Here is a 57671-nt window from a genome sequence, read left to right on the forward strand (position 1 = left end):
GCAGGCATTTAAAAGGGCTGTGGAAGCTGTTATATATTTTATGTTGGATACCGAAACCGCTCCGTGATCGACTCTATGATGTTGTCGCCAGACATCGCTATCAGTGGTTTGGGAAGAAAGATGAATGCCTCATTCCGACACCGGAACTTCGCGGGCGTTTTCTCGAATGAGCATGCCGCGGATGCACGGCACGCGTAACGTTTACCCAATCGTTTTCAGTAAATTGGCCATTTCAATGGCGGATACAGCACTATCCCATCCTTTATTGCCCGATTTTGTTCCGGCCCTTTCAATGGCTTGCTCGATGTTTTCGGTCGTGACGATACCAAAGATCACGGGAACACCGGTTGAAAGAGAGGCTTGGGAGATGCCTTTTGCCGCTTCGTTGCAGACATAATCATCATGCGTCGTTGCCCCTCTGATGACTGCGCCGAGAGCAATCACGGCGTCATATTTATGGGATTCGGCTAATTTTTTGGCGATGAGCGGAATTTCAAAAGCGCCGGGAACCCAAACGACATCCACATTCTTTTCGGAAACGCCATGCCGGTTGAGGGCATCTTGGGCGCCGCTAAGAAGCTTTTCGGTAATAAAGGCATTAAAACGTGAGACCACGATGCCAATTTTTAAATCCTTGCCTACCAATTGTCCTTCAAAGACTGTACCCATTCGATCATTCTCCTTCACGTGTTAGAGATGTAGCCAATGGCCCATTTTGTTTGCTTTTGTTTTCAGATAAAAGAGGTTTTCCTTTTCCGGAGGGATCTCTAACGGAACCCTTTCAACAATGTCGATCCCGTAATCGCTCAATTGATGGATTTTTTCCGGATTATTCGTCAATAAACGGCAAGTCGTGAAGCCTAAATCTTTAAGAATGTGGGCACCGATAGAGAAATCCCTCAAGTCGGGCGAAAACCCCAGCTTTTCGTTAGCTTGTACCGTATCCCAACCGGCTTCTTGGAGTTTATACGCTTTCAGTTTATTTAAAAGCCCAATGCCCCGACCTTCTTGGCGCAAATATATGACAGCTCCTTTTCCTTCCTTCTCGATTTGTTCGAGGCTTGCGTGAAGCTGCGGTCCGCAATCACAGCGGTGCGATCCGAAAATATCTCCAGTTAAACATTCTGAATGGAGGCGCACGAGCACCGGCTCACCGGGGCTAAACTCCCCTTTCGTGACGGCGACATGTTCTTTTCCATCCAATGGGTTGGAGTAACCAGTGATCCTAAAATCGCCGTATGCGGAAGGCAATTGAACGGTCACCTCTCGCTTGACGAACGATTCGTTCTTCCTTCTATAGTGAATAAGATCCTTAATCGTGATCATTTTAAGGTTGAATCGATTGGCGATTTCTTCCAGTTGAGGGATTCGGGCCATCGTACCGTCGGGATTCATGATTTCACAGATCACGCCAGCAGGTTGAGCTCCGCATAATTTCGCTAGATCGACCGCCGCTTCCGTATGACCAGCTCGCTCCAGCACGCCCCATTCTCTCGCGATTAATGGGAAAACATGGCCGGGTTTATTAAAAGCTTCTTTGGAGCTGTTGGGAGCGGCCAATGCCCGTATGGTGTCAGCGCGCTCTTTGGCGCTGATCCCCGTAGTGACCGACTTATGGTCAATGCTGACGGTAAAAGCGGTTCCGTGTGTTTCGGTATTTTCGCGGGTCATCGGATGTAAACCGAATGTTTCGGCCAAATCGGGGGAAATCGGCGCACAGACGAGGCCTCTTCCATGTGTGATCATAAAATTGATATGTTCGTCCGTCACTTTTTCGGCAAGGGCCACAAAGTCGCCTTCGTTTTCCCGATGTTTGTCATCACAAACGATAATGATTTTACCTTCCTTTAAATCTTGAATGGCTTCCTCGATCGTATGAAACATGGCTGTTCCTTCTTTCTTTTTCCGATTTAAAGGTAACCGTGTTTTTCCAAAAAGGCCGGGGACAAAGTTGGAGAATTATTCTGGGTTGAGTATTTCTCTAAATACTTGGCCATCAGATCACATTCTAGATTCACGAAATCCCCGACGCCTTTTAATCCTAGTACGGTTTCTTCTAGCGTATGAGGGATTAAGGAAATCATAAAGCTTCGCTCATGAACGCCAAAGATCGTTAAACTTGTACCGTCAACGGCGATGGAGCCTTTGAGAACCATATATTTTAAAAGCTCGCGATCCGCTTCAATCAAGACATTGACCGCATTAGAAACAGGTGTTTTTCGAATAATTTTTCCGATGCCATCGACATGTCCCGTCACGAAATGACCGCCAAAACGGCCATTGGCCGCCATGGCCCTTTCGAGATTAACCGGGGTGCCAGGGCGAATCGTTTTTAATGTGGTCGCCTTCAGGGTCTCCGGCATCACATCAACGGTAAAAGCGTCATGATGGATGGCGGTGACAGTAAGACAAATGCCGTTAACGGCAATGCTGTCACCGACAGCGGTTCCGCTAAGCACTTTTCCGGCATTTATCTTCATTTTGAAATGCTCAGGTGTCGATTGGATATCGCTGACACGTCCAATTTCTTCTATGATTCCTGTAAACATAGCTCCTCCTCCGCTTTGACTGCCACAATTTTTAAATCTTTGCCAATGGGGGTGACGGATGTGATGCGGAGTGACATGGCTTCTTGTAATGTCCGAAAGCCCTCTCCACCGATGGCAGGTGGGGCATGCGTACCTCCGATTAAGATCGGTGCGGTATACATCACGACTTGGTTCACCATTTTTGATTGGATAAAACTACCGTTCACTTTCGAGCCGCCCTCGACAAGAAGAGAAGTAATTCCTAACTTCCCAAGCAAACTTAGAAGATCTGGAATGGCAATCGTTTCCGTTTCTAAAGGAATAATTTTCACGTTGGGTTTTTGAAGATAACGTTCGGACAATTCCTTTGCGGGGGTTTTTGTGGTGATGATCCACGTTTCTTGCGCCATATCTTGAATGACATGGGCATCCATTGGGGTTCTGAGATGGGAGTCTAAAATGATGCGGATGGGGTTTTTTCCCCCTTCCGGCAAGCGGACTGAGAGTCGCGGATTATCTTGGATCACTGTGCCGACGCCGACCAAAATGGCATCGTGTTCATGACGCAGGCGATGAACATCGCGTCGCGCATCCTCTCCTGTAATCCACCGGCTTTCCCCGGAAGCCGTGGCGATTTTTCCATCTAAACTTACTGCCGTTTTCAATGTGACGAACGGCCGGCCAGTGCGAATATAGTGGAAAAACACGTCATTGAGGGCTTCGGCTTCTTCGCGCAAAAGGCCGAATTCAACCGTTAGTCCGGCCTCTTTCAGTCTTTTTATGCCGCTGCCTTTGACGAGCGGATTCGGGTCTAATGAGGCGATCACGACTCGGCGTATGCCGCTTTGAATAATTTGTTCGGTGCAAGGCGGTGTTTTGCCGTGATGATTGCACGGCTCCAATGTGACGTACAGTGTTGATCCTTTAGCTTTTTCGCGAGCCATGCGAAGCGCATGCACCTCGGCATGTGGTTCACCGGCCTTTAAATGCGCACCTAGGCCAACGATCGCCTGATCTTTCACGATGACCGCACCTACAAGCGGATTCGGGCTCGTTTGACCTTTCGTGCTTTTGGCCATTTCAATCGCAAGCGCCATATAGTCTTCATCTTTCAATCGATTCACCTCGTTTCATAAAAAATCAAAAGCCCTTAAGAAGCGAATACCTCCTAAGGGCCAAAAAACCATACGGAAAAAGCGCACGGAAAGATGTTTTCCGCACTTTATGCATCCTTCTCCCATCCAGACTTTACTGTCGGCTCCGGACTTTCACCGGATCCTGCCTTAACGGCTCGCGGGCTGATAAAAGCTAACATACGCTTTTAATTACCGCCGGTAGGGAATTTCACCCGACCCCGAAGGAAAATATTGAATTGTCCTTACTTATCACTTTACCTGATAAATGGTTAACGGTCAAATCATAGGCACATCTTAGCATATATCGGTCCAACTCTTTATATTTAACATAATATAGATTTCATTTGTAGAGCGAGTGTTTTTACTAATTGATGGTTTAAATGATTTTTTGTTATAATAGACAGATAGGTTAACGGATGCTTGCATGTCATACCGGAGTAGGACTAAGGTATGAAGGAGGACGGCCACTATGACAAACTTGAAAAAATGTATGAGTCAACCGCATGCGCTTTATGTCATTGCTGTCGTCTTATTATGGCTTAAAACTTATATTGTTTATCGCATCGAATTCCGGCTTGGCATTGATTCTATCCTGCAAACATTTCTTTTGGTTGTCAATCCCATCAGTTCCGCCTTGTTCTTTTTTGGGTTTGCCCTCTTTTTTAAAGGACATTTAAAAAATTGGTTATTCGTTTTGATTGATTTCCTACTGTCGTTATGGCTTTATGCCAATGTCGTGTATTATCGGTTTTTTGATGATTTTATAACGGTGCCTGTTGTTTTCCAACATAAAAATTTCGGGGAGCTGGGTGATAGCGTTTTAGCTCTCATGAAACCGAGCGACGTTTTCTATTTCTTAGACACCGTGGTTTTGATGGTTTTAATCCTTTTTAAAGTCGCTCAACCAAAAGAAAAAATGCCGAAACGTCTGCTTAAACGAGTCTTTATTATTGCGGTCTCGGTTTTTCTCATAAACCTCGGACTTGCCGAAATCGACCGTCCGGGTTTATTGACAAGAACGTTTGACCGGAATTATTTAGTGAAATATTTAGGGATCAATAATTTCACGCTTTATGACATCATTAAAAGCACACAAGTATCAGCACAGCGAGCTGTGGCAAGTAGCAATGATTTGGTGGATGCTGAGAATTTTACGAAGTCTAATTATACGCCACCGGAACCGGCGCTTTTTGGTAAGGCAAAGGGCATGAATGTCATTTATATTTCAATGGAATCCTTGCAAAACTTTGTGATCAATTATAAAGTCGATGGCCAAGAAGTTACACCGTTTTTAAATAGCTTGACACATGACCCGAACACCTTTTATTTTGACAATTTCTTCCATCAGGTCGGCCAAGGAAAAACGTCCGATGCTGAATTTATGTTGGAAAATTCGCTTTACCCGCTGTCGCAGGGGTCTGTATTTATGACTCAGGCGCAAAATACGTTTCAAGCAGCACCGCAAATTTTAAAATCGGAAGGCTACACATCAGCAGTTTTTCACGGCAACTATAAAACCTTCTGGAACCGAGATGAAATGTATCGCGCCTTGGGATATGACAAATTTTTCGATGCCAGTTATTTTGATATGAGCGATGAAAATACGATTAACTACGGCATGAAAGATAAACCAATGGTTCAAGAATCGATGGCTTATTTGAATCAATTGCCGCAGCCGTTTTACGCGAAATATATTTTATTATCGAACCATTTCCCGTTTGAATTGGACGAATGGGATGTCGATTTCCCAGCGGGTCATACAGACGATAAAGTTGTCAATCAATATTTTCAAACGGCTCATTATATGGATGAAGCGTTACGGGAGTTTTTTGCCGATTTAAAGGCTTCAGGGCTTTATGATCATACCGTGATTGTCATGTACGGTGACCACTATGGGATTTCACCTGACCGCTATGACAGTCTCTCCCAGGCTTTGGGTGAAGAGATCACGCCTTACGTTGGGGCGCAACTGCAAAGAGTGCCGCTCTTTATCCATGTGCCGGGAGTTCAGGGGCGAACCGTCCATGAATACGGCGGTGAAGTTGATGTACGGCCAACGCTGCTACATCTTTTGGGTGTAGATACAAAAGACTTTATCGCTTTTGGTTCCGACTTGCTTTCACCGCAGCACCGCCAAATCGTTCCGTTTAGAAACGGCGATGTCATCACGCCATCGTATTCCTATATCGATGAAAAGTGCTACAGCAATCCTAATGGCGAAGTGGTAGATAACCGCTATTGTGAAAAGGCCTCTGAATATGCCAAAGATGCCCTAAGCTTGTCGGATAAAATCGTCTACGGCGATTTGTTAAGATTTTATAAGCCGAAGGGGTTCAAACCTGTAGATGTAAGTAAAATAAACTATAAGTTTGATCCTTCCATTAATATCTATGGCAAAACCAATGATCAATCTGATGCGCATAATAGCATGAATGAAGATGAGTAAAACGAAAGGACCGCGACAGGCGGTCCTTTCTGCTGTTCTGAGTCTTTGGTATAATAACGGCACAAGGGAACAGGAACGTCGTCCAGGACAATAAACCTGTCCTTCTGTCCCGAATGAGGAGGGGGAGTAATGCGATTCGATTTATCAGATAAAAAAGCAATTGTAAGCGGATCAACAGCCGGCATCGGTTATGCCATCGCCAAAGGACTGGCTAAATGTGGCGCTCATGTCCTCATCAACGGGCGTGATGAACACCGCGTCGATGAAGCTATTGTCCAGATGAGAAAGGAAATACCCGGTGCCCGCGTCGACGGCTTGGCGGCAGATTTAAGTCGGCTAGAAGGCATTGAGAAAATGAAAAGCTTTTGGCCCGAAGCGGATATTCTCGTCAATAATCTGGGAATCTATGAACCAAGGAATTTTTTCGAGATCGACGATGATGAATGGGAGCGTTTTTTTCAAACGAATGTGATGACAGCCGTCCGCCTAACCCGTCACTATGCGAAAGGCATGGTCGACAGAGGATGGGGGAGGGTGACTTTTAACGCTAGCGTTACGGGTGGCTTTTTTCCGGGAGAAATGGTTCATTATGGTGCCACCAAAGCGGCATTATTGGGACTTTCCCGCGGTGTTGCCGAAAGCGTTGCGGGTACAGGGGTGACGGTCAATGCTTTTATACCGGGGCCGACGAAAACGGAAAAGACTAAGGCGCATATTATGAACATGGCGGAACAAGTTGGCAAACCTCTTCATCAATTTGAGAAAGAGATGTTTCAACAGCAATTGCCTTCTTCTTTAATCCAGCGCTTTTGCACGTCTGAAGAAGTGGCCAACCTTGTCGTTTTTTTATCATCAAATGAAGCGGGAGCGATTACGGGAGCAGCACTTCACGTCGATGGTGGCATTATACGAAGTATATTGTAATAGATTCGGAAAGGCTTGAAGATGACGGTGGCAAGCATGTGGGCGGTTTTTTCTCCAATAGATGGTCAAAATAAGCTACGGAGCTTTTTTGCCGTTTGAGGATGAAAACAAGGAAGCAAGTCATTTTCGGTGGAAAAAGACTCAAGTGAGGCCTGAAGGGGAGCCATCGAATTGAATGGAAAAAGAGGTTGTTTATAATTAATAGTGGCTATAATTGTAACTGATACTACATAATCATTGAGTAAGGAGGTTCTGGCCATTGATTAAACTTCATACGAGAGTTTTTATGGATAGCGGCATCGAGTATATCTTTGATATTAGTAGAGATGCCTTTTTAAGTAAAGTCATCGACACGAATGGGAAATTGCATAATGGATTTATTCATTTAACAACGAAGGATGAACAGAAAGTGTCCATTAACCCGGTTCATGTCTCCTCGATTGAAGAAATTGAAGTGAATACAGAACAACGCATCGGCATTTTAAAATAAAGCTGGGGCCCAATATTCGGGTCACCGGTTTTATTTGTCCTTTAAAATCTGTTCACAAGATTCTAAAAATATAATAATATAAAACTGGATAAAAGAAGTATTATTGGGGTGATGGGATGAAGTGGATGAAAATGCTTGCTCTTCTGGCCTTTGCGGTCGGAATCATCTTTTTTGCCATTGGCGGTTGGCAATGGTATTCGCTCCATCACTCTGAGCGGGTGGCTTTGGCAAAAGCGAAAGATTTGGTAAAAATTCCGGCCAAGAAGACTAATGAATTAAAAGAAAAAAACCTCGAAAAGAAAGATTTTAATAAAGGGGACGTCATCGGCTTACTCGAAATCCCTTCTTTGAAGAAAGAAATACCCATCATCGAGGGTACGGATTTACCGCAACTCGAAAAAGGTGCCGGGCACTATATCGGTTCAGCCTTGCCGGGGGAACGCGGGCAAGTATTTATTGCCGGACATCGGGATACTGTATTCCGCGGTCTCGGAAATTTGAAAAAAGGTGGCCTAATCATTATAAGAATGCCTTATGGCACTTTTAAATATAAAATGGTTGGTTCGAAGATTGTTAAGTCCGATGACCGATCCATTATCAATCTTCATGCCCAAAATGATACCCTAGTTTTAGCGACATGCTACCCCTTTCTGTTTGTAGGTCATGCCCCTGATCGCTACATATTATATGCAGAGCCAACAACATCGAGCAACTGACAGAGGTTGTTTCAAAGAGGAAACTCTATGAAGCAACCTTTTTCTATTATCACGACGTATCACCTACACGATTCCCCTAAAAAAGTCACTTCTCGACAATATTCGCACTATAAAAAATATTCATTTTTTTGCTAAAATAATAGTGAAATGACAAAATCTCTGTGCTATAATTAACCAGAGCATATTAGAATTTCCGAATATTCAATAACATTCCTCTTTTGGAATCTTTTAAGCTACTTCTGACGGCTAAAAGGGGGGAGGGTAAAAAACCGTCAGAAAATATTTTGGGATAAGGGAGGAGAAGCGATGGTAAGCTGGAAAAACGTGTTGGGCACATCCGTGCTGACGGCAGGCCTCATCTTCGGGTCATTGGGGCCAGTCGGAAACTTAGCTTCAGCCAAAACCTCGAAGGATGCCACTCATAGGTCTCACATTACCGCCAATGTCCAAAACAAAGAGGGGACAGTTCCTATCGTAACGAAAAGTACAGGCGGACCTTTTGACTTGGGGCTCGTTAATGAAGATAGGGTTAAAGATCTTCTTATTCGTCAAGGCATTGTAGATAAAAATGCCTCAGCAAAAACGCAAAATCTTCAAATGCAAAATTATTTAAATAAACGGGCGAAATCTGCCGAGGCAAAAGGCACTGATCTGCAGGAAATGAAGCAATTACGCAGTAAACTGCAAAAACAAGCTGGTTTACCATTAAAAGCGCCTGGTGTGGCAAAAAAGGATACAACGACTGTCAAAAAAGGCGGGAAATACACGTCAGTCGACTCGATTCAGCGGGAGAATTGGAATGGGCCGGTAAGAGAAGATAAAATTCTTGTGCTTTTAATCGATTATCCGGATTTACCGCACGGACAAGTTAGTGAAGAAGATAATCCGGTGCTTTTATACAAAGGGGCTGATGCCTATAGCCGGCAACACTATCAAGATATGATTTTTGGTGATAATGGCTATACCGGTCCAGACGGACAACATTTTATTTCTCTGAAACAATTCTATGAACAACAGTCCGGGGGGGAGCTATACGGTTTCTGGAACTGTTGAAGGGTGGTATACAGCAAAGCACAATGCCGATTATTATGGCGGTAACTACCCCGATGATAGTGGCAGTGACCGCAATCCGCGCGCCCTTATTGCAGAAGCTTTAGTAGCTGCAGCGGCGGACGGAGTAAACCTTTCCGAGTACGACATAGAAGATCAATTTGATTTGGACGGTGACGGCAATTACCGTGAACCGGATGGCATCATCGACCACCTCATGGTTGTTCACTCAGGGGTCGGAGAAGAAGCCGGTGGGGGGAAACTCGGTCCTGACGCCATTTGGTCGCATAGCTGGGATCTCGGCGGGGCATATGTCATTCCTGGAACCGCTGGGCAATCCCAAGCCGAATATGATATGAGTGGCAACCACTCCTTGATGGGCTATGCATATACAGTAGAGCCTGAAGACGGTGCTGCTGGTGTCTTTGCGCATGAATACGGTCATAACTTGGGGCTTCCCGATGATTATGATACGAACTATTCCCATAATAGTGTCGGCGAACCGGTAGGGTATTGGTCGATTATGTCTTCTGGCAGCTGGGGCGGTCTCATACCGGGTACGGAACCGACAGGTTTTGCACCGAAGGATAAAGAGTTTTTACAGGAAAATGTTAAAGCTACGGTTAACGGTGAACTGAAAGACTTGAACTGGTTCCATGATGTTGTTCTTAACTATGACGATTTGAAAAACGGCACACAGGTTTTGAAACTTGACGAAGCCAGTGTCAAAGGAACAAATGCTGATGGCGTGCGCATTAACTTGCCCGATAAAGAAACGGTCGTTAACACACCAACGAGTGGACAGTATGAATATTACGGTGGCGGCGTCAATAATGCCACGCTTTCGATGACCACTTCTGAGCCGATCGATTTGACAAACGCCAAGTCGGCACAACTAACATTCAATACGTGGTACAGCATTGAACAAGATTTTGACTATGCCTATGTCTCAGTTTCTATCGACAACGGAAAGACATGGAACAATATAGCTGGTAACATTACGACAACGGATGACCCGAACGACGCCAACCTTGGCAACGGAATCACCGGTGATTCAAATGGTTGGAAAGAGGCTGTCTTCGATCTTTCAGCCTATGTCGGTCAGAATATTTTATTGAAATTTAGCTATGTCGGGGATCCTTATGTCACCCAAGCTGGTTTTTATGTCGATGATATTAGCGTGGTGGCTGATGGCCAAAAGATCTTTAGCGATGATGCGGAATCTGATTCGTCTCCGTTTAATTTAGATGGTGGTTTTGAGAAGAGCAACGGCAAAAAATACACCGAACAATACTATCTCGTTGAATGGCGAAACTATGCGGATGCTGATACAGCATTGGCACACATTGCCCGTGGAAATTCGGTTATGACCTATGACCCAGGCATGGTAGTCTGGTATGTTGACAACTACTATACGGATAACTGGGTCGGCGAACACCCTGGGGATGGATTCTTAGGTGTGGTGGATGCGCATCAAGTGACAGCATCTTGGAATGATTTAGCTCCGAAAGATGGTGTTGATGCATACGGACCAGCTGGTACGTCTTATCAAATTCAGGATGCTGCTTTTTCATTAAGCAAAACGGATGAGATGTATTTGGATTATTCCTATCTCAATCCTGGCAGCAGAGATCTTTATTTAAAATCGCAGCCAGCCATTCCGACATTTGATGATTCTCGGGATTATTCCAATAAAGGCCAAATTTATGCAGGGCGGAATATTCCAAAACTCGGCTTGAAAATTCACGTTGTCGGACAAGCCGAGGATATGTCTGTCGGTGAAATTGCTGTTCACGTTGGCGATGTTGACACATTAACATTGAATCCGTTAAAAACGGAAGTCTATTCGTCCAAAGACGGTCACAACAAAGTGAAAGTGTCCGGTACCGTCCATAATGACGGAAACGGTGAAAAAATAACCGTCACCTATGAATTGGTCAATGCTGAGGGCAAAGTCGTTCTCTCAAAAACGAAAAAGCTTTTAGGCCTTTACCAAAACTTTAAGCATACCTTTACACTACCTGAAGATTTACAATCCGGCGACTATAAGGTCGTTGTCACCGCGTCGGATGTAGATGGCAATAAGAAAACGGCAGAAACCAATATTAAAGTAGATAATGTCGCTCCGGTCATCAAACTAAAAGGGGATAACCCGTTAGTCATTAAGCAAGGTTCTGAATATAAAGAACCCGGCTATACGGCTACGGACAATGTTGACGGTGATCTTACCGGTTCTGTAAAAGTAACCGGAACAGTTAATGTCCATACCGTTGGTGAATACACATTAACCTATTCCGTGACCGACTCTACAGGCAATACCGCTTCCGTAACACGAACCGTGAAAGTTGAAAAAGCCGACACCGATAATGGTGGAACGGATAATGGCGGAACCGGTAATGGTGGTACGGACAACAATGGAGGAAAAGGCGGTACGGTTGATAATGGATCAGGTTCAGGAGGAAGCGGCTCATCAAACACTGGCGGCAACCTCCCGTCGACCTCTACCAATATGTTCAATTATATGACCGCTGGGCTCGTGTCGCTCTTCATTGCTTTAGCGCTTTGGCTGGCGCAAAGGAAGAGAAGAAAGTCTGTCGTTCAATAAGTTAAAGCAACATGAGGCTGACTCATGGGGCGGCTGACCCCAAATTTTTGAGTCAGCCTTTTAGTTGCCCTTATCTTCATCCGGCATGCCTTTCTATGTTGTTACCAATATAAAAAAACGCCAGGGTTGTCCCCGCGTTTTACATCGCTGACCGGTTAGCTTGGGCGCCTTACTTAACGGTGAATGAAAGCGTTGCTTTTGGCTTCAACGCCTTGTCTGTCAAAATAAAAGTGATGGTATAGTCACCCTTTGGCAGGCCAGTGACCGTAACATCATAGCTGAGCGTTCCACCCGGTTTAATCGGTGCGCTTGTCGGCATTTTGCTAAAAGTGTGCTCCTTTGAATATTGTTTTATAAACGGTGAGTCTTTTCCTTTAATGACGTAATCCAACTGTTGAGAGGATTCAAAACGAAAATTATATAAATGCGCGGTTTGATTTTTTATCGTAAATGTAAAAATTAATTGACCGTTCTTCTCTTTATACGTAATAGAAGGTTCCATTTTACCGGCAGCCATCCCTGGTTTTTTTACCGGTTTGTCAAAATCTTGGTATTCCGGAGGTGTATTTTGGGGTTGACCTTCGTTTACCGCAGTCGTCATGTGTCCTGCGGTTTTCTTTTCCGAATCACTTTTAGCTGGATCGGCGTTTCCCGAACATCCGCATAAAAAGAATGTAAAAATAGTCGCTGCGAGTAACAAGTGTTTAATCATCAAATACCTCCTTTGCCTTTTAGACGATCTAATTGGCTAAAAGGTTTCTATTATATTGTAAATGCCAATATATCATCTAATATGGACTGATAAAGATTCTGCACAAAGAAACTTGAGGCTACCCTTTAATGTTGTTGAACTTTTCCGAAGATTTATGTATCATAAATACATACCAACTGGTCAGTTTGCGTTGTGTGGTGAGGGGGTTGGACTTGGATTTTAGTTATTCAGAAAAGGTTATTCAACTACAGAAAAAGTTAAGCGCTTTCATAGAGGAGTACGTTTATCCGAATGAGGAAGTATACGAAAAACAGCTCAATGATGCCCCGACGCGCTGGACGGTACCGCCAATCATAGAAGAACTCAAAGCCAAAGCAAAGGCAGAAGGTCTTTGGAATCTATTTTTGCCGGATCGTGAATATGGTGCCGGTCTGACGAATCTTGAGTATGCCCCGCTTTGCGAAATCATGGGTCGTTCGCTCATCGCCCCGGAGGTGTTCAATTGTAATGCGCCGGACACAGGAAATATGGAAGTGCTTGCCCGCTATGGTACCGATGAACAGAAGGAAAAATGGCTAAAGCCACTTTTAAGCGGGGAAATCCGGTCCTGTTTTTCCATGACAGAGCCGGATGTAGCTTCTTCGGACGCGACGAATATACGGGCAAGCATTGTCCGGGACGGTGATGAATATGTCATTAATGGACGGAAATGGTGGTCATCGGGTGCTGGAGACCCCCGCTGTAAAATTGCCATTGTCATGGGAAAAACGAACCCAAATGCGCCAAAGCACGAGCAGCAATCGATGATATTAGTGCCGCTTGATACACCAGGTGTTAAGGTGGAACGAATGCTATCTGTATTCGGGTATGACCACTCACCTCATGGGCACGCCGAAATCACGTTTGAAAATGTTCGAGTCCCCGCCGCCAACATCATTTGGGACGAAGGGAAAGGCTTTGCGATCGCCCAAGGCCGCCTTGGCCCGGGGCGCATTCACCATTGCATGAGGTTGATCGGTGCCGCCGAACGCGCTTTAGAAATCATGTGTCAACGCGTGCTGGAACGAAAGCCGTTCGGAAAACCGCTCGCAGCACAAGGCGTCATTCAAGAATGGATCGCTGAATCCCGTATGGACATCGAACAGGCTCGGCTTCTTACGCTTAAGGCCGCTTACATGATGGATACGGTCGGTAACAAACAGGCTAAAACCGAAATTGCCATGATCAAAGTCGTTGCGCCTTCTATGGCTTTGCGGGTGATTGACCGGGCTATTCAAGCATTTGGGGCCATGGGTGTTAGCCAAGACACATTCTTAGCCGCGTATTGGGCGAATGCGAGAACCCTGAGGCTCGCCGATGGACCGGATGAAGTGCATCGGGCGCAGATTGCCAAACTCGAGCTAAGTAAATATGCCAAATCATCATCAAGGAAGAGGTGAAAACATTGGGTGTCCTTGATTTGTTTAGATTAGACGGAAAAACGGCGCTAGTCACTGGTGGCGGGAGAGGCCTTGGTGAACAAATCGCGGAAGGTCTTGCTGAAGCAGGGGCAAATGTCGTCGTCTGTTCCCGGAAACTGGAGGCTTGCCAAAAGGTCAGTCAACGCTTGGAGGAAATGGGCGTACGATCTATGGCTTTTCGATGTGACATCACGAATCCTGATGATATCACGCGCGTCGTTGAGGAGACCGTTCAACATTTTGGGACGATTGACATTTTAGTCAACAATAGCGGCGCGACATGGGGGGCTAAGGTTGAAGATATGCCGCTTGAGGCATGGCAGAAAGTCATCAATACCAATGTCACGGGCACTTTTTTGATGAGTCAAGCTGTCGGTAAAGTCATGATTGCCCAGGGAGGGGGAAAAATCATAAACATTGCTTCGGTGGCTGGTCTCGGCGGTGTCGATCCAAGGGTGATGAATACAATCGGCTACAATACTTCAAAAGGCGCCATCATTACCTTTACGAAAGATCTCGCGGTCAAATGGGGACCGCACGGCATTACAGTTAATGCGATTGCTCCGGGATTTTTCCCAACAAAAATGTCTAAAGTGATTCTTCAATATGCCGGTGATTATATCGCCGGAAATACCCCGCTAAGGAGACTGGGGACGGGCAAGGATCTTAAAGGGGTGGCCGTATTCCTAGCTTCAGAAGCTTCCGCCTTCGTGACCGGGGATACGATCATCGTCGACGGTGGAAGCCACGCGATGTAAAGAAGGGGAGATCCCGTTTTCTGAGTGATGTCAACCGTTTATCATTGCCGTAGGCACTGGCTTTGGTGGTGTGCCAACCGCCCATTTAACCTCTATGACTACAAGCTCCTATCCGTATATTTGGAAAATATCATCGCCGGGTTTATACGTTTTTTCACCTAGCCGCTTTCTTGCCAGAACCTCTCACCTCATGAATCGCCGTCCGGACACTCGCCATATATCTTTGTTGTTTCCTATCTTTCAAGTAGGGATATCCCGAGAAAGGAGTCGAAAGTCATGAGCCAAAAACATTGGTTACAACATTACAGCGGGGAAATCCAATGGGATATGGCTATCCCAAATAAGACGATGGTGGAGATCCTTCGCGAGACCGCAGAGAAGGTTCCCGACCGCGATGCCTTGCGCTTTTACGACAAAGCGATCACATACCGAGAGTTAGTCGGGCTTGTTCAAGCTTTTGCGTCGGCCTTACAGAGGATCGGTGTAGAAAAAGGGGACCGCGTCGCCATCATGCTTCCGAACTGTCCGCAATACGTGATTAGTTATTACGGTATTCTTTCGGTCGGCGCCGTTGTGACCCAAGTGAACCCGATGCTGGTTGAAAGGGAGCTGACCTTTCTTTTAAACGACTCAGGGGCAGAGACCATTGTCGTATTAGGGGATTTGTATCAACGCGTCAAAGCCGCCCAAGCCAAAACAAACTTGGAAAATATCATTGTTGTCAATTTACAGTCGATTAAAGAAAACTATGTAAGAGATCTGACCTTCGAACAATTTTTGCAATCCTCAAACGGCATCGTTTACCCCGTCGATATTGACCCCGAAGAAGATCTGGCGGTTCTTCAGTATACAGGGGGAACAACCGGGCGCTCGAAAGGGGCGATGTTAACTCATAGAAATATCGTAGCTAACGCCTACCAATGCTATGAATTCTATAAAGAATCATTGGTCTTTGGAGAAGAAGTTACTTTGACCGTGATTCCGTTATTCCATGTTTTTGCCATGACTTCCGGGATGAATTTGTCAATCCTTAATGGTGCTACAAATATTTTATTACCCCGCTTTGATCTTGAAGAAGTTTTAAATGCGATCAAAAAAGAACAGCCGACAAGTTTCCCCGGTGTGCCAACGATGTACATTGCCATTACCAATCACCCGAAGGCTGAAGAATACGGCATTAACAGCATTCGCGTTTGTAATAGCGGTAGCGCGCCAATGCCTCTTGGCATTATGCGGGAGTTTGAAAGTAAAACGGGTGCTTTAATTCTTGAGGGATACGGGCTTTCTGAAGCCTCCCCAGTTACCCACTGCAATCCGCCGTTTTCTGACCGTAAACCTGGGAGCATCGGCATCGGCATTCCGCTGACAGAATATAAAATTGTTGACGTGGAGACCGGTACTAGAGAAGTACCGTACGGGGAACTTGGGGAATTGGTGATAAAGGGACCGCAAGTCATGAAAGGTTATTGGCGCATGCCTGATGAGACGGAAAAAACGCTCCGAGATGGTTGGTTATATACCGGTGATATCGCGAAAATGGATGAAGATGGCTATGTCTATATTGTGGACCGGAAAAAAGACATGATTATCGCCAGTGGTTATAATATTTATCCGCGTGATGTTGAAGAGGTGCTTTATGAACATCCTGCCGTTAAAGAAGCTGCCGTGATCGGCGTTCCTGATCCTTATCGCGGGGAAACGGTGAAGGCCTTTATCGTTAAAAAAGATGGTATGGATGTGACGGAAGAAGAAATCATTCGTTACTGTAAAGCGAATATGGCTAGCTACCGCGTCCCGACAATTGTTGCGTTTCGCGATGAACTACCAAAAACCAATGTCGGTAAGGTTTTGCGCCGGGCATTAAGGGAAGAAGAAGCGGCCTCCGGTAAATGATCCTAAACTTACCTTTGGTCGTGGTGAATGCCTCTATGGAAAAGGGAGTCTAAACCGCTCAGCCGTTGAACAAATGACTAAACCTACCAAATCGAGGCGACTTAGTTGCTCTTATGCTTTGAAAAACGTTTTGTGTGGTATAAAAAAACGGCAGGCGAGGCGCTGCCGATTTTTTTATTTTGAAGCATTCTGAACGCTATTTAAATGTGGTTTTCTGCGAGTTGGTCGATCGCCATTCGATTGAAAGGCTGTCGGGATGTGCCGCTCCGGCTCACGCGCTGTCTGTAAGACAAGATAGGCGTTTGAGACGAAGAGCAGAGAAGCAACAGACACGTGGATTAAAAACGATGGGATGCTAATATGGCTTGCGATGACGTATGCCCCACTGAATGCCTGCATTACCGTTAAAACGAGGGCTGTCAGGCCACCGTAAAACAGGTCGGGACGTTCGCTTTTGTATTTTTTTACTTGGTAAACAAAATGAACAAGAATGAGAAACAAGCCGATCGCAACGAGTCTGTGTCCGATATCAATTAAAAGCCCATGCTGAAGGGATTCATTTGGAATCGGCCAACCGGTAAAAAGGGCTCCATAACCTGAATGAGTGACATATGCCCCGTAATAAATCGCCAAGAATACGTAAACCATATTGAATTTCGCATGGCGTGATAGCTTAAGGGGCGTGACCGGCCGGAGTTGGCTGTTATCTTTGCTTGACTCAATTTGCCGGATCACAACGGCGAGTAAAACAACCGATGTTAAAGCCGTCAAAGCGGCACCCATGTGAAAAGCAAGAATATACGGCGATTGTTTAGTCAGCACGCTGAGTGCACCCAAGCCTGCTTCGGCAAAAAAGGCAATGACGCCTAAGCCGATGAACCATTTAATTTCCACCCAGTGCCGATATTGCTTCCAAGCCAAGACACAGGTTGCCAAAATCAATATGACAACAATGAATACAACGAGGCGGTGGGTATATTCAATGGTCGCTTCCGGAGTCCAGTGTTTCGGAATAATTCCTCCCTGGCAGAGCGGCCATTCCTTACCGCAACCCATTGTCGAGGCGGTGATGGTATCGACGAAACCCATAATGATAATAAGAAACAGGCCGACAGCGGAAACGGCTGCCAGTCCAAAGATTTTTTTTGGCTGAGGTTTTATTTCCATTTTTTTCACCCCGAAAGCATGCTTATAATAAATTTTCTAGCAAGACGTTCATCACCATTGCTAGGAATATAATGGGCAAATGAACCAGTGACGCATGAAAAGTTTTCTTTGCCCATTTTAACTCATGGTCGGGTTCATTCAACAGTTTTATATTAACCCCAAGGAACCATAAGCTAACGATAATTGAAGGGATTAAGTAATAGATCCCTAAGTCGTTCGTTAATCCGCATCCAATTGTTACTATACCAAGAATCACCGCATAAATGACACATTGAATTTTTGTCGTACGAGCACCTCTGACGACGGGCATCATGGGAACTCCTGCTCGTTTATAGTCATTATTTTTATATAAGGCTAATGACCAGAAATGCGATGGCGTCCAGAAAAAGATGACAAAAAACATCAGCACACTAGTTAAACTGATTTGTCCCGTGATCGCTGCCCAGCCAACGAGTGGAGGGAAAGCGCCGGCGCCCCCGCCAATTACGATGTTTTGCGGTGTCCGCCTTTTTAACAACATCGTATAGATGACCGCATAATAAATATAACCGGTGAAAGACAACAGGGCGGACAGCGGATTTAAAAAGGTTAAAAAGACAAAAAGAGATAATACCTGCAGCACAATGCCGTATATCAAAGCATTTTTAGCAGGAATCAAACCGTCAGGCAGAGGTCTGTGCTGGGTTCTTTCCATAATGGCATCGATATCTCGATCATACCACATATTGATCGCGGCTGCACCACCCGATGAGAGTCCGAGCCCGAGCAGTAAGGCGAGGCTGGTTACTGGATCAGGGAAGCCACCTTTTGCTACGATCGCCGCACAATAGGCGGTAAAGAGCAGCAAAGCGGATATGCGCGGTTTCATGAGCACCACATAGCCCCTAAATAATTCCCATATGGAAGCACCGGAGTAGCTTTCCGCTTTGGTATCAGAATAAGCCATTGGTTATCCCTCCTTTTTAATAGGATGGGCGAACCTGAAAACAGGCTCGCCTAATTGATTTTGACTATTTTGTTACAGCGCTTGCGAGTTGAAGGTCATAGCCCAGATTGATCCGCCAATGATGCAGATAACGAAGAACACTGCGATCGCCAGGCCAATAATATGGTATCTCGGGCCGTCAGATTCGGTAAAGTGCATGAAGAAGTAAAGCTGAACAACAATTTGCAAGACAGCCAGAATCAAGATGATGAACATGACCATCCCAAAGGACATCACATGGGCCAAACCGAGTCCGAGCGCAGCAAATGTCAGAATCAGAGAAAGCAAGAAACCGACAAGATTTTTCATTGGAACGTGTGGTGCTTTGTTCCCGTTCATGGTTGGTTGACTCATGATACCACCCCCGTCAAATAAACGACCGAGAAGATGAAGACCCATACGATGTCAAGGAAGTGCCAATACAAACTGATGATAAATGTTTTTCGGGCGTTGATGGCATCGATGCCGTAACGAGCGATCTGAGTGATAATGGAAATCATCCAGATAATCCCGAGTGAAACGTGGCAGCCGTGCGTGCCAACCAGTGTAAAGAATCCGGAAAGAAACGCACTGCGCGACATCGTATAACCTTCATGGTAATACTCGATGAATTCCCGAAGTTCCAAGCCGACGAAAGACAGCCCTAGAATGACGGTCACGATCAGCCAGCCGATCAGCCGCTTTTTATTATTATTTCTCATTGCGAAGATCGCTAAACTACTTGTAAAACTACTTGTTAACAAGATAACTGTTTCGGCTGTGAAGCTGGTGATGTTGTCAAAGAGTTCTTTATCCGTCACACCGCCGTCTACATGGGTGCGGAGGACGAAATAGGTTGCAAACAAACATCCGAAAAGGATAAGGTCAGTTGCGAGAAAGATCCAAAATCCTAAGATATTTAACGGTCCTTCATGACTCGTATACTCTAAAGGTAAAACTTTGCCTTTATATTTCGGAGATTCATGGACTGAACCGTGTGATGATTTATGAATAGCGGTTGACATCCTTAAAACCTCCCCAATGCGGCTTCCGAACGTTGTACTTCTTCAGCCGGGATATAATGGCTGTCATGGCGTTCTTGTGAACGTAAGACCATCGTGACAGCGACACCAAGTAAACCAACGGCACCCATCCACCACCAGTTAAAGACAAGACCGAAACCAGCGATGAAGAAGAACAGGGACATGATAAACGGACGGCCGCTGTTATTTGGCATGTGAATCGGTTCAAACGGTTTTTGATGATTCAGTTGAACCAGAGACTGACCTTTTTGTTTCATTTCCCACCAGGCGTCGCGTTCTTCAACTTCCGGAATGTGGGCGAAGTTATATTCCGGAGCCGGTGATGGCACAGACCATTCGAGCGTACGGCCATCCCACGGATCGCCGGTCAAATCGCGTTCGCCATATTTAATGCTATACAGTATTTGGACAACCATGAAGATGAACCCGACACCCATCATATAGGCGCCAATGGTTGAGGTAAAGTTCATTGATGTCCAACCAGCGTCTGCCGGATAAGTGTACACGCGGCGAGTCATACCCATGAAGCCAAGTGCGTATTGCGGCATAAAGCAGACATAAAATCCGATGTTAAAGAACCAAAACGCCCATTTTCCAAGACGCTCATTTAATTTAAATCCAAACATTTTTGGCCACCAGTAATAGAGTCCGGCGAGAAGTCCGAATACTACGCCGCCGATCAAGGTTTGGTGGAAGTGAGCGATCAGGAAGTAACTGTTGTGCACTTGGTAGTCAATCGGCACAGCCGCAAGCATGATACCGGTCATACCGCCAAAGGCAAAACAGGTGATCATGGCCATCGTCCAATAGATAGGAAGTGTCATCCGGACACGGCCTCGGAACATCGTAAAAATCCAGTTAAAGATTTTAACACCTGTCGGGATACCGATGATCATTGATGCGACACCAAAGAAGGAGTTGACACCGGCACTAGCTCCCATGACGAAATAGTGGTGAGCCCAAACAAGGTAACTTACAATACTGATGACCATGAGGGATGCAACCATTGATGCATACCCGAAAATCTTTTTCCTTGAGAAAGTGGCGACCACTTCCGACAGAATACCAAAGGCTGGCAAAATAACGATATAGACTTCAGGGTGACCCCATACCCAGAACAAGTTAATGTACATCATGGGGTTGCCGCCGCCTGTCATCGTAAAGAAGTGAGCACCGGCCATCCGGTCAATCATTAAGAGCAATAAGGCAATCGTTAAAGCCGGGAAAGCAAAGATGATAACGATACAAGAAGCAAGGACCGACCAACAGAACAACGGCATTTTCATCAATTTCATGCCAGGTGCACGCATCTTAAGGATGGTGACGATAAAGTTGATGCCGGTCGCAATACTTCCGATACCGGAAATTTGCAATCCCAAGAGATAGAAGTTTTCACCAGGGCCTGGATCCGTCGGCAATTCGGTTAATGGCGGATAAGACATCCAACCGCCGTCCGGGGAACCCCCGATGACAAAGGATAAGTTAAAGAGCAAAGCTCCAAAGAAGAACATCCAAAAACTAATCGCGTTCAAATATGGGAATGCCACATCGCGAGCACCGAGTTGCAGCGGCACGGCGATATTGAATAAAGCAAAGATGAATGGCATCGCCATGAACAAGATCATAATTGTACCGTGTGTGGTAAAGATCTCATTGTAATGTTGTGCATCCAAAAAGTGTTGGTTTGGCAGGGCAAGCTGTGTCCTCATTAGAAGGGCATCAACACCGCCGCGGAATAACATGAGTAATGCCGAAATCAGGTACATGATACCAATGCGTTTGTGATCAACAGTTGTGATCCATTCACGCCAAAGCCATTTCCATTTTTTAAAATATGTCAGCGTAAAGATGATAGCGAGGCTGACTAAAACAATCGCAACATCCGACATATAAATCATTGGTTCGCCTGTGACAAAAAAGTTTGAGGCAAACTCTTTTAGTCGATCTAACATGTATAACCCTCCTTCTTACTTAGTGGGTTGCGCAGTTTTTTGATTTTCCATCATCATCCAGTGGTTCGGCATGTATTCGCCGCCGTTTTTCATCAGGATGTTCATATACAAGTCTTCAGGATAGGAAGAATAGGCGCTTTCCCCAACAACACTTTGTTTGCTGAGTTCCGCATAGCCTTCGTTCGTTAAAGCAGGTTTGGTGCTTTTTATTTCTTCCACCCACTTGTCAAAGTCTTCTTGCGATTGGGCATTGACTTTGAAGCTCATTTTAGCAAAATGTTTACCGGAAAAGTTGGCGCCTTTTCCAATGTACGTGCCTGGTTCATCGGCTTGTGACCATAAGCGCATGGCCATGCCGGGCATCGTATATTGCATGCCGCCCAGTGACGGAATCCAAAAGGCATTGATCGGTGCATCCGATGTCAAGACGAATTTGACAGGACGGTCTGTTGGTATATTCATATAGTTGACCGTTGCAATGCCTTGTTCCGGATACGTAAACAGCCACTTCCAGTCTAAAGAGGTGACTTCAACCGTAATGGGTTCTTTTTTCTCAGGTGGGTATTGTAAAGCAAAGGTTTCTTTAACAGTTACCGTAGCAATAATTAAAATAATAATAACCGGAATCCCCCACCAAATAATTTCCAACCATTTGCTTTCATGCCAATCCGGTTTGTAGGCTGCTTTGCTGTTTGGTCTATCCCTGTAACGAAAAGCTACAACGAATAATAAGATTACGACCGGAACAATAACAATACCTGTAAGAATCGTTGTCAATAAAAGCATATGGTATTCTTTTCGAGCTACAGGTCCTTGAGGATCAAGCAATGGATATTTCTCACTGCATCCGGTCAAAAACAAGAGACCGAGTGCTCCTAAGAAAAGCCCCTTGCGCCACCACGTTTTCATGGTTCGCATCTCCTTTCATGTTCGATACTTTTCTTCTTTATAAATTAAAGGGCCAACCTTAATTCCATTTCATTTTATGTATTCCATATCCGTCGGAAAGTGATATTAATCACATTTATAAAATCGTTCAATAAGCTTTCAAATTTATCGACACAAATCGTTCAAAAACTGCATTGTTGTCACGCTTTATTGTTAATTCCCACTTTATTATTTATTAGGAAGAGACAGAATAGAGGGAGCTCTGTGGAGAGATTTGAAATCACTTCAACATGATTCAATGGACGTTGTGAAGGGTAAACTAAAGTGGAGAATGTGTCAACATGGGAAGATTTTATTCAGAATAGGTGACGAGGTTAAGCTATTTCGAAGTACGGAAAGTTTTTCTCTGTGAAGAACTTTAAAATGAAAGGGATAATGGTGATGCTCGTCACAAAGCGGGTAGCAAGGATATGGTACATTCAACATGAAATTAACTGAAAGGGGTCAAAAAAATGTTTGATAGAGTTTTTGCTGCACGCGTCAATGCCACAGAATACCCGCCGAGGGATAAACACCGGGTGATTCACGAAACCTTCGATGCCTTAGAACCCGGCACCACCATGGAGCTCATCAATGACCACAATCCGAAGCCTTTAAAATATGAATTTATGATGGAAAAAGAGGGCCAATTCGAGTGGGAATACCTTGAAGAGGGCCCGGAAATTTGGCGCGTGGCCATTACGAAAAAATAATTCAACTTTAACCGGATAGGAGGGAGGGGTTGGTTTGGCGTTTGTCATCACGTCACCTTGTATCGGTGAAAAAGCAGCCGAATGTGTACAAGTTTGTCCCGTCGATTGCATCCATGAAGGGGAGGACATGTACTACATTGATCCCGACATCTGTATCGATTGCGGGGCATGTGAGGCGGTATGTCCGGTCGAAGCGATTTACCCGGAAGAGGACGTTCCGGAAGAGGAACAAAAATTCATTCAGCTTAACCGCGATTTCTTTAAAAATAAATAAAACAACAGGGCTGTCTTCGCAAAATGATTCCTTTTACGAAGCGCCCTTTTTTTATGGATAGGAAAGTTTGCCAATTTTTCAGGCTAGCATAATGGTAACGAAAAGGTTTGCTCGACATTAAAGCCAGCCTCAAATGCTTTATGAAGAATTATTTACAATCTTTTCTCTGCCGTGCGAAAGATGTCACGTCTTATTATAATATAAGTTAAGGTAGGTGAGACGATGCTCGAACATGCAGAAATTTTAAAACGCGTGCCGCTTTTTTCCGAACTTACCCATGAAGAACTCACTAAGCTTTCGCAAATTACGTCTGAAAAAACGATCGGCAAAAAGCAATTTATCTTCATGGAAGGGGAAAAAAGGGAAGCCGTTTATTTCATAAGATCTGGTGTGGTCAAAGTTTTCAGAGTCGATGAGAACGGCAATGAGCAAGTCATTAATCTATTGCAGACAGGTGAGATGTTTCCTCATATCGGGTTTTTCGACGAAGGGCCATATCCGTCAACGGCTCAGGCGATGGAAGAAACCCACTTGCTTGTCATACGGGTTGATGATTTTAATGAACTGCTGATGATGTATCCGCGCATTGCGATCAAAGTAATGAAAATTATGGGGCAAAAAATCAAGCAGTTGGCCAACCGTATTCAAGAGTTTATATCCCAAGATGTTCAACATCGTTTGATTCATACATTGTTGCGCCTTTCCGACCAACATTTGGCGGAAGATGGAAGTGCCACCATTGAAATGCCTCTGACCAATCAGGATGTGGCGAATATGGTCGGAACGACTCGGGAAACGATCAACCGCATCTTTAATCAATTAAAAAAAGAAGGATTGATTGAAACGAGTCGAAAACGAATTTACATTCCCAATGTCGACGCTTTAAAGGAACATATCGAATCATAGCCTAAATGTGGCATATTTTTGAAAACCTGTTCATTATGACAAATGTCACGCCGTCCTTTCCTCTCCAGCCGCTACAATCAAGGCATCACGGAGGGGAAAGGATTTTTTATATGAAGAGAAAGCGTTACCCGATTTTAGAGAAGCTTAAATATTTTACACCCCGAGAAAAAATGTCGGACGGCTGGAGTGAGGTTTCACCGAAAAGCCGCGATTGGGAAGATCTTTACCGAAAACGTTGGCAGCATGATAAAGTGGTCCGCTCCACACACGGGGTGAACTGCACGGGGTCGTGCAGTTGGAACATTTTCGTTAAGGACGGCATTGTCACTTGGGAAAACCAGCAAATTGATTATCCGTCGACAGGACCAGACATGCCGGATTTTGAACCGCGGGGTTGTCCGCGCGGTGCTAGTTTTTCATGGTATATCTACAGCCCGCTGCGCGTGAAATACCCCTATATTCGCGGCGCATTGTTGGATTTATGGCGGGAGGCGCTTGCCAAAAATGATCATCCGGTAGCGGCATGGCGTTCGATCGTTGAAAATCCCGAACTCGCCAAGCGATATAAATCGGCACGCGGCAAAGGCGGTTTTGTGCGGGCAAATTGGCAAGAGGTTTTAAACATCGCCTCAGCAGCCATGATTTACACCATTCAAAAATACGGTCCCGACCGCATCATCGGCTTTTCGCCGATTCCGGCGATGTCCATGATCAGCTATGCATCAGGTGCCCGCTTTTTAACGCTGGTTGGGGCGCCACTACTTAGCTTTTACGATTGGTATGCCGATCTCCCGCCGGCATCTCCTCAAATTTGGGGCGACCAAACCGATGTCCCTGAATCGAGCGATTGGTTTAACACAGGGTATATGTTGGTGTGGGGTTCCAACCTCCCAATGACGCGTACGCCGGATGCCCACTTTATGGCTGAGGCGAGATATAAAGGAGCGAAAGTCGTTTCGATTAGCCCAGATTATGCCGAATATGTTAAATTTGCCGATCAGTGGTTATCGGTTAAACCTGGTACGGACGGGGCTCTCGCCATGGCGATGGGACACGTGATTTTAAAAGAATTTTATGTGAAACGGCAAATCCCCTATTTCATAAACTACGCGAAAACATTTACGGATTTTCCTTTTCTTATCAAACTCACAGAGAAAAATGGCGCTTGGGCGGCTGACCGCTTTTTGAGAGCCTCCGACCTTGGAAAAGAGGTTAAAAATAGCGCGTGGAAGCCCGTAGTCTTTAATGCACAAGCGAGCGATTTTGCCATCCCGCAAGGCACATTAGGTTCGCGTTGGGAAAAGAAAGGCAATTGGAACTTGGACATGGTCGATGAAGGAAACGGCGGTGTGATTGATCCAGTCCTAAGTTTTTATGAAACCGGAGATGAGACCTTAACGGTTCAATTCCCTTACTTCGATAATGAAAAAGCGATCCTTTCACGTAAAGTTCCGGTAAAAAAAGTCGTTGTCGGAGATGAAACCATTTATGTCGCAACCGTTTTTGACCTGATGCTCGCTCATTACGGCATCAACCGGGATCACGACATTTCGTATGACGAACCAAAGCCGTATACACCGGCTTGGCAGGAGAAAATTACTGGTGTGAAAAAAGAGCTCGTCATCAAAATCGCCAGGGAATTTGCCGAAAACGCCGTCGAAACCAATGGCCGCTCCATGATCATTATGGGGGCGGGTATTAACCACTGGTACCATTCAGATGTCATTTATCGGGCCATCCTCAACCTTGTTTTAATGGTCGGGGCTCAAGGTGTCAACGGCGGGGGCTGGGCCCATTATGTCGGACAAGAAAAATTGCGCCCTGTCGAAGGTTGGCAGACGATTGCCTTTGCCAAAGACTGGATGGCGCCACCGAGACAACAAAACGGCACATCCTTTTTCTACTTTGCTACGGACCAGTGGCGTTACGAAAGGACGCCGGTCAGTGAATTAACGTCTCCGTTATATGGCAAAGCCCGCTATGACCATTATGCGGATTATAATGTCCTAGCCGCGCGCATGGGGTGGCTTCCGTCTTATCCGCAGTTTGACAGAAATTCCATTGATCTATATAAAGAGGCGGCTCAAAATGGGGCGAAAACACCAGAAGAAGTGGCGCAATTTGTTGCTAAAGCATTGAAGGCGCGGACGCTGAAATTTGCTATAGAGGACCCGGACAATCCGGTGAACTTCCCAAGGGTTCTCTTTACGTGGCGCGCCAACTTGATCTCTAGCTCGGGCAAAGGCCATGAATATTTTCTGAAACACTTGCTCGGTGCCGATAACGGGTTGCTGAATGATGATGCTGATACGTTGCGTCCGCAAGAAATTCAATGGCGCGAAAATGCTCCAGAAGGAAAACTCGACCTCCTGATCAATGTCGATTTCCGGATGTCCGGCACGTCCCTTTATTCGGATATTGTCTTACCAGCAGCGACTTGGTATGAAAAAACGGACTTAAGTTCAACGGATATGCACCCGTTCGTCCATCCTTTTAACCCAGCTATTGCCACGCCTTGGGAAGCCAAGTCTGACTGGGATGCTTTTAAAGAACTGGCGAAAGTGTTTTCCAACATGGCCAAAGAATGTTTTGCAGGACCGGTCAAGGAAATTGTGACGACGCCGCTTGCCCATGATACTGCCGATGAAATGGCGCAACCTTTTGGGATCGTCCATGACTGGATGAAGGAAGATGTCATGCCGGAGCCGAACCGGACGATGCCGAAAATTCATATCGTCGAACGGGATTACGGGGCGATTTATGAAAAAATGATCGCGCTGGGACCGAATGCCCGGAACCTTCCGCTTGGCGTGAAAGGGATCAGTTGGTTTGCTAGCGATCAATATGATTTGTTGAAAAAGGTCAATGGCATCCATACAAAAGGCATCATCAAAGGGCTTCCGGATCTATCGACGGATCGGAAGGTAGCGGAGGCCATCTTGACATTATCATCGACCACTAACGGCAAGTTGGCCGTCAGAGCTTGGGAAGATTTCGAAAAACAATCCGGGAAAAAACTTAAAGAGTTAGCGCTGGAGCGCGCTGAAGAACGTTTTACACTTGATGAGATCACAAGACAACCGAAAACGGTCATTACATCACCGGCGTTTTCTGGTTCGGAAAAAGGCGGCAGACGTTATTCGCCGTTTACGACGAATGTCGAACATCACCTGCCATGGCATACGCTCACAGGCCGACAACACTTTTACATCGACCACGAAATGATGCTGGAGTTCGGCGAAGGGTTTGCCATCTACAAACCGACCTTTTCACATGCACCGTTTCGCAGCAAGCGTCCCGATGTGAACGGAAAAGAAGTGACATTGAATTATCTGACGCCGCATAATAAGTGGTCGGTTCACAGTATGTATTTTGATTCGCTCCCTATGTTGAGATTATTCCGCGGCGGACCGACCGTATGGATGAGTAAAGAAGACGCTCGGGAGGCGGGAATTGAAGATAATGATTGGATTGAATGTTTTAACGAAAACGGCGTGGTTGTGGCACGCGCCGTCGTTTCCCACCGCATACCGAGCGGGATTGCCTATATGTACCACGCTCAGGATCGAACGATTAACGTTCCAGGAACGAAATTAACGGAAACGAGAGGCGGCACCCATAACAGCCCAACGCGCATTCACATGAAGCCGACCCATATGATCGGCGGCTACGCACAACTCAGTTATGGCTTTAATTATTACGGGCCGACCGGTAACCAAAGGGATTTGAACGTGGTCATCCGCAAACTTGAGGAGGTTGATTGGCTTGAAGATTAAAGCGCAAGTGGCAATGGTGATGAATTTGGATAAATGCATCGGCTGCCACACGTGTACGGTAACCTGTAAAAACACCTGGACGAATCGCCCTGGAACGGAGTATATGTACTTCAATAATGTAGAAACAAAGCCGGGGATCGGGTACCCGAAACGCTGGGAAAATCAAAATGAGTATCAAGGCGGTTGGGAATTAAAAAACGGGAAATTGACATTGCGATCTGGTGGCCGGTTTACGAGAATGCGCCAATTATTTTTCAATCCGAATCAACCAACCGTGGATGACTATTTTGAACCATGGACCTATGATTACGAAAAACTAACAAACAGTCCCGAGCAAAAACACCAGCCGGTAGCCCGGCCCTATTCGACGATCACCGGTGAGCCGATGGAGATCAAATGGGGGCCGAACTGGGAAGATGATCTCGCCGGCGCGCATGTGACCGGCTTGGAAGACCCGAACTTAAGAGGCATCGAAGAATCGATCAAAATGGATTTTGAACAAACTTTTATGATGTATTTACCAAGAATTTGCGAACATTGCTTAAACCCGGCCTGCGTCTCGGCTTGTCCGTCGGGGGCGATGTATAAGCGGGATGAAGACGGGATTGTGCTCGTTGACCAAGAATCCTGTCGGGGATGGCGGATGTGCGTGTCCAGTTGCCCGTATAAAAAAGTCTATTTTAACTGGCAAACGAATAAGGCGGAAAAATGCACGCTATGCTTCCCGCGGATCGAAGCCGGCCTTCCGACCATTTGCTCGGAAACCTGTGTTGGCCGCATTCGCTACCTTGGCATTATTCTTTATGATGCTGACCGCGTCCTAGAAGCGGCTTCGGTTGAAAACGAGAAAGATTTATATGAATCACAATTAAGCGTCTTCCTCGACCCGAACGATCCAATGGTCATTGAGCAAGCATTGCGTGACGGCATTCCGGAAGATTGGATCGAAGCCGCTCAGCGCTCGCCAATTTATAAAATGGCTGTGGAATGGAAGATTGCGTTGCCGCTTCATCCGGAATACCGCACGCTTCCAATGGTTTGGTATGTCCCGCCGCTCAGCCCGATCATGAATCTTTTTGAAGGAAAAGGTTCACAAGCCGACCCGGATGATGTTTTTCCGGCTATTGATCAAATGCGGATTCCGATCGAATATTTGGCTAATCTTTTATCGGCGGGCGATACCGACGTCATTCGCACGGTGTTAAAGAAAATGGCGGCGATGCGCCGCCATATGCGGTTGGTAACGCGCGGAAAGGAACCGGATACGAAACTTCTCGCAGAACTTGGCCTTGATGCCGAAACCGTGGAAGCGATGTATCGGTTGCTTGCCATCGCCAAATACAACGACCGCTTTGTGATACCGAAAGCACACCGGGAGGATGTTTCGGATTTAATGTTGGAACAAGGCGCTTGTGGTTTGGATTTTGAAGGAGGACCCGGTTCTTGCGGAGTCTTTCGTCAGGGGGTTTAATCCATGGTTAAAGATCCGGCGATTTATAAAATCTGTTCCTATCTCTTGCAATATCCAGATGAAAAAATGAAACAATCACTGGAAACTATAAAAGAGATTATTAAAGAAATCGGCGGCGAAACGGGAGAACATCTGCTTCTCCCAGTCGTTGAATATTTACAAAAAACAGATACGGATGACTTAATCACCCGCTATGTTCAGATCTTTGATTTCGGTAAAAAGACCAATCTATATGTCACTTACGCCATCCATGGGGAGCAGCGGGAGAGGGGAGCGGCCCTACTTGAAATTAAACAGATCTACCAAAAAGCCGGTTGGCAAATGCCAGATGACGAACTTCCCGATTATTTGCCGCTGATGTTGGAGTTTGCCGCTCTTTCCGACGATGGCATACGTTTACTGGAACGTTATGCTGAACATATCCGGGCCATTGCCGAAGAACTGGCTAAGGCGGACAGTCTCTATCAAAATGTTCTTAGGTTTATTATACTAACTGTAGAGGCAGGCCGGGAAGAATCCATTGCGATGGGAGGAAGAAGCCATGCTTAATCAATTTTTCTGGGTGATCCTTCCTTATCTCGTTATGGTCATTTTCATCGGCGGACATCTCTATCGTTTTCATTATAATCAATTGGGTTGGACGGCAAAATCGAGTGAGTTTTTGGAGAAAAACGGTTTAAAATGGGGCAGCCGGATGTTTCACTGGGGCATCATCATGGTTTTCTTTGGCCATGTGGCAGGCCTCTTAGTTCCCGTTCAGGTTTACCGGTCGCTAGGCATTAGTGATCATCTCTATCATATGGCGGCTGTCTGGGGAGGGGGTGCCGCTGGTATTCTGACTTGTGCGGGCATCTTGACACTGCTCCTGCGCCGCGTTAGCTCAACCCGGGTGCGGAAAACATCCCGAATCAGTGATTTTCTAGCGGTTTTCTTCCTAGCTGCGGTCATTATTTTCGGTTTGATGGCCACGTTTACGAATGCGGCAAGTGCCACGGAATTTGATTATCGGGAAACGATCAACCCGTGGGTGCGCGGAATACTCAGTTTTCACCCCAACGCAGATTATATGAAGGACGTCCCGCTCCCATTTAAAATTCATATTTTGGCGACAATGGCCTTGGGGGCTATATGGCCGTTTACACGGCTCGTGCATGTGTTCAGCCTGCCGTTAAGTTATCTGAACCGCAGTTACGTCTTGTACAGAAAGCGCACGAACCGCCGCGTTCAGTACGGCAGCAAAAAATTTTGAATCATTGGAAGGGGTTTAAGCCATGGATCAATTCCCGTTCTTGGCTGTAACCGCAATAATATTGGGGGGGTTTATAAGGTTCATCTTTTTAAAAAAAGTGACGGTTTCCACGCCCTCGATGGCGGCGGTGATGGCAGCTGGAATTTTCCTGTTTGCCTCTTTGCCGAAAATACCATGGCTCAGCCCGTTTTCAAAAGAACTGTCCGCCGTTTTATTTGCGACATGGTTTTGGATTGGGGCTTCCATTCTTTATACTGTTTTTAAAGGTGACATCTATAAAAAACATTTTGAGCATCCCATCAAAATGTTTGCGGTTGGTACTTGGGTAGCTGGAACAAGCGTCCTGACCAATGTTTTACTCAAATACTTTACAGATTTGGGCTTCCTACCAGCAATGTTGGCTGCCTTTAATACGGGTTTATGGATCGTGTATCTCATCTTCTGTTTGAAAAATTACGTGACCATACTTTCAGGACCACTAAAAGATAAAATCCATGGTGTCGTTCTGCTTGCTACGGTTAGCACGCAATCTTTGGTGCTCCTTTGGAATAATATATATCCAACAATTATGACACCACTGGTGGATCGCACGATAATAGCTTTGGGCATACTCTTTTATCTGATTGGCTTTATTCTGATCGCAAGGCGTTTCTTTTTTAACAAAGGCTGGTCACTTGAAGATGATTGGACGAATACGAATTGCATCATTCACGGTGCCATTTCGATCACCGGTCTCGCTCAAGCGGCAACTCATGCCTTCCCGGCCGCTTTTACATGGGTCTTGTGGACGTGGGTGTTCGTTTGGTTTATAGTGGTGGAATTACTGGAAGTATACCGGGCGAAAAAGCGCATCGCAAAGTACGGTGTAAAATCTGGCCTTTTCCACTATGACGTCACCCAGTGGTCCAGAAACTTTACCTTTGGCATGTTTTATGCTTTTACGATCCAGTTCGAAGGTTTTGGAGTTCCTATTCTCGGGAAGCTTCATGCCCTAGTGGCTCATTATGGTTATTGGCTGGTCTTCTTGTTTATCTTTATAGAGACCGTACTCTTCCTTGTTACACAAGTGGATCCGTTATGGTATTCTAAGAACAAACGACATCGGGAAGGAGGTATGCTTTATTAAAAGACATAAAGCGTTACACCCGCTGAGCCACCACCATCACCATGCGCTCGTTGCGGCATTGAAGCTCAAACGCGTCGGAACGGAACAAAGCGATTTAAGCCCGGAAGATGTGGTCCGTGAACTGAAAAGATTTTGGGAGAACGGCGGAAATGAGCATTTCCAGGAAGAGGAAGAAATTTTGCTCCCGGCGTATGCTCAGTATGAGGAGATCGATAAGCCGGAAATCGCTGAAAATCTATTGGAGCATGTCAAAATCCGTTCTTTAATTGACCAAGTGCTTCGGACGACGCCGCCATCCATTGATGAGTTGCATAAACTAGGGGACATGCTTGAAGCCCATGTACGCAAAGAAGAGCGCGTCATTTTTCCGATGATAGAAAAAGCCCTTCCGGAAGAGAGATTATATGAATTGGCGACGCATTTTCATGTGAATGCCTCCCGATGAAAGAATCGGGAAGGGGTTTATTCAAAAAAGGAGCTGTATCGAAAGCCCCAAATAGGGACTTTTGAGACAGCCCTTTTTTAATGGTAAGAAGGTAATGAATGGGTTGAACTCAAAACTGAGTCGGCCTATTTTTTTACCTCTTCAAAATGTGATGTGCTTCACAAAACGGAAATAACTTAGCGGTTATTCTTAAGGTAAACGGATATATAATTAAAAGCTAGTTTGCTTAAAGGATGTGTGAGGCATGACTACGGTTCCACGACTAACTTTAAATGTAGAAAACAACGCGTGTCATTTTTCACAGGCTTCACTGGATATATTGAAAAGGGAAATGATTAACAAAGAATTTTTCCAAGGGTCGAAAATCTTTCTCCAAGGTGACAAACCTCTTGGCTTTTATTACGTAAAAGAGGGCACTGTCAAGCTGTCAAAAACCAGTGATGATGGGACGGATTTAGTGCTTTATTACTTCTTTCCCGGTGATTTTTTTGGGGAATTGGAACCGCAAAAGAACGGAAAAAGCATCTTTACGGCTGAAGCTGAAACGCGTGTCCGTCTCGGAGTGATCCCGCAGGAGGAACTGGAATTTCTGTTATTTCAACATGGCAATTTAGCTGTTGAATATGCGAAATGGCTTGGTGAAATGCAGCATGCCACGCAATTAAAATTGCGCGATTTGCTTTTTCACGGCAAAAACGGGGCGCTTGCTTCCACAATTATCAGGATGTCCAATACTTATGGCATAAATGACGGCGGCCAATATCTCATCACACGAAAGTTTACACATTCGGAACTAGCTAGTCTAATCGGTGCAACGCGGGAAACGGTGAACCGGATGCTTTCCAAATTCAAAAAGGATGGCTTAATTGACTATGATCATGGACGCATAAAAATTGTCAATTTAGAAGAGCTTAAAAAAGTCTGTCACTGTGAGGGCTGTCCAAATACGATTTGCCGATTATAGAAGAAAAAGTGTGAAATCGAAATTGGGATTTCACACTTTTTTGTTTCGTATTTGATCGGAATATGATTTGGTCGTCTCATTGGGTCAACTTCATATTAAGCGGTTTTTTCTTGGGCGATTCTCGGAAATAAAATGTTATTTTCTAAATGAATGTGTTGAAACATGTCGGATTCCAGTTCCTCAAGCTGCTGATAGGTTAAAGAATATGTTCGGCAAGCATCCGAGGGAATGAAATAATCGCGTGTGATGTTACGCAATTCTTTCAGAATGTCACCCGAAGCATCATGTTCGCTTTCAAGGGTTTCGATGTCTTTTAATAGCTCATCTAAGGATTTAGTTGTGCGGTCTTTTTCATAGGCTTCAATTTTAGGGAAAATATTGACCTCTTCTTCAATTAAATGATGTTCTAATTCACCTTTTAACTTGTTAAATAAACGGTGAACGCGTTCTAGCTCCGGATGGTTTTTTCCATGAACCCGATAGATTTTCGCTACCAAAGCGCTAAGCTCGGGTAAGACGCGATGCAAATAGGCATGATGGGTTTGAACCACATAGTCCATTAATTCTTTATAGCTTGCCTTAGTCCAATCGATTTCTTGAACCGTATTGTCGTTCTTTTCTTTGTAAAGCGCATTTAATTGGTTCATAAAATGATCAGCATCAATTTGCTTTTCTTCTAATACTTCACCGATGGGGCGGTCACCGCCGCAGCAAAAGTCAATTTTGTGTTCTTTAAATAGCTGGCTGGCCATGGGAAATTCAACGACGATGTCACCGGTTTTGGAATTTTTGGTAAACATTCATCATACACCTTCTTTCCTTTAGTCACATCATTTTATAGGTGATTTAGAGCCAGGTTTGCGTTGATCTAAATCAACAACTTTTTCATACGTCTTTATAGATCAGTTGTTTGTTTTTCCTCGTATAGAGACTTCTTGGATCCTGTAGGACTTAACATGGTTTCTCCTCTTTAAAATTTGGAATAGGAAACAAAACAGATGCTGCTTTCCTCTTAAAGTCTTATCGGCCACCCCAAAGCGCTTCCTTGGCAGCCTGTGACATCATTTCTGGGGTCCATTGCGGCTCCCAGACCAATTCCACGATGTGGTTGGTATGACCGGTTGCTTCTTTTAGCTCATACATAATGGCGGTTTCAATCGTATTGTGGAGCGGACAACCAGGTGTCGTCAGTGTCATGGTCACTTTCACACTTTGGTCCTCGAAAACATCAATGCCGTAGACTAAGCCGAGATCAACAATATTGATGCCGAGTTCAGGGTCAATCACATTTTTTAAGATTTCAAGAACTTTTTCATTATCGATCATCGGGCACACCCCTTTCGAATGTCATGAAAATGGGATATTTCATCGTACTCTTCAAAGAGTCAGAGGGCGGTGGAGGTTCCACCTTTTTTTTATTTTCGTAACACATTGGCCATTTCCATCGTATAGGCAATGCTCGCCATCACAAACAGTACTTGAAAGATTTGAGCTAGAAGCGAAAGCCCTATGACAAGCGAAAGAGCGATGAGGACGATGGAACTGATTAAAATGAGAAACCACCACTTTCCACGCCGTTCATTCATCATGTCTTTTAATAGCGGCACGCCTTTTTGACCAGCTCTTTCCCCGTATTTGTACGTCCACCACAAAAAGGGAATGATTTTGAACAAATAGCCGAAAATGACAAGGGAAATCCAACCGATAATAATGAGATACACGAGTGCCGGAACGGGAACGGCATGGTTCATCACAAAGCCCATCGCGCCTAAAGCAGCGAGCATAACCAAGCTAAACGGCAGCGCAAAGAGAGAAACGCGTATCCCAAGGTCATATTTTTTCTTTAACCGGTTGTCCAATACCTTTTTCATCTGCACACCGTAGCACAGAAATCCCAATAAGATCACCGCGGCGCCAGTGCAACTAAGCATCTGCTGTTTAAGCAAAAACCCCAAAGTCATAACCCAAATGCCCGCATGAATAAGATGGATGGATAAGGGGCCGTACCGGCTTTCGTATTTATGGGACAACGTGAACATCGGGGCGAGTTTAAAAGACAATCCGATGATCAGTAAGGTAAACCAGCCGATGGTGCCGAATAAAATATGCACGTGAAAGATCACTTCATGCCAACTTCCGAGATAAGGCCGAAAGAAATCGAGAGCAAGGGTCAATCCGAGTAGCACTGTTAAAAAGAGGAATAAAAGCGCAAGGAATACACCGCTTTTAATCGGTCCTTTTTCAGCATCGCGAATGGTGCTCATCATATGAAATACAAACACGATGACGCCTGTGACCGTGAGAATCCCGAAAATGGCGATCATACTTGTGTTAAAAACAATTAACCCGAAAGAAAGCCCTAAGACACCCATTGCATAGAGGAGATATTGCGGATAGGTCAAGCGGCGATGCTTAAGTTTGACTTGAAGCGCCACCGGAACTAGTTGATACATCGCCCCCATGGCCACCATCGTGGCAAATCCGAGCAGCGTCAAATGGGCAGCGGATAATAACATCGGAACACCTGGTAGCCCTTTGGCAAGATGTCCTATATTTACGGCTAAAATCACTTGGGCGAACACAAATAGGATTAGCCCTGTAAAAATAAAAATCATAGGCAGCTTGACATCTTCAATGTCAGCTGAGGTCGGGGCCGTGATCACGGGTATCCCCTCCTTTCCGTTCCTATGGTTTGCGGATCGTAATTAAAAAACCGCCATCCGGATGGGCTTCCGTTTCATAACTGTATCCTAATTCATCCAATTCAGGATAAAGGAACATCGGACGACGATCATTGTGTATGATCAACGTCTCACCTGAATTCATTAACTCAAGTTGTTCCAAAGTGCGGATCATCGGTTGAGGTGGCTTCAATCCGCGGTTATCAAGACGAATGACCTTGGTCATGATTCATTTTCCTTCCAGAAGCGGATCACCCAATGACCTTTTTCGACTTGTTCGGGCTCATTGACATAGCCTTTTCGTTCCATCACGCGCAACAACGGAATGGGATTAAATGTCGCATGGAGGACAAAAACATCCGACGGACCAAGCGACTTGACAGCTCCCATAATTTCTTCGAACGGCTCGCCGCCTGCCTCAAGCGTTGGACGAACGTCCAATTCTACCACTTTGCGTTCTGCCATCTATATCACCTCATCGTTTTACTTTTTTTCACATTTAACATAGCACTTTGTTACTTAGAAAATTGTGAGATGACTCACAATCCAAAGGGAGGTAAACCGGTTAAGATAGCTCTATAATTTGTGTTATTTCGACAGAAGGTATTAAATTATTGATAATTATACAAATTATTCAACGATTTTCTAATATGGTTTTAGAGTCTATTGTTTGACAGTCTTGTCTAAAATAGTCATGAAAGGATGATGGTCATGTCAGGTCCGGCTTTATTAAAGAAACATAGCCATGCAGCGATTCACGAGGTGGCTATTAACGAGGCGGTAGAATTGCTTGACCTTCTTGCGGCTTGTTTGGAGCGCAAAGAGCCGGAAAAAGCTTGGAAAGTGGCGCTTGTCCTTGTGGAACACTGGGAGACAAGAACGTTGCGCCACGTAGAAGCCGAGGAGGAGGGCTTATATAAAAAATTGGTGGAAGACCATCCAGAATTAAAGGATGAGGTTACAGCGTTAATTCGGGATCATCAACTGATGCGAAAAACCGTCGCTAAGATTAAAAACATGCTCCGTGAACAACATGTATCAAAAGAAATGTTCAGAGCCTTTGCTGCGCTGGTCGAAATCGACCTATTACATAATGAAGCAGAAGAGGCGCTTTTAATGGAGTAAAAAGGAGAGGTGACGATGAACGCACATGAATCAGGCGTTCCGCTGTTTATCGCCGAGCCGAAATTGGATCACATCTTAAAAATGATGATGGAAGAAAAACATATTCATACCTATGAGATGGAAGCCTATGGGACGAAACGCGAGGACGGAATTGAAGTGGCCATCCTATACGGTTTGACCGACAAGCAAATGGTCACTGCCTATTTCACACAGGAGGCTGTCGAAACTGAGGATCCTGCCATTTCCAAGTTTTTTTCGGAAACCGTGGAAAAGTGCAAAGAAAGCCTCATCGCCGATTATTATAAAATGATTAGACTCTGAGGGGGAAAAGTCGTGGATATGCAAAATGAGGCCATGCTCGTGGCCGATCGGGAAGATTTGATTGCGGTTTTGAGAATGCGTTTTGGAGATGTCCTCCTGAAATGATCCAGGAAATCTATCAAATTGATCGATTGGATGAATTGCAGCGGTTGATTCTTGCTGCCGCGAATGTCCCGTCTTGGGAAGTATTTCTCAAAGAATTCGCCAATCGGGAAGGCGCTTTTCGCATCGCGGGGGACTTGTACAATCCGCTGGAGCGAGTCAAACGTTCGGATCAAAACCAATAAAGCGAGGTGTCGGCATTGGCCTATAATCAAAACAAATTATAGCAACATTTAAAGTTTTTGAAACGAGGTCATAAAATCAATGACGGCTGGACGGAAGAAAGCCCACGCGGTCGTGATTGGGAAAAAATGTATCGGCATCGTTGGCAACATGATAAAATCGTGCGATCAACACATGGGGTCAACTGTACGGGATCCTGCAGCTGGAAGATCTATGTCAAGGACGGCATTATTACCTGGGAAACCCAACAAACCGATTATCCGTCGACGGGAGCCGACACACCGGAATATGAACCGCGTGGTTGCCCGCGTGGCGCCAGTTATTCGTGGTATACATACAGTCCGGTAAGGGTGAAACACCCCTACATCCGCGGGGACTTATACGAAATGTGGACGTCCGAGCTTGAAAAAACAAAAGATCCCGTTCGGGCTTGGGAAAATATCGTGACCGATCCGGAGAAAAGAAAACGGTATGTCTCGTCGCGCGGAAAAGGCGGCTTTATCCGCCTCAGTTGGCAAGATGCCTGCATGATTATTGCTGCTTCCTGCATTTATACGATCAAAACATACGGCCCGGATCGCATCGTTGGTTTTAGTCCCATACCGGCCATGTCCATGGTCAGTTATGCGGGGGGCACCCGATTTTTATCGTTGATCGGCGGAACGATTTTAAGCTTTTATGATTGGTATGCCGATCTTCCGCCGGCTTCTCCTCAGGTCTGGGGTGAACAGACCGATGTTCCGGAAAGTGCGGATTGGTATAACTCGAAATATATGATCATTTGGGGAACGAATTTGCCGCAAACGAGAACGCCGGATGCGCATTTTATGGTTGAAGCCCGTTATAATGGAACAAAAGTTGTCGGTGTCAGTCCGGATTATGCCGAATACGATAAATTCGCTGATATTTGGCTGCCGGTTCGCCCGGGGACCGATGCCGCTTTGGCAATGGCCATGACCCATGTCGTACTGACGGAATTTTATGTCAATCAAGAGACGCCTTATTTTACGGATTATGTTAAGAAATATACGGATTTACCGTTTCTCGTCATCCTTGATGAAACCCAAGATGGCCTCCAATCCGGCCGTTTCCTTCGCGCTTCGGATTTAAATGATGACCATACCCTTGGGGAATGGAAGACGGTTTTTTGGGATGCCAAAACCGATCGGCCGGTCGTCCCCAACGGCAGCCTCGGCTTTCGCTACGACGACAGCGGCAAATGGAATTTGGAATTAAAAGATCAACAGGGGAAAGCGGTCGATCCACTTTTAAGTTTCTTGAAAAATGCCGATGAAGTCTCCCTCGTTCGTTTTCCGTATTTTGCGGAAAAGCGGGGTGACGTGGTCGTGCGCGGCGTTCCGGTTAAATGGATCCGCGATAAACAAGGCCACACACTAAAAGTCACCACCGTCTTCGATCTCATGATGGCCCATGTGGGGGTGGGGCGTGGACTTCCTGGGGATTACCCAACAAGTTACGATGATCCTAAGCCGTATACGCCAGCGTGGCAGGAGTCCATCACCGGTGTGAAGAAAGCCCATGTCATTCGTGTGGCGAAAGAATTCGCCGAAAATGCTGCGCGCACAAAAGGGAAATCCATGATTGCGATGGGCGGTGGAACGAACCATTGGTACCACAGCGATCAGATTTACCGCACCATTTTAAACCTCGTGCTGTTGGGAAGGCGTCAATGGTGGTGGATGGGCGCACTATGTCGGGCAGGAAAAGGTGCGGCCGCTTGAAGGGTGGCAACAGGTGGCGTTTGCTGGCGATTGGCTGAAACCACCCCGTCACATGAACGGTACCTCTTTCTTTTATTTCGCAACGGACCAATACCGCTACGAAGCCAAGGTGAATGAGGAGCAATTAAAATGGGGTGGACGTTTCAGTCAAATGCACCCAGCCGATTTTAATGCGATGGCTGCACGTCTCGGTTGGTTACCATCATACCCGCAATTTACGCAAAATTCATTGAAATTGGTTAAAGAAGCACGGGAAAAGGGCTTGAAGGAAGCGGATGAAGTGGCCCAATATATGGCTCAACTTATTAAAGAAGAAAAGGTGGATTGGGCGATCGAACATCCGGATGATCCGCGTAATTTTCCGAAAGTCTTCTTTAACTGGCGATCCAATTTGTTGGGGGATACTGGTAAAGGACATGAATACTTTGCAAAACATTTGATGGGCGGCGAAGATACGGTTCTGGCTGAATCCGGGAGTTCCTGGCAACCGGAGACGATTGACATCGCGGAAAAACCGCCTGAGGGTAAAGTCGACCTTTTCGTCAGCTTGGATTTCCGCATGACAAGTACGGGTCTGTTTTCCGACATCGTATTACCAGCTGCCACTTGGTATGAAAAATACGATATCAGCTCAACGGACATGCATCCGTTCATCCATCCCTTTAACGCGGCGATTACACCGCCATGGGAAGCCAAAAGCGACTGGGATGCGTTTCGCGAAATCAGCCGGGTCTTTTCGGAACTCGCCAAAGATCATTTGCCAGCTTGCGAAGATTTGGTCATGTCGCCGTTGTCCCATGATACGGTTGACGAAATCGCCCAACCGTTCGGGAAGGTGTTTGACTGGCGCAAGGATGGTGTCGAGCCAATCCCCGGCAAAACGATGCCGAAATTTCAAATCGTGAAACGCGATTACCCGAACGTGTTTCATCAGTTTACAACGATCGGCCCGGATATACAGAAAGGCTATGGATCAAAAGGCGTGGTCATACCGGGAGAAGACGTCTATAAAGAGTTGCTGAATCGGCTTGGCGTATGCGGCCGAGAAGGTCTTGGCAAAGGGCGGCCGGACTTATATTCCGCCAAACATGCCATAGAAGCCATCCTTGATATGAGCGGTGCCACGAACGGAAAAAGAGCCGTGGCCGGTTGGAAGTCGTTGGAGAAAAAAACCGGGCAAAAATTGGCTGAGATCGCTCAAGGCCATGAAGAAGATGCCTACACCCTCCTCGATATTACTGCTCAACCGCGCCAAGCAATTTCCACACCGGTTTGGAGCGGTATGGAAAAAGACGGAAGGCGCTATTCGCCGTTTACCGTCAATACGGAGTATATGATACCTTGGCGGACATTGACCGGACGGCAAAGCTTCTATTTGGATCATGAAGTGATGTTGGATTTCGGGGAAGGATTGCCGCTTTATTTGCCGCCGCTGAATCACGGTCCGTTTCTATTAGGGGAAGACAAAGTGGAAAACAGCGGCAAGTGGCTGACCGTCCGCTATTTAACCCCGCACCAGAAGTGGGGGATTCACACCATGTTTACCGAAACGACAAATATGACCACGTTGTTTAGGGGATGGCAGACCGTTTGGATCAACGAGGAAGACGCCGCGTCGATTGGGATTAAAGATAATGATTGGATTGAAGTCTATAACCGCAACGGTGCGGTGGCAGCTAGAGCCGTGGTGACATACCGGATTCCGCGAGGCGTTGTGTATATGTACCACGCGCAAGATCGAACCATGGGTGTTCCGGCCAATGCCATTAACAAAAATCGCGGCGGCACGCATAACAGCGTCACGCGCATTACACCGAAGCAAACGCATATGATCGGTGGCTATTCTCAGTTGAGTTACGGTTTCAATTACTACGGGCCGACGGGAAACCAACGCGATACCATCGCCATTATCCGGCGGTTGAAAGAGGTGGATTGGCTTGAGGATTAAAACGCAAGTCTGTATGGTCATGCATTTGGACAAATGCATCGGCTGTCACACGTGCTCGGTAACCTGTAAAAACACTTGGACGAATCGTCCGGGGGTGGAGTACGTTTGGTTCAATAATGTCGAGACGCGTCCGGGACCCGGCTATCCGAAACAATGGGAAAACACGGACCGCTTTAAAGGCGGCTGGGTTTTAAAAAACGGGAAATTACGGCTCCGAGCCGGTGGCCCTGTTAGTAAATTGGCCAATATCTTTTACAATCCCAATATGGCGACCATCCAAGAAGACTTTTATGAGCCATGGACCTATGACTTCGAACATCTATTTACGGCGCCAAAGAAAGACCGGGTTCCTGTGGCCCGACCGAAATCGTTGATGACGGGAAAATATATTGATAAGCCGACCTGGAGTTCCAATTGGGACGATGATTTGGCGGGCGGAAATGAAATCGCGCCAACCGACCCTAATGTTCAAAAACTGCAAGAACATATCAAGATGGAATACGAAAAGACGTTCATGATGTATTTGCCACGCATTTGCGAACACTGTTTAAATCCGTCATGTGTCGCTTCATGTCCGTCCGGAGCGTTGTATAAGAGAGATGAAGATGGCATTGTGCTCGTTGATCAGGAAGCTTGCCGCGGTTGGCGATTTTGCATGAACGGCTGCCCGTATCACAAGGTTTATTATAACTGGAACACGCATAAGGCGGAAAAATGCCATTTCTGTTACCCAAGAACGGAGGCCGGTCTTCCGACAATCTGCTCGGAAACATGCGTCGGTCGGATTCGCTACATCGGTGTCGTTTTATATGACGCGGATAAAGTCAAGGCGGCTGCCTCTGTTGAGGACCCGAAAAAATTATATGAAGCTCAACTTTCCGTCTTTCTTGATCCGTTTGATCCCGAAGTAATCAAGGAAGCGCGAAAAGCTGGGATCAATGACCAGTGGATTGAAGGAGCGCAAAATTCTCCCATCTATAAAATGGCGATGAAATGGAAGATCGCCTTGCCGCTACATCCGGAATACCGGACGCTTCCAATGGTTTGGTATGTGCCGCCGCTTAACCCGATCATGAATCATATTGAAAACGAGGAGGAATTGGCAACGGATGGCTATATTCCGGCTGTTGACCAAATGCGTATACCTATGGAATATTTGGCCTCTTTACTGACCGCAGGTGACACCGGCATCATCCGCCACGTGCTTTTAAAACTGACGGCGATGCGCGTGCACATGAGAGCCAAAACCGTCGGTGGCGTTGATGACTATAAACACAGTCAATTGTTAAAAGAAGCCGATACCAGTGTGGAAGAATTGGAAGAAATGGCCCGGCTTTTAGCGGTAGCAAAATATAATGAGCGGTTTGTCATTCCGACCGGCCGCAGGGAAATGAAGGACGATTTGTTTTATCAACAAGGGGCCTGTAGTATTGAAGATTTGGCACCACCCGAAGGAATGATCCGTTAGAAAGGAAGGTGGACTGAGTGTCGGTTTTTTCGGTGCCTGTCGACATGTTATTGCTGATTGCTTCACGCCTCATCCATTATCCAGGCGATGATTTTGATCGGGATCTTGAGTGGATGATGAACGAGCTAGAAAACGAAACGCAAGGGGAGACGAAGGAAGCTTGGACCTCGATCGTGCAACTTTTCCAAAGCATGCCGTTGGAGGAGTTAAAGAAGATCTATGTGGAAACGTTTGACTGGAAAGAAAAAACGGGGTTGTATCTGACCGCACAAGAACTTGGGGATAGCCGGAAAAGGGGTGCGGCACTCATAAAACTGCAAAAATTGATTAACGAAGCTGGCTTTGACCGATTAGACGGAGAATTGGCCGACTACATCCCAATGTTATATGAATTTTTAGCGGTGGCTCAGGAAAATCCTGCAGTCGAACGGCTCAAACGTCGTCTAGCTGCGGCAACTTTTCGGATCAGTGAAAATATCGAAGAGAAGAACCCGTACGCCCTTGTGTTCAAGCGCCTCATGACGGACGTCTTTTTGGCCCCGTCTGTAGAAGAATTGGAAAACCTAAAAAAGGAAAGGGAAACAGCCGATTTGGAAGAACTCCCTTATCCACTGATGTATGATGCATAAAATTTAGTAAGGAGGGTCCAAGTTGTCATCAATCTTTTGGTGGGTCATACTCCCATACATCGTCGGTACCATTTTGGTCCTGGGCACGTTATACCGTTTTGCCTATCGGCAGATGTCTTGGGCAGCCCCGTCAACGGAAATTCACGAAAAAAAGTGGCTGCGCATCGGATCGGTCTGTTTCCATTACGGGATCCTTTTTGCCTTTATCGGTCATGTGATGGGCATTTTGATTCCAAGAGGTTTTTATTTAGCCTTAGGCATTACTGATGAAGTGTACCATGCCTTTGCCATTATCGGCGGTGCCTTTGCGGGCCTTTTGGTCGTCATTGGGCTCGTCATTTTGTTGATTCGCAAAATCATCCATACAAGGGTGCGTCTTCACTCGACTTTCGCCGACTTTTTTACCGTTATTTTGGTCCTTGTTGTTGCCGCTTTGGGAACGTACATCACCGCGATTTACGATGTGTTCACAAGGGAGTATGAATATCGGACAACCATCGGCCCGTGGTTCCGCAGCCTCTTTACCTTTCAGCCAAAGTATCATTTGATGGAATCCGTCCCGACTATTTTTAAAGTGCATGTCATTGCCTCTTTTCTTCTCTTTGCATCTATACCTTTTACGAGGCTGATCCATATGTTTTCATTTCCGATTCGTTACCCGTTTCGAGCGCCGCAACAGTATCGCTCGCGATCGCATTTTAAAAGATAAAACGAGCCCGATTGGCGATCGTATAAAGATCACATTATCTCCTGATATCTGGATGAAAAGTGATGTTTTGGACATCGGTGGACCGGAAAACGTTGCGCTTTCGTATTTTGCGCGACGTTTTTGAGTAGTGGAAACCTGAAAATGTCGTGCAAATGCGCTTGGATCAAAAAATTTGGGTTCAAGTATAAGAAATCGCTTGGTTGCCAAATTGCTTCCACGCAGCTAAAAAGTCGCTTTTTGGTTCTTTGCGGTTTTTTTTCGGCGCGAGTGGATCATTGAAGTAAACAAAATCGTCATCATACCCGGTGATGACAACGGCGTGTTCCTTGTAGGTCACTTTTAACGGCCCGCGAGCGGTTGGCCATGTTTGCCAATCTGAATCCGGGAGCGGCCGAAATTCCTCATTGACGATCACCCAGACGGGAAAACCGTTATCCAATTGCTTTTCAACAGCGCTCCAGTCGGAACCGGTCAGGACGATGACGCGCTCGCCGAGGAATTCCCGCGCCAAGTCCGCAATCGGTGCGTCATACACCCCGAGTCCGTCTGTTTCAAAGGAATACATATCACCGACAAAGCCATCGTACAAATTGCCGCGCAAGCCGTCTTTCTCAAACGGCACTTTGCGAATGCGCTCGGCCAGTTCCATTTTATCGACGTGGTGCCCGGCAAAATGGAGAAGCATCGCAAGCGATGTGACCTCACATCCCCGCGGAAGTTCGGGTAATTGAGCGATTAACGGGACATCCAAAATAATTTGCTTTTGAGCCATGCCTTCTCTCCTCTCCTTTTTTAATTTCATCTTACAATAAGAAACATGCACTGAAAATCCCATGTAAGCCCGCAGACAAACTGTTTTTAAATGGATATTTTCTTGAAATCTGGGTAAAATGTTTTTTTTATACTGGAAAATATTAAGTGAGTCAAAAAAGAATGGTGCGGCACAATAGGTAATGGGAGGTGAGACTTGATGGCCAACAACAACAGCAATCAACTGCTTGTCCCGGGCGTGGAACAAGCACTTGAACAAATGAAAGCTGAAATTGCTCGCGAATTCGGCGTAAATCTTGGCGCTGACACCACTTCCCGAGCAAACGGTTCTGTCGGCGGCGAAATTACGAAACGTCTTGTCGCTCAAGCTCAACAACAATTTCAATAACCAAAAACTTCATAAATAATGGCTGAGGGAAGCGTGTGACCGCTTCCCTCTTGGAATTTAGTGAATGCGTTGTTCGGTTTCGACATCAAAGAAGTGAGCTTTATTCATGTCAAAGGCAAGGCGCAGTTTTTGACCGTTCGTGACGAAGTTGCGCGCATCAATACGGGCGATGAATTCTTGCCCGCTGATCGTGGAATAAAGATACGTTTCGGCACCCATGAGTTCGGCGACGTCGATAACGGCATCAAAAGCCGTGTCCTTGGATGAATCGATGAAAAGCGGTTCATCGTGGATATCTTCTGGACGAATGCCGAGCGTAATGTCTTTACCAACGTAATTTTTCTCACGGAGTGTCTTCATTCTTCCTTCAGGAACCTTAATTTTGATATCCCCGATGACGACCAAGCCATCTTCCAATCGGGCTCGGAGGAAATTCATCGCTGGCGACCCAATGAACCCACCGACAAATACGTTTTCCGGCTGATCGTACACTTCTTTTGGCGTGCCAATTTGTTGAATGACACCGTCTTTCATGACAACGATGCGCGTGGCCATCGTCATCGCTTCGGTTTGGTCGTGCGTGACGTAAATGGTTGTCGTTTGCAGACGTTGGTGCAGCTTAGAGATTTCGGCGCGCATTTGGACGCGCAGCTTGGCGTCCAAGTTAGACAACGGCTCGTCCATCAAGAAGACTTGCGGGTCGCGCACGATCGCCCGGCCAAGTGCCACCCGTTGCCGTTGACCGCCGGAGAGCGCTTTCGGTTTGCGGTTTAAATATTCTTCCAACCCGAGGATTTTTGCTGCTTCCCTAACGCGTTTGTCGATTTCTGCTTTCTTAAATTTGCGCAGTTTCAAGCCGAATGCCATATTATCATAGACATTCATATGCGGATAAAGCGCGTAGTTTTGGAAAACCATCGCGATATCCCGGTCTTTCGGTGCCACATCATTGACCAGCTTATCCCCGATGTAAAGCTCACCTTCGGAAATTTCCTCAAGCCCGGCAATCATCCGCAATGTCGTTGATTTTCCGCAGCCGGAAGGGCCGACGAAAACGATGAACTCCTTATCTTGAATGTCAAGGTTGAAATCTTTTACGGCATATTTGTCGCTGTTATCATACCGTTTGGATACGTGTTTTAGTTTAATGCCTGCCATGCTCGATTCTGCCTCCTTCATTTCTCAAGCGTTATTACTTTAACTTCATTGTAAACGCTTTAAAGAAGGGGAGAAATGGGCAGCTTTAACAAAAAAAACGGCGTTTCTTGTAAGAGTTTACAAAAGCTTTTCCGCAAGAAGGCCCAAATAAATGAAGAGCGCCTCATCAAACTGCCGAGGGTCAAGGCCAGTTCTTTCGGTAAACTTATCCAGTCGGTACTGCAAGCTGTTCCGATGGATAAAAAGCGCTTTGGCTGCTTGTTTCATGTTCATCCCATGTTCAAAAAAGGTAGAAAGACTCTTTACCCACTCGGGGTCGCCGTCTTTTAATACTTGAAAAAGGGATCCATAAGCCGTCTCCATGATTTCTTTCGGAACTTCAGTCAACATGACAAGCGGCAGCACCTTCTCAAAAATGTAAATGCGTTTTTCGGGTAGCACTTTTCTGGCGAGGGCAAATGCCTTTTCTTCAAGTGTGTACAGGGCATGCGCCGAATCCGCCCCGTTGAGCGCTGTCCCTATGAACAACCGGACATCGGCGTAAAAATCGGTGGCTAAAATTTGGATGAATTCTTCTGCCAGAATGGCATCGGGCCGATTTAGGAGAACGAGGATCACGGTTTCTTCATTTTTCCATAAGATAACCGGTGTTTGATCAAATAAAGCTTGAATCGCCTCGCGGAAGGCATCTGGGTCGCTCAATGTTGATTTGAGTTGTATATGTAACAGATAGCGCGAGGTGCCATCCGAGAAAACCTCATGATTTTTCTTCCCAAGAAATAGACATTCATGCCAGATTCGTTCTTCATCCGTCAAACTTTTCGGAAGGGTTGTCAACGGTTGAAAGGTTAGGGTCAAAAGCCGGTACTCTTTTTCGGAGACGGCGGCTTTTTTTATGCCAAAAGGCATGCCGCTTTCCGTTTTAAACCAATAATAGCTTTCAGGATCATTAATGCTATTGAGGTCCTCGGCAACTGCTGGACCATAAAGCGCTTTAATGGCATCTAACATAACGATCTCCTTAAAAAACCCCGGTCCCTAGAGGACGGGGCGGGGTTGAATCACTGATGGGTGTTTTTGGATTCGGATACGATATCGTGGGTATATCCGACAGAAGGGTGCTCATAATCCGGGTTGACGGTTCCGCCAGCCATACCTTCATTAATCATGCGGTCGACGTCAAGTTCATACTCTTTGCGACCTTCGTATTCCAAATCTTTTTTTATCCGCTGTTCCTTCTTCATTGTTTCGCCTCCTTAAAGTATAGGTTGGCCGAAACAAAGGGGAACATAACCGGTAGTTATCGGAAAACCTGTTGAGGCTTCCGAGCGATTTTTGCTGTATTTGTAAAAAGCATTTCATTTTTTAGGCCAGCTCTAGCTTCGTCCAAAAGGCTTGCAGAGTAAAGTTTTCATGAAAAAGTCACATCAGGCAAGCCAGCTTCAAGTGTCGTAGACGTGAAAGAGCATCAGTTCGTGGATACGGGATGTGAGCATGGCCCGATCTTCTTCATTTGGCTCGGGTTGCCAATCAATGGCCCCGTTATAATGGTAAACGCCACTGTAATAAGTCCCTTTGTAATAAAACGAAAAAAGGTACTCGCGGCGATGGGTATCTTTGGCGATAAACGGTTTATAGGTGAAATGGGTTAACACAACTTGTCACCTCAACATAACCATACCATTTCGCGAAGGAAATGAAAAGGCTTACGGTGATGACCGATATCGCTTGAATGGTGTTACGGGCAATTCGGACGTCAAAATCCCTTAAAACAGCGGGAATTTTAAACGAGCGATAAATACCATTGTGGTTTCCGAATGCCCAGCTCTGCTAAATAGGTGCAATAGTCGAACCAGTATTTGTCGACGAAGCGGGCTTGTTTGCGGATGGCTGGTTTGGTAAAAATGATGCGTCCGGGCTTTGCATTGGCTTCGAAAAGCCATAGGCGATCTTCACGGTCCACGGCGACATCGAAACCGAGCTCGCCGATTAGTCCGTCGATCTCTTGATCAATGATTTCGCTGAGGGCAATACAGGCATCTTTAATTTGCGATAAGACGGATAGCGCCTTCTTACGGCCATATATTTCTCCAAGCGTTTTGACATCTCCACCATATAAAACATGTGTTGTCATATTGTTAGCCCCAGCTGTTTTGGCGGCTACGGCACTGAGCTGCCATTTTCCCGTCCCATCTTTGTTGGTATGCACGCGGAAATCGTATGGGCGGCCATTATACTCGGGCAGTGTCACCCCTTGTTGTATAAGATATTGGTTAGGAGAATAGTGTCGGAATTCAGCCGATAAAAGTTCAAGGACATGATGATATGTTTTTTCGATCGGTTCCCCTTGATGATAGGCTAGGCAGCGGATTTTTTCCCCTTCTTTACTGAATAGTTTTATGCCAATTCCGTGGCTTGCTTTTTTCGGTTTGACATAGACAGACGGGTAAAGATCGAGCGCCTTTCTCAGGTTTTCCAAATTCAGTTCATACGTTTGTGGTAAGTACTGTGCGGAAATGGGATGATGTTTCAGCGCTTCAAAAATCTCCGCCTTGTCGAAAAATCCGGGATTAAACCAAGGAATGCCGTATTTGTATTGGAGTTTGTTTTTCACTTCTTGCACTTTCGTTAAGCGCTCATCCTTTCGATTGGGAATGCGATCATAGACGACTTGCGGAAAGGGTGCGAGCTTCTCCACCCATTTTCCATTGTGATAAAATATGCCATTTACCGTTTCATTTTCCCAATCAAAATGGTCAGGTGTTAAAATAAAAGCACATCCGCTGTTTTTTTTGACGAAGGTAATGAGCCGTTGGTATTCATCTGTTCTTTGGCCGAAAGGGTACAAAGACCCGGATGTATACCCTGTGGTCAATAAACCGATGATGGGCAAGAAATAAAGGGCTTCTCCAATCACGGTAGCCTGGATCCGCATAGGATGAGGAACAGATAAGGCCCGCCATAAATCATCGGAGAGATAAACCGTCTCCTCATCCTCGCTTACAGCCGGGCGACACATCATATTTTTGTTTGAAAACCAAACGTTTTTAATCCCGTCACGGTATAAATGTCGCGGCAGATACACGGTTCCTTCCGAATCCGCCCGCTTGTCAAGTTTTACACTGTTCACAAAGGTCCCTCCATATAACATTCTGCTTTAACATATGGTTAAATGCCCAGATATGTGCGGCAGAAATTGAGGCAAAAGGATGATACTGATGAGTTTCAGTCATGTTTTTATAACAATCTCTCTTCTAACAATTGTCGGTGCTGTGATTGGCGGCGTGACGAATTACATTGCGATAAAAATGCTTTTTAAACCGACTCGGGCGATCATGATCGGGCGCTTTCGCCTGCCGTTTACCCCAGGATTGATCCCGAGGCGCCGCGAAGAAATTGCCGTACAGTTGGGGCGCTTAGTCATGAAACATTTGATTACGGAAGATCGCTTGAGAATGAAGATCCAAGACCCGGCTTTTGCTGAACAAATGAATCATATAGCGGAAAAACGTATCAGAGAATGGCTCGACCAGAGCGGCTTCTGGGAAGCGCCTCTATCCAGATGGGTGGATGCTGATGTCTTGACCGAAAATATTAGGAAAAAGTTGGAAGAAGCATTGCGCAACCATTTGCAATCCAGCAAAAGCCTAACGATGAACGAAGTGATGGGGAGCTGGGCCATTGCCATTGAGTCCCGTTTGCCGAAAGTTGCTCAATGGGTGGCTCGAAGTTTGATTGCATATTTAGATTCACCAGAAGGAAGAAATAAGGTTCTGGAACAATTGAATGCGGTTTTTGCGGGTAAAGGGTTTTTCGGCAATATTTTAGGATTATTTTTAGGAAATCAAAGCCTTGTCGAGAAAATTTATTCGGAACTGTTAGCATTATTAAAGCGGCCGGATTTTGCCGCTATGATCGAAGCGATACTGAATGAGGAATGGCACAAATTGAAAAACCGGAGTTTAGGTGAGGTATTGACCGCTTTTCAACCGGCAGATTGGGCCACATTGATCGTTGAACGATTACCAATCGAAAAATGGGGGCAACTTCCTCCGCAAAAACTATTGGGTGAATTTAAAGAGGACTGGCTGAAAGTTATTCCGAAAGTTGTTCACAGTCTCCTGAACCTTCTAGCTGAGCGCGTCCCGGAGATACTGGAGATGCTCAATCTTGAAGCACTGGTTACGGATCAAGTCCGCCAGTTTTCCATTCAAGAATTGGAAGATGTCGTGTTAATGATCTCCAAAAAGGAATTCAAAATGATTACTTATCTCGGCGCGCTCCTTGGAGGGGCCATTGGGTTTATTCAAGCCGGGGTGGTCCTCATGCTGGGGTAGAGTTTTGCGGTTTAATCCTGATGTTTTGTGAGGACATGATTTTTTTCACCATGACTTCCTGAAAATAAAACACATTTTCCTCCTTCGGGACTATGATGGAAAGAGAAAGCCGGATCTTTAATGCAAGGAGGAAATTTTCTTGAGCAATATTTACGACTATGCGTATGAACTGGAAAGATCGATTCGCGAGACGGCGGAATATAAGCGCCTCAAACAGGCTGTTCAGCAAGTGAAAAGCGATCCTAATGCGAGCCGCTTATTTGACGGGTTCAAACGCCTGCAAATTCGCTTGCAGGAAAAAAGCATGCGAGGCGAGCCCATTTCCCGTGATGAAACGCAGCAAATCCAACAGCAAATGCAAATCGCTCAAACGAACCCATTGATCGCACAACTTATGATGGCTGAGCAACGACTTGGCGCGTTGTTAAACGATGTCAATAAAATCATGTCCAAACCGTTGGAGGAGCTTTACGGAAAATGAGGCTCCGATAACCGGAAAGCGCGGCGGAATACCGCGCTTTTTGTATGCCAAGTATAGGATAAAAATCGATGTCCACAGTAGCGTAAACGGTGAGTGGATGGCCAAGCGTTTACCTGTTTTATTTTTATGGTTTACAAAGCCCAAGCCGTTCTAATCTCAGAAAAAACAACATATGGATAAAAACAGAATGAATAAGCAGCGATTCCATTGAAAAGGGGGATTACCTTGGCATACCGCTTACTAGCATTGGACATCGATGGCACCCTTTTAAAAAGCAATAATCGGCTGGATCGGGAAACAAAAGAAGCCATCCACTATGCACAAGAAAAAGGAGTGGTTGTCACACTGGTGACGGAACGCCATTTTTATTCCGCCGCCAAAGTGGCAAAAGCCTTGAAATTAAAGCACCCCATTATTACACATAATGGCGCCTTTGTTTCTGCCACCATCGATGCGCCGATTTACACCAGCAAGATTGAGCATGCCGTGCTGTTGCAGCTCGTGGAATTTTTGGAGACCTATCAATGCCAGATTCGCTTTTCACATGAGAAAATGTCTGTCGCCAATCGCCCCCGTCAGCAAAACTTGCTCGCAAAGATGACGATCGGCGTCAGCGAACCGCTATTTTATCCCGTGACCTATGTCCAACGGCTGAGTGATTACTTAAGAGAAAATGACGATGAGGCCACCGATGTGCTTGTTACGCTTCAACCGGAACATGCCGAAGAAATTTATGAGTCGCTTGTGGACTATTTCCCATCCGTCCAGATTGAAAAGAAAAGTGAAGACCAAATCGTTCTAACGAAAAAAGGAACGTCAAAGTTTGATGGCTTGGAATTTCTGGCGGCAAGGCTTGACATTCCGCTTTCGAAAATTGTGGCTGTGGGCGATTCCCTTGCAGATTTAGAGATGATTGAAAAATGCGGGCTCGGTGTGGCGATGAAAAACGCCCCGAAAAAGGTACGCGATGCGGCACAATGGGTGACGCGTTCCAATGATATGAACGGCGTCGCTTATATGGTGAAAGAGGTATTCCGCAAGCAAATGAAACTGTCGATTTTTAATTAAAACTTGCATCCATATTATCGGAGTGTTTGCGCGACGTTTTTAGGTTTCCAAAACAGGTAAACGTTGCGAAAAAAGTGGAATGGCAGCGTTTTTCAGTTCAACTGTGGGTTAGATCATCGGATTTTTGGAAAAAGTCTTATATATTTTTGCGCCATGGTGTTGCGGCGAATGAAGCCGAAAAACCTGGCGCTTTTTGTATGAGCGCGAACGTTTTATGCACGAAAAAAAGTAACGAAAGCGCCCGTTTTCGGGTTTGAACGTTTGGCCAACCCCACTGAAAGTGTCGCTTTATGGTGTTTTTTAGAATAGATCGAGAGGCTAGCTGTGCAAAATATTCCTGACATCGATTGAAAGGATACCCGTTATGAAGAAGCGCATTTGGATCATCGGTACCATCATTGTTTTGGTGGCGGTTGTCATACTTTTAGCTTGGCAGTCCGATTTCCGGTATACCTATGTCCCGGACCGTTCAATCATCAAAAACCGTCACAAACCTTTATCAGGTTTTGATCAGAACGGAAATATTATGGGACAAGATCAAGCGGGCCACTTATTAAACACAAGTGAAAAACGAACAACGGTGAAAGTCGATGACCGCTTGCTAAAAATGGGTAAAACGGCTTTTTATAAAGAAACCTTTGGCAATGAAATCTTCCTTACGGATATCATGGGGATTCTCGATGGCCCGTTAACATTCGGAAATCTCATGAAAGCCATTATCGCCTTGCACGGAGAAGGGACAAGCAATCTCCGCGTCGAGTTAGCTTCCGATTTTAAGGCGGGAGGCCGTGTTTTTCATAAGGGTGAAAAAATTGATACCGGCACTAAAGCAGACACTTCGAATGGAAGTGTCTGCCAGCCTCTTTTTTCGTTAATGATATTAGTAAAAACGATATCGGTCCGCCATAAAGGCAAATAAAGCTCTGCCATCACCTAAAAGGTATAGCAGAGCCGTTTTTTTATCGGTGAAAATGTATGAGTTTTCCGGAAGTGGATGTGACGCGGCTCGTATGATTCTCATACCCATGTTCTAAAAGCCACGCTTCGCCCTTTTTTCTTCCTTCCCGGTCGTTATCAGCTTCAATCGTTTCATCGACCAGTTTTGTTCCGTCTTTTTCGTAAACCGTGATAATGTAGTTTGGCATAGACGGCCCTCCCCATTGTCGGTTGTTTCTTGTCTTTTTTTATATTATAAGACTTTTTCGACAGGCGATAAAGCCTGAAATGGGAGAGCGAGTCAATTTTTTGCCAATGAGCGAAAGAGAAAAGGATAGACACGAACTTACATATAGCGGCAACTGGTTTGTTATGAATCAAAACTAAGGTCAAAAGTTACTTCACACCAATTCATCCAGGTTTCAACAGGGAACATATGGTCGTCTCTATGGGGTTGTGATAAAATGAAGCTAGAGAAACGGAGGGGTTGTTCATGTCCGTCACTTTTATACATGCGGCTGACTTACATTTGGACAGGCCTTTTCTAGGGATCGACGGCTGTGGTGAGACAATGAAAAAACGCGTACGCGAAAGCACGTTTTCGGCCTTTTCCCGTTTAATCCAAACCGCCATAGCCCGAAAAGTCGATTTTATTTTGTTGGCTGGGGATATTTTTGACGGGGAAACACGCGGCTTGCGGGCTGAAACGCAATTTAAGGCGCTTATCCGTCCACTCGCCGATTATGACATAGCCGTTTATATGCTTCATGGGAACCACGACCCGTTGGATCGTCACTGGTCGGGTCTCACATATGGGGAGCATGTACAGATTTTTGGGCCGAGCCCGGAACGGAAGACGCACCGCTTGAAAAATGGACAAACAGTGAATATTTATGGATTCAGCTACGGCTCCCGGCATATTCCAGACAATATGATTGCCCTTTATAAAAAAGAACCTGGGGCGGATTACCATATTGCCATGCTCCACGGCAGTCTGAAAGGTAATAGCGATCATGACGTCTACGCGCCTTTTACACTGTCTGATTTGTTAGCTAAAGACATGGATTACTGGGCGCTCGGTCATATTCACAAAAGGGCTGTGCTGAACGACAACCCACCCATCATCTATCCGGGGTCTTTACAAGGATTATCCGCGAAAGAAACGGGAGAAAAAGGCTTTTATATTGTAACGCTCCATCACGGTCATACCAAAACCGAGTTTATCAAAACGAGCGGCATTATCTGGGAGACCGCTGAACTGGATGTGACCGGTGTCGAGACGTTTGATGAATTGGTAAAGCGCGCTGAGCAAAAGAAGGAAGAGCATCGAAAAAAGCAAGATGCGGTCTTGCTGCGTTTGGTTTTAACAGGAGAAGCCTCGTTCATACCGCAAACTGACAGTGATTTACTCGAAGTGCTGCGAGTGCTGGAAGATGAACGGGAAAATTTTGTGTGGGTGACAGAGATAAGACAAGCTGTTTCTCTGCCTTTAGACCGAAGTAAGCTTGCGAGTTCTTCACATTTTATCGGGGATATCATCCGTTTGATTGACCAGAAGCAAACGGTTGTTGAAGATGTAGCTATGTTGTATGGTCACCATCGTGCCAAAAAATACCTCACCCCACTGACGGATGTGGATCAACGCCAATTGTTAGAGGAAGCGGAAAAATTGATTTTAATGGGTTTAACCCAACAAAATTCCCCCCATCGCTAGAGGTGTCGTTTATGAAAATATTAGAAATCCAGATTGATCGGTTCGGCCTTTTTCACCATTGGCAAGTCTCCTTTGATGAAGCAGCTTTTTTAACCGTATACGGCCCTAATGAAGCGGGGAAATCCACCCTCGTTAACTTTATCAAATGCATTTTTTTCGGTTTCCCGAGAAAAGCTGATTTACTTCCGTATTTAAATGATGGTGGCAATCCTCACGATGTCGGTGGCAGCATCACGTTACAGACGAAGCAATGGGGAAAGCTAAAAATCGTTCGCTATTATCAAAGAAATGGCGGAAAAGCAACGTTTTTTAATGAAAATGGGGACGTTTTGTCCGAAGAAGCGTGGTATAGCTTTCTTCATGGGATCGACCGGGATGTGTTTGAGGCGGTCTTTTGTTTTGACTTGGAAGGCTTAAAAGGCATTGAAAGGCTTAAAGCGGAAGAATTCAACCGCTTTCTGTTCAACACAGGAATGGTCGGGGAGCGGCAATTGTCTGATCTAGAAAAATCATTAGAAAAACAAGCCGGGGCGCTGTTTAAGCCGGGGGGAAGGTTACCTCTTATCAATCAGACTTTACTGGAGTTAGATGCGCTCCAGGCTAAGCTCACCGAGTGGAAAAAACAGATGGATGACTATTTGACACTCAAAAACCAATCGGAGCAACTGAAAAAAGACATAGAAAGCGCCGTATCTTCCAAACGGGATTTGGAAAAACAGAGACATGTTTTTCAACGGTATAAAGCCGCTGAACCTCTAGTGATCGATATCATTAGCGTAAAAGAAGCGCTTAACCAGTTTCCTGACTTATCGCGTTTTCCGGAGGACGCAAAAACCCGTTATGACCACTGGCGCACACAAGTCGCAAGTTATCAAGGTGAACTTGATGAACTGGAAACGAAAATGGCGCCGATTAAGACAGCCCTTTCGCAATTCGGAGCGGAAGACGACATCTTACAGGTTGAAAAGCAGTTGACAGCCCTTCAAAGACAAGCTTCCGAGCGCTCGCTATGGGAACGTGAATGGGAGCTGAGGCGTGAACGACTCCGCCGTGAAAAAGTGGTTTTGCATGCCGATTTGGAGCAGCTAGGAATGACCGAGGACGACCTCGAAACGCTGAAAAACATGCCGCTTGACCTCGACTCAAAACAGTGGCTAAGAGATGAGATGAATCGCTGGCAGACGGAAGCGGAGCGAAGCCGAGCCATTGAAGCTGCATGCGATACGGCAGAGGAAAAGCTCCGCGCTCTGAAGGAAAGGCGGGCTGAACTCCAGAACAGTATATTGTCGGAAGCTGCGTTTCAAGAGTTAGAAAATACGTGGCGAAAACATCAACCGGAACAACTCGCCGCAGAAAAAGCACATCTAGAAGAAAAGTGGATGACACTAAAAAAAGCAAAAGAAAACGCCAAATGGCTCTCCGGTTTTAGAATAGCCGCCGTGCTCATACCTGCGCTTTTTTTTATAGGGTTCGCGCTTTTAACCCTTCACGACCATCCGTTATGGGCTGGGCTTTCCATCATTTTGGGCGGGAGCTTTTCGTTTTTGGTATGGCGGCTTTTCGGGGCACTTCGTGAGCGCTTGATGCCGCAAATGGACGAAAAGGCTTTGCGCGCACAGCTCTCAGCGTTGGAAGATCAGGACGCGGTGGACATTCATGAGCTGCAAAGCGTCTATCAGCAAGAAAAAGACCGCCGTCGGGAACTCGCTCTTGTAGAAGCGCAAATTGCCGAGGAAGAAAAAACGTGTCGCAACTATATCCAAAAAAACGAACGGATTCAACTTAAGCTCCTTGAAATTGAAGCGGGCCTCCGTGAATGGCGCGAAGCCATTGGGCTGCCGGAGATGGCCATTGCCTTGCTTCCCGAAGCTATTCAACTGGCTGAAAAAATTCGAAGTCAAATCCAACAAATCGAGGAACTTGAAGCCGAAGCCGCCCATTTTAAAGGCCTTTTGGCCGATTTTCGCGAGAGATATCAACAGGCTGTTTCTCTCCTAGATGCGCCCGATTTAACATTGGAGGAGGCTTTCGCTCGGCTTGAACACGCAAAAGCTTCACGCGAGAAAAAGCAAAAACTTATAGAAGCTCTCGAACATTTTCAAGACCATTACGACACCGTTCGGGCGAAGTGCGAGCGGGCCAAAATGGAATGTCAAAAGCTTTTGGAGCTTTCGGGAGCCGAAACCGAAGAGGCGTTTTACCGCTTTTGTTCACT

The 57671-nt window shown here is 45.8% G+C and carries 56 protein-coding genes, 1 pseudogene and 1 riboswitch (1 of these 58 running past the window's edge); of the genes and pseudogenes, 34 read left to right on the top strand and 23 right to left on the bottom strand.

Features of this window, described 5'->3' with window-relative positions:
- Positions 1-170 (top strand): thiol-disulfide oxidoreductase DCC family protein (locus H532_RS19855; protein WP_155995001.1); only part of this gene is annotated, 170 nt, incomplete at its 5' end.
- A gap of 31 nt (positions 171-201) precedes the next feature.
- Here H532_RS19855 and ribH read toward each other — a convergent pair.
- Genes ribH through ribD form a run of 4 tightly spaced genes read right to left on the bottom strand, consistent with a single transcriptional unit; the run spans position 202 to position 3643 of the window.
- Positions 202-669 (bottom strand): 6,7-dimethyl-8-ribityllumazine synthase, encoded by a 468-nt coding sequence (ribH, locus tag H532_RS0107215; protein ID WP_027724931.1) that lies wholly within the window; start codon positions 667-669, stop codon positions 202-204.
- 21 nt (positions 670-690) lie between these two features.
- The gene (locus H532_RS0107220; RefSeq protein ID WP_027724932.1) at positions 691-1884 is read right to left on the bottom strand and encodes a bifunctional 3,4-dihydroxy-2-butanone-4-phosphate synthase/GTP cyclohydrolase II; all 1194 of its coding nucleotides are present in this window, start codon (positions 1882-1884) and stop codon (positions 691-693) included.
- A 26-nt stretch (positions 1885-1910) separates the two neighbouring features.
- Positions 1911-2549 (bottom strand): riboflavin synthase, encoded by a 639-nt coding sequence (ribE, locus tag H532_RS0107225; protein WP_027724933.1) that lies wholly within the window; start codon positions 2547-2549, stop codon positions 1911-1913.
- Entirely contained in the window at positions 2531-3643 is a 1113-nt protein-coding gene (gene ribD / locus H532_RS0107230) for a bifunctional diaminohydroxyphosphoribosylaminopyrimidine deaminase/5-amino-6-(5-phosphoribosylamino)uracil reductase RibD (RefSeq protein WP_027724934.1), read from the bottom strand. The genes ribE and ribD overlap by 19 nt, the downstream gene beginning before the upstream one ends.
- Before the next feature lie 110 nt (positions 3644-3753).
- Positions 3754-3894, bottom strand: a riboswitch (FMN riboswitch).
- 239 nt (positions 3895-4133) lie between these two features.
- On the opposite strand from ribD, the gene ltaS reads away from it, so the two are divergent.
- From ltaS to H532_RS18175, 6 genes are all read left to right on the top strand, one after another.
- Positions 4134-6110, top strand: a complete 1977-nt coding sequence (ltaS, locus tag H532_RS0107235) for a lipoteichoic acid synthase (protein ID WP_051263202.1) — start codon at positions 4134-4136, stop codon at positions 6108-6110.
- 129 nt (positions 6111-6239) lie between these two features.
- A complete protein-coding gene (locus H532_RS0107240; protein WP_027724936.1) occupies positions 6240-7034 on the top strand; it encodes an SDR family NAD(P)-dependent oxidoreductase in 795 nt (264 codons plus the stop codon).
- A 259-nt stretch (positions 7035-7293) separates the two neighbouring features.
- Entirely contained in the window at positions 7294-7524 is a 231-nt protein-coding gene (locus H532_RS18170) for a hypothetical protein (protein WP_038111790.1), read from the top strand.
- Positions 7525-7649: 125 nt separating this feature from the next.
- Entirely contained in the window at positions 7650-8240 is a 591-nt protein-coding gene (locus H532_RS0107250; RefSeq protein ID WP_038111791.1) for a class D sortase, read from the top strand.
- Between the two features lie 306 nt (positions 8241-8546).
- Positions 8547-9293 carry an immune inhibitor A domain-containing protein gene (locus H532_RS20950; RefSeq protein WP_281169031.1) on the top strand — a complete coding sequence of 249 codons (747 nt, stop codon included), beginning with the start codon at positions 8547-8549 and terminating at the stop codon, positions 9291-9293.
- Complete coding sequence (locus tag H532_RS18175; protein WP_281169032.1) at positions 9247-11895, top strand: immune inhibitor A domain-containing protein; 2649 nt, start codon at positions 9247-9249, stop codon at positions 11893-11895. The genes H532_RS20950 and H532_RS18175 overlap by 47 nt, the downstream gene beginning before the upstream one ends.
- A gap of 169 nt (positions 11896-12064) precedes the next feature.
- Here H532_RS18175 and H532_RS0107260 read toward each other — a convergent pair whose 3' ends face one another.
- Complete coding sequence (locus H532_RS0107260) at positions 12065-12607, bottom strand: BsuPI-related putative proteinase inhibitor (RefSeq protein ID WP_027724938.1); 543 nt, start codon at positions 12605-12607, stop codon at positions 12065-12067.
- Positions 12608-12819: 212 nt separating this feature from the next.
- Between H532_RS0107260 and H532_RS0107265 the strand changes: the two genes are divergently transcribed.
- The 3 genes from H532_RS0107265 to H532_RS0107275 all read left to right on the top strand — a co-directional run bounded on the left by H532_RS0107265 (position 12820) and on the right by H532_RS0107275 (position 16718).
- The gene (locus H532_RS0107265; protein ID WP_027724939.1) at positions 12820-14046 is read left to right on the top strand and encodes an acyl-CoA dehydrogenase; all 1227 of its coding nucleotides are present in this window, start codon (positions 12820-12822) and stop codon (positions 14044-14046) included.
- A gap of 5 nt (positions 14047-14051) precedes the next feature.
- Positions 14052-14825 carry an SDR family oxidoreductase gene (locus H532_RS0107270; protein WP_027724940.1) on the top strand — a complete coding sequence of 258 codons (774 nt, stop codon included), beginning with the start codon at positions 14052-14054 and terminating at the stop codon, positions 14823-14825.
- Between the two features lie 276 nt (positions 14826-15101).
- Entirely contained in the window at positions 15102-16718 is a 1617-nt protein-coding gene (locus tag H532_RS0107275; protein ID WP_027724941.1) for a long-chain-fatty-acid--CoA ligase, read from the top strand.
- A 174-nt stretch (positions 16719-16892) separates the two neighbouring features.
- On the opposite strand, the gene H532_RS0107280 is transcribed toward H532_RS0107275, so the two are convergent.
- The 6 genes from H532_RS0107280 to coxB form a co-directional block, all read right to left on the bottom strand.
- On the bottom strand, positions 16893-17885 hold the full coding sequence (locus H532_RS0107280) for a COX15/CtaA family protein (RefSeq protein WP_027724942.1): 993 nt from the start codon (positions 17883-17885) through the stop codon (positions 16893-16895).
- A 22-nt stretch (positions 17886-17907) separates the two neighbouring features.
- Positions 17908-18831, bottom strand: coding sequence for a heme o synthase (gene cyoE, locus H532_RS18180; protein WP_081412370.1), 924 nt, complete (start codon positions 18829-18831; stop codon positions 17908-17910).
- A 72-nt stretch (positions 18832-18903) separates the two neighbouring features.
- Entirely contained in the window at positions 18904-19224 is a 321-nt protein-coding gene (locus tag H532_RS0107290) for a cytochrome o ubiquinol oxidase subunit IV (RefSeq protein ID WP_245566427.1), read from the bottom strand.
- On the bottom strand, positions 19221-19874 hold the full coding sequence (locus tag H532_RS0107295) for a cytochrome (ubi)quinol oxidase subunit III (RefSeq protein WP_081412371.1): 654 nt from the start codon (positions 19872-19874) through the stop codon (positions 19221-19223). Before H532_RS0107295 ends, H532_RS0107290 begins: the two co-directional genes overlap by 4 nt.
- A 2-nt stretch (positions 19875-19876) precedes the next feature.
- Positions 19877-21844, bottom strand: a complete 1968-nt coding sequence (locus H532_RS0107300; protein WP_027724945.1) for a cbb3-type cytochrome c oxidase subunit I — start codon at positions 21842-21844, stop codon at positions 19877-19879.
- A 15-nt stretch (positions 21845-21859) separates the two neighbouring features.
- Positions 21860-22753 (bottom strand): cytochrome c oxidase subunit II, encoded by an 894-nt coding sequence (gene coxB, locus H532_RS18185; protein WP_051263203.1) that lies wholly within the window; start codon positions 22751-22753, stop codon positions 21860-21862.
- A 491-nt stretch (positions 22754-23244) separates the two neighbouring features.
- Between coxB and H532_RS0107310 the strand changes: the two genes are divergently transcribed.
- The 10 genes from H532_RS0107310 (at position 23245) to H532_RS0107355 (ending at position 33695) form a co-directional block, all read left to right on the top strand.
- A complete protein-coding gene (locus H532_RS0107310; protein ID WP_027724946.1) occupies positions 23245-23484 on the top strand; it encodes a DUF2249 domain-containing protein in 240 nt (79 codons plus the stop codon).
- A 34-nt stretch (positions 23485-23518) separates the two neighbouring features.
- Positions 23519-23758, top strand: coding sequence for a ferredoxin family protein (locus H532_RS0107315; protein WP_027724947.1), 240 nt, complete (start codon positions 23519-23521; stop codon positions 23756-23758).
- A 222-nt stretch (positions 23759-23980) separates the two neighbouring features.
- Positions 23981-24664 carry a Crp/Fnr family transcriptional regulator gene (locus H532_RS0107320; protein WP_027724948.1) on the top strand — a complete coding sequence of 228 codons (684 nt, stop codon included), beginning with the start codon at positions 23981-23983 and terminating at the stop codon, positions 24662-24664.
- A 110-nt stretch (positions 24665-24774) separates the two neighbouring features.
- Entirely contained in the window at positions 24775-28440 is a 3666-nt protein-coding gene (locus tag H532_RS0107325; RefSeq protein ID WP_027724949.1) for a nitrate reductase subunit alpha, read from the top strand.
- Complete coding sequence (gene narH, locus H532_RS0107330) at positions 28430-29911, top strand: nitrate reductase subunit beta (protein WP_027724950.1); 1482 nt, start codon at positions 28430-28432, stop codon at positions 29909-29911. Before H532_RS0107325 ends, narH (H532_RS0107330) begins: the two co-directional genes overlap by 11 nt.
- A gap of 3 nt (positions 29912-29914) precedes the next feature.
- Positions 29915-30460, top strand: coding sequence for a nitrate reductase molybdenum cofactor assembly chaperone (narJ, locus tag H532_RS0107335; protein ID WP_027724951.1), 546 nt, complete (start codon positions 29915-29917; stop codon positions 30458-30460).
- Positions 30453-31160, top strand: coding sequence for a respiratory nitrate reductase subunit gamma (narI, locus tag H532_RS0107340; RefSeq protein ID WP_027724952.1), 708 nt, complete (start codon positions 30453-30455; stop codon positions 31158-31160). The genes narJ (H532_RS0107335) and narI (H532_RS0107340) overlap by 8 nt, the downstream gene beginning before the upstream one ends.
- Before the next feature lie 22 nt (positions 31161-31182).
- Positions 31183-32286 (top strand): SLAC1 family transporter, encoded by a 1104-nt coding sequence (locus H532_RS20275; RefSeq protein WP_155995002.1) that lies wholly within the window; start codon positions 31183-31185, stop codon positions 32284-32286.
- Positions 32287-32308: 22 nt separating this feature from the next.
- A complete protein-coding gene (locus tag H532_RS0107350) occupies positions 32309-32731 on the top strand; it encodes a hemerythrin domain-containing protein (RefSeq protein ID WP_281169033.1) in 423 nt (140 codons plus the stop codon).
- A gap of 244 nt (positions 32732-32975) precedes the next feature.
- Entirely contained in the window at positions 32976-33695 is a 720-nt protein-coding gene (locus tag H532_RS0107355; RefSeq protein ID WP_027724955.1) for a Crp/Fnr family transcriptional regulator, read from the top strand.
- 95 nt (positions 33696-33790) lie between these two features.
- On the opposite strand, the gene ric is transcribed toward H532_RS0107355, so the two are convergent.
- The 5 genes from ric to H532_RS0107380 form a co-directional block, all read right to left on the bottom strand.
- Positions 33791-34495: an iron-sulfur cluster repair di-iron protein gene (ric, locus tag H532_RS0107360; protein WP_027724956.1), complete on the bottom strand. Its 705-nt coding sequence runs from the start codon at positions 34493-34495 to the stop codon at positions 33791-33793.
- 220 nt (positions 34496-34715) lie between these two features.
- A complete protein-coding gene (locus H532_RS0107365) occupies positions 34716-35021 on the bottom strand; it encodes a metal-sulfur cluster assembly factor (protein WP_027724957.1) in 306 nt (101 codons plus the stop codon).
- An 89-nt stretch (positions 35022-35110) separates the two neighbouring features.
- The gene (locus tag H532_RS18190) at positions 35111-36358 is read right to left on the bottom strand and encodes a hypothetical protein (RefSeq protein ID WP_051263204.1); all 1248 of its coding nucleotides are present in this window, start codon (positions 36356-36358) and stop codon (positions 35111-35113) included.
- 22 nt (positions 36359-36380) lie between these two features.
- On the bottom strand, positions 36381-36602 hold the full coding sequence (locus H532_RS0107375; protein WP_425426244.1) for a DUF2249 domain-containing protein: 222 nt from the start codon (positions 36600-36602) through the stop codon (positions 36381-36383).
- Complete coding sequence (locus tag H532_RS0107380; protein WP_081412373.1) at positions 36599-36841, bottom strand: DUF2249 domain-containing protein; 243 nt, start codon at positions 36839-36841, stop codon at positions 36599-36601. Before H532_RS0107380 ends, H532_RS0107375 begins: the two co-directional genes overlap by 4 nt.
- A 246-nt stretch (positions 36842-37087) precedes the next feature.
- On the opposite strand from H532_RS0107380, the gene H532_RS0107385 reads away from it, so the two are divergent.
- From H532_RS0107385 to narI (H532_RS0107415), 7 genes and pseudogenes are all read left to right on the top strand, one after another.
- Complete coding sequence (locus H532_RS0107385; protein ID WP_027724960.1) at positions 37088-37501, top strand: hemerythrin domain-containing protein; 414 nt, start codon at positions 37088-37090, stop codon at positions 37499-37501.
- Positions 37502-37516: 15 nt separating this feature from the next.
- Positions 37517-37822, top strand: a complete 306-nt coding sequence (locus H532_RS18195; RefSeq protein WP_051263205.1) for a hypothetical protein — start codon at positions 37517-37519, stop codon at positions 37820-37822.
- Positions 37823-37923: 101 nt separating this feature from the next.
- Complete coding sequence (locus H532_RS18200) at positions 37924-38109, top strand: hypothetical protein (protein WP_245566429.1); 186 nt, start codon at positions 37924-37926, stop codon at positions 38107-38109.
- A 57-nt stretch (positions 38110-38166) separates the two neighbouring features.
- Positions 38167-41797: pseudogene (locus tag H532_RS18205) on the top strand (nitrate reductase subunit alpha).
- On the top strand, positions 41787-43265 hold the full coding sequence (gene narH / locus H532_RS0107405) for a nitrate reductase subunit beta (protein WP_027724961.1): 1479 nt from the start codon (positions 41787-41789) through the stop codon (positions 43263-43265). Before H532_RS18205 ends, narH (H532_RS0107405) begins: the two are co-directional and overlap by 11 nt.
- 17 nt (positions 43266-43282) lie before the next feature.
- Entirely contained in the window at positions 43283-43894 is a 612-nt protein-coding gene (gene narJ / locus H532_RS0107410) for a nitrate reductase molybdenum cofactor assembly chaperone (RefSeq protein ID WP_027724962.1), read from the top strand.
- 22 nt (positions 43895-43916) lie between these two features.
- Positions 43917-44603 carry a respiratory nitrate reductase subunit gamma gene (narI, locus tag H532_RS0107415; protein WP_027724963.1) on the top strand — a complete coding sequence of 229 codons (687 nt, stop codon included), beginning with the start codon at positions 43917-43919 and terminating at the stop codon, positions 44601-44603.
- A 178-nt stretch (positions 44604-44781) separates the two neighbouring features.
- On the opposite strand, the gene H532_RS0107420 is transcribed toward narI (H532_RS0107415), so the two are convergent.
- Complete coding sequence (locus H532_RS0107420) at positions 44782-45375, bottom strand: C39 family peptidase (RefSeq protein ID WP_245566430.1); 594 nt, start codon at positions 45373-45375, stop codon at positions 44782-44784.
- 198 nt (positions 45376-45573) lie between these two features.
- Here H532_RS0107420 and H532_RS0107425 point away from each other — a divergent pair, with 198 nt between their 5' ends.
- Positions 45574-45762 (top strand): alpha/beta-type small acid-soluble spore protein, encoded by a 189-nt coding sequence (locus tag H532_RS0107425; protein ID WP_027724983.1) that lies wholly within the window; start codon positions 45574-45576, stop codon positions 45760-45762.
- A gap of 57 nt (positions 45763-45819) precedes the next feature.
- On the opposite strand, the gene H532_RS0107430 is transcribed toward H532_RS0107425, so the two are convergent.
- From H532_RS0107430 to H532_RS0107450, 5 genes are all read right to left on the bottom strand, one after another.
- Complete coding sequence (locus tag H532_RS0107430; protein ID WP_027724965.1) at positions 45820-46920, bottom strand: ABC transporter ATP-binding protein; 1101 nt, start codon at positions 46918-46920, stop codon at positions 45820-45822.
- Between the two features lie 117 nt (positions 46921-47037).
- The gene (locus H532_RS0107435; RefSeq protein ID WP_027724966.1) at positions 47038-47931 is read right to left on the bottom strand and encodes a PucR family transcriptional regulator; all 894 of its coding nucleotides are present in this window, start codon (positions 47929-47931) and stop codon (positions 47038-47040) included.
- 50 nt (positions 47932-47981) lie between these two features.
- Positions 47982-48164 carry a hypothetical protein gene (locus H532_RS0107440; protein WP_027724967.1) on the bottom strand — a complete coding sequence of 61 codons (183 nt, stop codon included), beginning with the start codon at positions 48162-48164 and terminating at the stop codon, positions 47982-47984.
- A gap of 198 nt (positions 48165-48362) precedes the next feature.
- A complete protein-coding gene (locus H532_RS0107445; RefSeq protein ID WP_027724968.1) occupies positions 48363-48575 on the bottom strand; it encodes a DUF5342 family protein in 213 nt (70 codons plus the stop codon).
- 128 nt (positions 48576-48703) lie between these two features.
- Entirely contained in the window at positions 48704-50050 is a 1347-nt protein-coding gene (locus H532_RS0107450; protein WP_027724969.1) for a YheC/YheD family endospore coat-associated protein, read from the bottom strand.
- Between the two features lie 88 nt (positions 50051-50138).
- On the opposite strand from H532_RS0107450, the gene H532_RS0107455 reads away from it, so the two are divergent.
- The 4 genes from H532_RS0107455 to H532_RS0107480 all read left to right on the top strand — a co-directional run bounded on the left by H532_RS0107455 (position 50139) and on the right by H532_RS0107480 (position 53725).
- Positions 50139-51257 (top strand): DUF445 domain-containing protein, encoded by a 1119-nt coding sequence (locus tag H532_RS0107455; RefSeq protein WP_027724970.1) that lies wholly within the window; start codon positions 50139-50141, stop codon positions 51255-51257.
- Positions 51258-51396: 139 nt separating this feature from the next.
- On the top strand, positions 51397-51738 hold the full coding sequence (locus H532_RS0107465; protein WP_027724971.1) for a YlbF/YmcA family competence regulator: 342 nt from the start codon (positions 51397-51399) through the stop codon (positions 51736-51738).
- Positions 51739-51963: 225 nt separating this feature from the next.
- Positions 51964-52806, top strand: a complete 843-nt coding sequence (locus tag H532_RS0107470; protein WP_027724972.1) for a Cof-type HAD-IIB family hydrolase — start codon at positions 51964-51966, stop codon at positions 52804-52806.
- Between the two features lie 364 nt (positions 52807-53170).
- Entirely contained in the window at positions 53171-53725 is a 555-nt protein-coding gene (locus H532_RS0107480) for a hypothetical protein (RefSeq protein ID WP_027724974.1), read from the top strand.
- Positions 53726-53765: 40 nt separating this feature from the next.
- On the opposite strand, the gene H532_RS0107485 is transcribed toward H532_RS0107480, so the two are convergent.
- Positions 53766-53951 carry a YhzD family protein gene (locus H532_RS0107485; protein ID WP_027724975.1) on the bottom strand — a complete coding sequence of 62 codons (186 nt, stop codon included), beginning with the start codon at positions 53949-53951 and terminating at the stop codon, positions 53766-53768.
- 284 nt (positions 53952-54235) lie between these two features.
- On the opposite strand from H532_RS0107485, the gene H532_RS0107490 reads away from it, so the two are divergent.
- Positions 54236-55456, top strand: coding sequence for a metallophosphoesterase family protein (locus tag H532_RS0107490; protein ID WP_027724976.1), 1221 nt, complete (start codon positions 54236-54238; stop codon positions 55454-55456).
- Between the two features lie 11 nt (positions 55457-55467).
- Positions 55468-57671: the 5' portion of an AAA family ATPase gene (locus tag H532_RS0107495; protein ID WP_027724977.1), read on the top strand. 799 nt of this gene lie beyond the right edge of the window; only the first 2204 of its 3003 coding nucleotides appear in the window; its start codon is at positions 55468-55470; the stop codon falls past the right edge of the window.

Source organism: Tuberibacillus calidus DSM 17572, assembly GCF_000430685.1.
In the GTDB taxonomy this organism is placed as follows: domain Bacteria; phylum Bacillota; class Bacilli; order Bacillales; family Sporolactobacillaceae; genus Tuberibacillus; species Tuberibacillus calidus.

What these genes read in the sequence shown, in the direction of transcription:
- ribH (WP_027724931.1), bottom strand. Translation starts at nt 669, where the DNA reads ATGGGTACAGTCTTTGAAGGACAATTGGTAGGCAAGGATTTAAAAATT.
- H532_RS0107220 (WP_027724932.1), bottom strand. Translation starts at nt 1,884, where the DNA reads ATGTTTCATACGATCGAGGAAGCCATTCAAGATTTAAAGGAAGGTAAA.
- ribE (WP_027724933.1), bottom strand. Translation starts at nt 2,549, where the DNA reads ATGTTTACAGGAATCATAGAAGAAATTGGACGTGTCAGCGATATCCAA.
- ltaS (WP_051263202.1), top strand. Translation starts at nt 4,134, where the DNA reads ATGACAAACTTGAAAAAATGTATGAGTCAACCGCATGCGCTTTATGTC.
- H532_RS0107240 (WP_027724936.1), top strand. Translation starts at nt 6,240, where the DNA reads ATGCGATTCGATTTATCAGATAAAAAAGCAATTGTAAGCGGATCAACA.
- H532_RS0107250 (WP_038111791.1), top strand. Translation starts at nt 7,650, where the DNA reads ATGAAAATGCTTGCTCTTCTGGCCTTTGCGGTCGGAATCATCTTTTTT.
- H532_RS20950 (WP_281169031.1), top strand. Translation starts at nt 8,547, where the DNA reads ATGGTAAGCTGGAAAAACGTGTTGGGCACATCCGTGCTGACGGCAGGC.
- H532_RS18175 (WP_281169032.1), top strand. Translation starts at nt 9,247, where the DNA reads ATGAACAACAGTCCGGGGGGGAGCTATACGGTTTCTGGAACTGTTGAA.
- H532_RS0107260 (WP_027724938.1), bottom strand. Translation starts at nt 12,607, where the DNA reads ATGATTAAACACTTGTTACTCGCAGCGACTATTTTTACATTCTTTTTA.
- H532_RS0107275 (WP_027724941.1), top strand. Translation starts at nt 15,102, where the DNA reads ATGAGCCAAAAACATTGGTTACAACATTACAGCGGGGAAATCCAATGG.
- H532_RS0107280 (WP_027724942.1), bottom strand. Translation starts at nt 17,885, where the DNA reads ATGGAAATAAAACCTCAGCCAAAAAAAATCTTTGGACTGGCAGCCGTT.
- cyoE (WP_081412370.1), bottom strand. Translation starts at nt 18,831, where the DNA reads ATGGCTTATTCTGATACCAAAGCGGAAAGCTACTCCGGTGCTTCCATA.
- H532_RS0107290 (WP_245566427.1), bottom strand. Translation starts at nt 19,224, where the DNA reads ATGAGTCAACCAACCATGAACGGGAACAAAGCACCACACGTTCCAATG.
- H532_RS0107295 (WP_081412371.1), bottom strand. Translation starts at nt 19,874, where the DNA reads ATGTCAACCGCTATTCATAAATCATCACACGGTTCAGTCCATGAATCT.
- H532_RS0107300 (WP_027724945.1), bottom strand. Translation starts at nt 21,844, where the DNA reads ATGTTAGATCGACTAAAAGAGTTTGCCTCAAACTTTTTTGTCACAGGC.
- coxB (WP_051263203.1), bottom strand. Translation starts at nt 22,753, where the DNA reads ATGAAAACGTGGTGGCGCAAGGGGCTTTTCTTAGGAGCACTCGGTCTC.
- H532_RS0107310 (WP_027724946.1), top strand. Translation starts at nt 23,245, where the DNA reads ATGTTTGATAGAGTTTTTGCTGCACGCGTCAATGCCACAGAATACCCG.
- H532_RS0107320 (WP_027724948.1), top strand. Translation starts at nt 23,981, where the DNA reads ATGCTCGAACATGCAGAAATTTTAAAACGCGTGCCGCTTTTTTCCGAA.
- H532_RS0107325 (WP_027724949.1), top strand. Translation starts at nt 24,775, where the DNA reads ATGAAGAGAAAGCGTTACCCGATTTTAGAGAAGCTTAAATATTTTACA.
- narJ (WP_027724951.1), top strand. Translation starts at nt 29,915, where the DNA reads ATGGTTAAAGATCCGGCGATTTATAAAATCTGTTCCTATCTCTTGCAA.
- narI (WP_027724952.1), top strand. Translation starts at nt 30,453, where the DNA reads ATGCTTAATCAATTTTTCTGGGTGATCCTTCCTTATCTCGTTATGGTC.
- H532_RS20275 (WP_155995002.1), top strand. Translation starts at nt 31,183, where the DNA reads ATGGATCAATTCCCGTTCTTGGCTGTAACCGCAATAATATTGGGGGGG.
- H532_RS0107355 (WP_027724955.1), top strand. Translation starts at nt 32,976, where the DNA reads ATGACTACGGTTCCACGACTAACTTTAAATGTAGAAAACAACGCGTGT.
- ric (WP_027724956.1), bottom strand. Translation starts at nt 34,495, where the DNA reads ATGTTTACCAAAAATTCCAAAACCGGTGACATCGTCGTTGAATTTCCC.
- H532_RS0107365 (WP_027724957.1), bottom strand. Translation starts at nt 35,021, where the DNA reads ATGATCGATAATGAAAAAGTTCTTGAAATCTTAAAAAATGTGATTGAC.
- H532_RS0107375 (WP_425426244.1), bottom strand. Translation starts at nt 36,602, where the DNA reads ATGACCAAGGTCATTCGTCTTGATAACCGCGGATTGAAGCCACCTCAA.
- H532_RS0107380 (WP_081412373.1), bottom strand. Translation starts at nt 36,841, where the DNA reads ATGGCAGAACGCAAAGTGGTAGAATTGGACGTTCGTCCAACGCTTGAG.
- H532_RS0107385 (WP_027724960.1), top strand. Translation starts at nt 37,088, where the DNA reads ATGTCAGGTCCGGCTTTATTAAAGAAACATAGCCATGCAGCGATTCAC.
- H532_RS18195 (WP_051263205.1), top strand. Translation starts at nt 37,517, where the DNA reads ATGAACGCACATGAATCAGGCGTTCCGCTGTTTATCGCCGAGCCGAAA.
- H532_RS18200 (WP_245566429.1), top strand. Translation starts at nt 37,924, where the DNA reads ATGATCCAGGAAATCTATCAAATTGATCGATTGGATGAATTGCAGCGG.
- H532_RS0107420 (WP_245566430.1), bottom strand. Translation starts at nt 45,375, where the DNA reads ATGGCTCAAAAGCAAATTATTTTGGATGTCCCGTTAATCGCTCAATTA.
- H532_RS0107425 (WP_027724983.1), top strand. Translation starts at nt 45,574, where the DNA reads ATGGCCAACAACAACAGCAATCAACTGCTTGTCCCGGGCGTGGAACAA.
- H532_RS0107430 (WP_027724965.1), bottom strand. Translation starts at nt 46,920, where the DNA reads ATGGCAGGCATTAAACTAAAACACGTATCCAAACGGTATGATAACAGC.
- H532_RS0107435 (WP_027724966.1), bottom strand. Translation starts at nt 47,931, where the DNA reads ATGTTAGATGCCATTAAAGCGCTTTATGGTCCAGCAGTTGCCGAGGAC.
- H532_RS0107440 (WP_027724967.1), bottom strand. Translation starts at nt 48,164, where the DNA reads ATGAAGAAGGAACAGCGGATAAAAAAAGATTTGGAATACGAAGGTCGC.
- H532_RS0107455 (WP_027724970.1), top strand. Translation starts at nt 50,139, where the DNA reads ATGAGTTTCAGTCATGTTTTTATAACAATCTCTCTTCTAACAATTGTC.
- H532_RS0107480 (WP_027724974.1), top strand. Translation starts at nt 53,171, where the DNA reads ATGAAGAAGCGCATTTGGATCATCGGTACCATCATTGTTTTGGTGGCG.
- H532_RS0107485 (WP_027724975.1), bottom strand. Translation starts at nt 53,951, where the DNA reads ATGCCAAACTACATTATCACGGTTTACGAAAAAGACGGAACAAAACTG.
- H532_RS0107490 (WP_027724976.1), top strand. Translation starts at nt 54,236, where the DNA reads ATGTCCGTCACTTTTATACATGCGGCTGACTTACATTTGGACAGGCCT.